The 56,525-nt window shown below is 72.9% G+C and carries 49 protein-coding genes, 1 tRNA gene and 1 pseudogene (2 of these 51 running past the window's edge); 22 read left to right on the top strand and 29 right to left on the bottom strand.

Translation table 11 applies throughout. The features are described from left to right. The 4 genes from moaC to AB0K43_RS15085 form a co-directional block, all read right to left on the bottom strand. Positions 1 to 6: the 5' portion of a cyclic pyranopterin monophosphate synthase MoaC gene (gene moaC, locus AB0K43_RS15100; protein ID WP_363639649.1), read on the bottom strand. The gene continues 492 nt to the left of window position 1, outside the view; only the first 6 of its 498 coding nucleotides appear in the window; it begins with the start codon at positions 4 to 6; the stop codon falls past the left edge of the window. Between the two features lie 62 nt (positions 7 to 68). Continuing rightward, the gene (gene glp / locus AB0K43_RS15095; RefSeq protein ID WP_363639647.1) at positions 69 to 1,385 is read right to left on the bottom strand and encodes a gephyrin-like molybdotransferase Glp; all 1,317 of its coding nucleotides are present in this window, start codon (positions 1,383 to 1,385) and stop codon (positions 69 to 71) included. A gap of 24 nt (positions 1,386 to 1,409) precedes the next feature. Continuing rightward, positions 1,410 to 2,330 (bottom strand): UTP--glucose-1-phosphate uridylyltransferase GalU, encoded by a 921-nt coding sequence (galU, locus tag AB0K43_RS15090; RefSeq protein WP_363639645.1) that lies wholly within the window; start codon positions 2,328 to 2,330, stop codon positions 1,410 to 1,412. A gap of 53 nt (positions 2,331 to 2,383) precedes the next feature. After that, positions 2,384 to 3,442, bottom strand: a complete 1,059-nt coding sequence (locus AB0K43_RS15085) for a GGDEF domain-containing protein (RefSeq protein WP_363639643.1) — start codon at positions 3,440 to 3,442, stop codon at positions 2,384 to 2,386. Between the two features lie 60 nt (positions 3,443 to 3,502). Between AB0K43_RS15085 and AB0K43_RS15080 the strand changes: the two genes are divergently transcribed. Beyond that, a complete protein-coding gene (locus AB0K43_RS15080) occupies positions 3,503 to 4,096 on the top strand; it encodes a 5-formyltetrahydrofolate cyclo-ligase (protein WP_363639641.1) in 594 nt (197 codons plus the stop codon). Between the two features lie 69 nt (positions 4,097 to 4,165). Here the strand turns inward: AB0K43_RS15080 and AB0K43_RS15075 are convergent, their stop codons facing one another. After that, positions 4,166 to 6,892 carry a penicillin acylase family protein gene (locus AB0K43_RS15075; RefSeq protein ID WP_363639639.1) on the bottom strand — a complete coding sequence of 909 codons (2,727 nt, stop codon included), beginning with the start codon at positions 6,890 to 6,892 and terminating at the stop codon, positions 4,166 to 4,168. Positions 6,893 to 7,100: 208 nt separating this feature from the next. Here AB0K43_RS15075 and AB0K43_RS15070 point away from each other — a divergent pair, with 208 nt between their 5' ends. The 5 genes and pseudogenes from AB0K43_RS15070 to AB0K43_RS15050 all read left to right on the top strand — a co-directional run. Continuing rightward, positions 7,101 to 8,588, top strand: coding sequence for a potassium/proton antiporter (locus AB0K43_RS15070; protein WP_363639637.1), 1,488 nt, complete (start codon positions 7,101 to 7,103; stop codon positions 8,586 to 8,588). 309 nt (positions 8,589 to 8,897) lie between these two features. After that, the gene (locus tag AB0K43_RS15065; RefSeq protein WP_363639635.1) at positions 8,898 to 10,214 is read left to right on the top strand and encodes an MFS transporter; all 1,317 of its coding nucleotides are present in this window, start codon (positions 8,898 to 8,900) and stop codon (positions 10,212 to 10,214) included. 149 nt (positions 10,215 to 10,363) lie between these two features. Beyond that, positions 10,364 to 10,705 (top strand): FmdB family zinc ribbon protein, encoded by a 342-nt coding sequence (locus tag AB0K43_RS15060; RefSeq protein WP_363639633.1) that lies wholly within the window; start codon positions 10,364 to 10,366, stop codon positions 10,703 to 10,705. A 349-nt stretch (positions 10,706 to 11,054) separates the two neighbouring features. Then, positions 11,055 to 11,330: a hypothetical protein gene (locus AB0K43_RS15055; RefSeq protein ID WP_363639631.1), complete on the top strand. Its 276-nt coding sequence runs from the start codon at positions 11,055 to 11,057 to the stop codon at positions 11,328 to 11,330. Positions 11,331 to 11,394: 64 nt separating this feature from the next. Then, positions 11,395 to 11,490, top strand: a pseudogene (locus AB0K43_RS15050) (MscL family protein); the annotation flags it as partial. Between the two features lie 72 nt (positions 11,491 to 11,562). Here the strand turns inward: AB0K43_RS15050 and AB0K43_RS15045 are convergent. Then, a complete protein-coding gene (locus tag AB0K43_RS15045; protein WP_363639629.1) occupies positions 11,563 to 11,781 on the bottom strand; it encodes a hypothetical protein in 219 nt (72 codons plus the stop codon). 153 nt (positions 11,782 to 11,934) lie between these two features. After that, positions 11,935 to 12,816: a sigma-70 family RNA polymerase sigma factor gene (locus AB0K43_RS15040; RefSeq protein WP_363639702.1), complete on the bottom strand. Its 882-nt coding sequence runs from the start codon at positions 12,814 to 12,816 to the stop codon at positions 11,935 to 11,937. Between the two features lie 446 nt (positions 12,817 to 13,262). On the opposite strand from AB0K43_RS15040, the gene AB0K43_RS15035 reads away from it, so the two are divergent. From AB0K43_RS15035 to AB0K43_RS15025, 3 genes are all read left to right on the top strand, one after another. Continuing rightward, complete coding sequence (locus AB0K43_RS15035) at positions 13,263 to 14,048, top strand: phosphatase PAP2 family protein (RefSeq protein WP_363639627.1); 786 nt, start codon at positions 13,263 to 13,265, stop codon at positions 14,046 to 14,048. A gap of 393 nt (positions 14,049 to 14,441) precedes the next feature. Continuing rightward, positions 14,442 to 16,346 carry a murein biosynthesis integral membrane protein MurJ gene (gene murJ, locus AB0K43_RS15030; protein ID WP_363639625.1) on the top strand — a complete coding sequence of 635 codons (1,905 nt, stop codon included), beginning with the start codon at positions 14,442 to 14,444 and terminating at the stop codon, positions 16,344 to 16,346. A gap of 14 nt (positions 16,347 to 16,360) precedes the next feature. Beyond that, complete coding sequence (locus AB0K43_RS15025; protein WP_363639623.1) at positions 16,361 to 17,125, top strand: class I SAM-dependent methyltransferase; 765 nt, start codon at positions 16,361 to 16,363, stop codon at positions 17,123 to 17,125. Here AB0K43_RS15025 and AB0K43_RS15020 read toward each other — a convergent pair. Further along, the gene (locus AB0K43_RS15020) at positions 17,026 to 17,688 is read right to left on the bottom strand and encodes an HAD family hydrolase (RefSeq protein WP_363639621.1); all 663 of its coding nucleotides are present in this window, start codon (positions 17,686 to 17,688) and stop codon (positions 17,026 to 17,028) included. The two genes, AB0K43_RS15025 and AB0K43_RS15020, sit on opposite strands and share 100 nt — an antisense overlap. Before the next feature lie 146 nt (positions 17,689 to 17,834). Here AB0K43_RS15020 and AB0K43_RS15015 point away from each other — a divergent pair, with 146 nt between their 5' ends. Further along, the gene (locus AB0K43_RS15015; protein ID WP_363639619.1) at positions 17,835 to 18,773 is read left to right on the top strand and encodes a nuclease-related domain-containing protein; all 939 of its coding nucleotides are present in this window, start codon (positions 17,835 to 17,837) and stop codon (positions 18,771 to 18,773) included. 115 nt (positions 18,774 to 18,888) lie between these two features. Here the strand turns inward: AB0K43_RS15015 and AB0K43_RS15010 are convergent. Next, a tRNA-Arg gene (locus AB0K43_RS15010) sits at positions 18,889 to 18,961 on the bottom strand. Positions 18,962 to 19,319: 358 nt separating this feature from the next. On the opposite strand from AB0K43_RS15010, the gene AB0K43_RS15005 reads away from it, so the two are divergent. From AB0K43_RS15005 to AB0K43_RS14995, 3 genes are all read left to right on the top strand, one after another. After that, entirely contained in the window at positions 19,320 to 20,825 is a 1,506-nt protein-coding gene (locus AB0K43_RS15005; protein WP_363639617.1) for a glycosyltransferase family 39 protein, read from the top strand. Between the two features lie 54 nt (positions 20,826 to 20,879). After that, the gene (locus AB0K43_RS15000; RefSeq protein ID WP_363639615.1) at positions 20,880 to 21,638 is read left to right on the top strand and encodes a polyprenol monophosphomannose synthase; all 759 of its coding nucleotides are present in this window, start codon (positions 20,880 to 20,882) and stop codon (positions 21,636 to 21,638) included. A 128-nt stretch (positions 21,639 to 21,766) separates the two neighbouring features. Continuing rightward, entirely contained in the window at positions 21,767 to 22,813 is a 1,047-nt protein-coding gene (locus AB0K43_RS14995) for a YhjD/YihY/BrkB family envelope integrity protein (protein ID WP_363639613.1), read from the top strand. A gap of 86 nt (positions 22,814 to 22,899) precedes the next feature. On the opposite strand, the gene AB0K43_RS14990 is transcribed toward AB0K43_RS14995, so the two are convergent. Beyond that, positions 22,900 to 24,978 (bottom strand): D-alanyl-D-alanine carboxypeptidase, encoded by a 2,079-nt coding sequence (locus AB0K43_RS14990; RefSeq protein WP_363639611.1) that lies wholly within the window; start codon positions 24,976 to 24,978, stop codon positions 22,900 to 22,902. A 308-nt stretch (positions 24,979 to 25,286) separates the two neighbouring features. Here AB0K43_RS14990 and AB0K43_RS14985 point away from each other — a divergent pair, with 308 nt between their 5' ends. From AB0K43_RS14985 to AB0K43_RS14975, 3 genes are all read left to right on the top strand, one after another. Next, positions 25,287 to 25,994, top strand: a complete 708-nt coding sequence (locus AB0K43_RS14985) for a GPP34 family phosphoprotein (RefSeq protein ID WP_350637288.1) — start codon at positions 25,287 to 25,289, stop codon at positions 25,992 to 25,994. A 481-nt stretch (positions 25,995 to 26,475) separates the two neighbouring features. Then, the gene (locus tag AB0K43_RS14980; RefSeq protein WP_363639608.1) at positions 26,476 to 27,336 is read left to right on the top strand and encodes a helix-turn-helix transcriptional regulator; all 861 of its coding nucleotides are present in this window, start codon (positions 26,476 to 26,478) and stop codon (positions 27,334 to 27,336) included. Beyond that, complete coding sequence (locus tag AB0K43_RS14975) at positions 27,333 to 27,542, top strand: DUF397 domain-containing protein (RefSeq protein ID WP_363639606.1); 210 nt, start codon at positions 27,333 to 27,335, stop codon at positions 27,540 to 27,542. Before AB0K43_RS14980 ends, AB0K43_RS14975 begins: the two co-directional genes overlap by 4 nt. A gap of 72 nt (positions 27,543 to 27,614) precedes the next feature. Here the strand turns inward: AB0K43_RS14975 and AB0K43_RS14970 are convergent, their stop codons facing one another. Continuing rightward, a complete protein-coding gene (locus AB0K43_RS14970) occupies positions 27,615 to 28,712 on the bottom strand; it encodes an ADP-ribosylglycohydrolase family protein (protein WP_363639604.1) in 1,098 nt (365 codons plus the stop codon). A 163-nt stretch (positions 28,713 to 28,875) separates the two neighbouring features. Between AB0K43_RS14970 and AB0K43_RS14965 the strand changes: the two genes are divergently transcribed. After that, the gene (locus AB0K43_RS14965; RefSeq protein ID WP_363639602.1) at positions 28,876 to 29,772 is read left to right on the top strand and encodes a tyrosine-protein phosphatase; all 897 of its coding nucleotides are present in this window, start codon (positions 28,876 to 28,878) and stop codon (positions 29,770 to 29,772) included. 39 nt (positions 29,773 to 29,811) lie between these two features. Here AB0K43_RS14965 and AB0K43_RS14960 read toward each other — a convergent pair whose 3' ends face one another. After that, complete coding sequence (locus tag AB0K43_RS14960; RefSeq protein ID WP_363639600.1) at positions 29,812 to 32,406, bottom strand: bifunctional FO biosynthesis protein CofGH; 2,595 nt, start codon at positions 32,404 to 32,406, stop codon at positions 29,812 to 29,814. 171 nt (positions 32,407 to 32,577) lie between these two features. Between AB0K43_RS14960 and AB0K43_RS14955 the strand changes: the two genes are divergently transcribed. The 3 genes from AB0K43_RS14955 to AB0K43_RS14945 are packed head-to-tail and all read left to right on the top strand — an operon-like array spanning position 32,578 to position 35,643. After that, positions 32,578 to 33,777: a DUF2092 domain-containing protein gene (locus AB0K43_RS14955; RefSeq protein WP_363639598.1), complete on the top strand. Its 1,200-nt coding sequence runs from the start codon at positions 32,578 to 32,580 to the stop codon at positions 33,775 to 33,777. Positions 33,778 to 33,788: 11 nt separating this feature from the next. Beyond that, entirely contained in the window at positions 33,789 to 34,787 is a 999-nt protein-coding gene (locus tag AB0K43_RS14950) for an ABC transporter ATP-binding protein (RefSeq protein WP_363639596.1), read from the top strand. Beyond that, on the top strand, positions 34,774 to 35,643 hold the full coding sequence (locus AB0K43_RS14945) for an ABC transporter permease (protein ID WP_363639594.1): 870 nt from the start codon (positions 34,774 to 34,776) through the stop codon (positions 35,641 to 35,643). Before AB0K43_RS14950 ends, AB0K43_RS14945 begins: the two co-directional genes overlap by 14 nt. Before the next feature lie 57 nt (positions 35,644 to 35,700). Here the strand turns inward: AB0K43_RS14945 and AB0K43_RS14940 are convergent, their stop codons facing one another. Further along, a complete protein-coding gene (locus tag AB0K43_RS14940; protein ID WP_363639592.1) occupies positions 35,701 to 36,084 on the bottom strand; it encodes a hypothetical protein in 384 nt (127 codons plus the stop codon). A gap of 285 nt (positions 36,085 to 36,369) precedes the next feature. Between AB0K43_RS14940 and AB0K43_RS14935 the strand changes: the two genes are divergently transcribed. Beyond that, positions 36,370 to 37,662: an ABC transporter substrate-binding protein gene (locus tag AB0K43_RS14935; RefSeq protein ID WP_363639590.1), complete on the top strand. Its 1,293-nt coding sequence runs from the start codon at positions 36,370 to 36,372 to the stop codon at positions 37,660 to 37,662. 18 nt (positions 37,663 to 37,680) lie between these two features. Here the strand turns inward: AB0K43_RS14935 and rarD are convergent, their stop codons facing one another. Both rarD and AB0K43_RS14925 read right to left on the bottom strand, forming a co-directional pair. Further along, complete coding sequence (rarD, locus tag AB0K43_RS14930; protein WP_363639588.1) at positions 37,681 to 38,667, bottom strand: EamA family transporter RarD; 987 nt, start codon at positions 38,665 to 38,667, stop codon at positions 37,681 to 37,683. 111 nt (positions 38,668 to 38,778) lie between these two features. After that, positions 38,779 to 39,633: an SDR family oxidoreductase gene (locus AB0K43_RS14925; protein ID WP_363639586.1), complete on the bottom strand. Its 855-nt coding sequence runs from the start codon at positions 39,631 to 39,633 to the stop codon at positions 38,779 to 38,781. Positions 39,634 to 39,729: 96 nt separating this feature from the next. On the opposite strand from AB0K43_RS14925, the gene AB0K43_RS14920 reads away from it, so the two are divergent. Further along, a complete protein-coding gene (locus tag AB0K43_RS14920; protein WP_363639584.1) occupies positions 39,730 to 40,161 on the top strand; it encodes a helix-turn-helix domain-containing protein in 432 nt (143 codons plus the stop codon). Positions 40,162 to 40,170: 9 nt separating this feature from the next. On the opposite strand, the gene AB0K43_RS14915 is transcribed toward AB0K43_RS14920, so the two are convergent. From AB0K43_RS14915 to AB0K43_RS14850, 14 genes are all read right to left on the bottom strand, one after another. Further along, positions 40,171 to 40,872 carry a hypothetical protein gene (locus AB0K43_RS14915; RefSeq protein ID WP_363639582.1) on the bottom strand — a complete coding sequence of 234 codons (702 nt, stop codon included), beginning with the start codon at positions 40,870 to 40,872 and terminating at the stop codon, positions 40,171 to 40,173. 94 nt (positions 40,873 to 40,966) lie between these two features. Then, a complete protein-coding gene (locus AB0K43_RS14910; RefSeq protein ID WP_363639580.1) occupies positions 40,967 to 41,380 on the bottom strand; it encodes an MFS transporter in 414 nt (137 codons plus the stop codon). A 184-nt stretch (positions 41,381 to 41,564) separates the two neighbouring features. Beyond that, positions 41,565 to 42,608 carry a 2-oxoacid:ferredoxin oxidoreductase subunit beta gene (locus AB0K43_RS14905; protein WP_363639578.1) on the bottom strand — a complete coding sequence of 348 codons (1,044 nt, stop codon included), beginning with the start codon at positions 42,606 to 42,608 and terminating at the stop codon, positions 41,565 to 41,567. After that, the gene (locus AB0K43_RS14900; RefSeq protein WP_363639576.1) at positions 42,605 to 44,569 is read right to left on the bottom strand and encodes a 2-oxoacid:acceptor oxidoreductase subunit alpha; all 1,965 of its coding nucleotides are present in this window, start codon (positions 44,567 to 44,569) and stop codon (positions 42,605 to 42,607) included. Before AB0K43_RS14900 ends, AB0K43_RS14905 begins: the two co-directional genes overlap by 4 nt. Before the next feature lie 201 nt (positions 44,570 to 44,770). Beyond that, complete coding sequence (locus AB0K43_RS14895; protein ID WP_363639700.1) at positions 44,771 to 45,430, bottom strand: response regulator transcription factor; 660 nt, start codon at positions 45,428 to 45,430, stop codon at positions 44,771 to 44,773. A 143-nt stretch (positions 45,431 to 45,573) separates the two neighbouring features. Further along, the gene (locus AB0K43_RS14890) at positions 45,574 to 46,587 is read right to left on the bottom strand and encodes a polyprenyl synthetase family protein (protein WP_363639574.1); all 1,014 of its coding nucleotides are present in this window, start codon (positions 46,585 to 46,587) and stop codon (positions 45,574 to 45,576) included. 159 nt (positions 46,588 to 46,746) lie between these two features. Then, positions 46,747 to 48,384, bottom strand: a complete 1,638-nt coding sequence (gene nuoN, locus AB0K43_RS14885) for an NADH-quinone oxidoreductase subunit NuoN (RefSeq protein WP_363639572.1) — start codon at positions 48,382 to 48,384, stop codon at positions 46,747 to 46,749. Then, on the bottom strand, positions 48,381 to 49,997 hold the full coding sequence (locus tag AB0K43_RS14880; RefSeq protein WP_363639570.1) for an NADH-quinone oxidoreductase subunit M: 1,617 nt from the start codon (positions 49,995 to 49,997) through the stop codon (positions 48,381 to 48,383). The genes nuoN and AB0K43_RS14880 overlap by 4 nt, the downstream gene beginning before the upstream one ends. 173 nt (positions 49,998 to 50,170) lie before the next feature. After that, a complete protein-coding gene (gene nuoL / locus AB0K43_RS14875) occupies positions 50,171 to 52,066 on the bottom strand; it encodes an NADH-quinone oxidoreductase subunit L (protein WP_363639568.1) in 1,896 nt (631 codons plus the stop codon). Between the two features lie 14 nt (positions 52,067 to 52,080). Then, positions 52,081 to 52,380 carry an NADH-quinone oxidoreductase subunit NuoK gene (nuoK, locus tag AB0K43_RS14870; RefSeq protein ID WP_035798594.1) on the bottom strand — a complete coding sequence of 100 codons (300 nt, stop codon included), beginning with the start codon at positions 52,378 to 52,380 and terminating at the stop codon, positions 52,081 to 52,083. Then, positions 52,377 to 53,261, bottom strand: a complete 885-nt coding sequence (locus AB0K43_RS14865; protein ID WP_363639566.1) for an NADH-quinone oxidoreductase subunit J — start codon at positions 53,259 to 53,261, stop codon at positions 52,377 to 52,379. Before AB0K43_RS14865 ends, nuoK begins: the two co-directional genes overlap by 4 nt. After that, positions 53,258 to 53,851: an NADH-quinone oxidoreductase subunit NuoI gene (gene nuoI / locus AB0K43_RS14860; protein WP_363639564.1), complete on the bottom strand. Its 594-nt coding sequence runs from the start codon at positions 53,849 to 53,851 to the stop codon at positions 53,258 to 53,260. Before nuoI ends, AB0K43_RS14865 begins: the two co-directional genes overlap by 4 nt. A gap of 6 nt (positions 53,852 to 53,857) precedes the next feature. After that, on the bottom strand, positions 53,858 to 55,180 hold the full coding sequence (nuoH, locus tag AB0K43_RS14855) for an NADH-quinone oxidoreductase subunit NuoH (RefSeq protein WP_363639562.1): 1,323 nt from the start codon (positions 55,178 to 55,180) through the stop codon (positions 53,858 to 53,860). Continuing rightward, positions 55,180 to 56,525, bottom strand: the 3' portion of a protein-coding gene (locus AB0K43_RS14850) for an NADH-quinone oxidoreductase subunit G (protein WP_363639560.1). 1,096 nt of this gene lie beyond the right edge of the window; 1,346 of the gene's 2,442 nt are visible here — the last part of the coding sequence; its start codon lies beyond the right edge, outside the window; its stop codon occupies positions 55,180 to 55,182. Before AB0K43_RS14850 ends, nuoH begins: the two co-directional genes overlap by 1 nt.

Here is a 56,525-nt window from a genome sequence, read left to right as displayed (position 1 = left end):
GGTCACGGGTCACTCCAGGAGCGCGGGTCGAATACCGCGCTACCGTACAACCAAGCCCGCCCGTGGGCTCACCCCGACTGCTCCGTGAGCAGGACGACGTCGACCGTGCTGCCGGCCGGGACGGCGGTGCTGTCCTCGGGGACGATGATCAGGCAGTTCGCCCGGGCCAGCGCGCCGACCAGGTGCGAGCCCTCGCCGCCGACCGGGGCGACCCGCCCGTCGGCGTACCGGCCGCGCAGGAACTGCCGGCGGCCGGCCGGGGAGCGCAGGTCCGCGGTGCAGTACGCGGGCACCACCGGGCGGTGGATGTCGGGCGCGCCGAGCATGGTGCGGATCGCCGGGCGGACGAACAGCTCGAAGGAGATGTAGGCGCTGACCGGGTTGCCGGGCAGGGCCAGCAGCGGGATGCCGGCGCCCTCGCCGATCCGGCCGAAACCCTGGGGCTTGCCGGGCTGCATCCGCAGCCGGCGGAAGTCCACCCCGCCGTAGCTCTCGAAGACCTCCTTGACCACGTCGTACGCGCCGACGCTGACCCCGCCGCTGGTGACGATCAGGTCGGCCCGACCTAGCTGGTCCTCCAGGACGGAGCGCAGCAGCGTCGCGTCGTCGGGGACGCCGCCGACCCGGTACGCGATGGCGCCGGCGTCCCGGGCGGCCGCGGTGAGGGTGAAGCTGTTGGAGTCCGAGATCCGGCCGGGACCGACCGGTTCGCCGGGCTGGACCAGCTCGCTGCCGGTGGAGAGCACCACCACCCGGGGGCGGGGGCGGACCCGTACGGTGCCGCGGCCGATCGCGGCGAGCAGGCCCAGCTGGGTCGGCCCGAGCACGGTGCCGGCGTCGAGCACCCGGTCGCCCGCTCCGAGGTCGCTGCCGCGGCGGCGGATGTGGTCGCCCTCGCCGACCGGGCGCAGCACCCGGACCACCTCTTCGGCCACGGCGGCGCCCATCGCGTCGGCGGCCCGCCCGGTGCCGGTGCCGCCGTCGGTCCACTCGACCGGGGCGACCGCCTCGGCGCCCGGCGGCAGCGGGGCGCCGGTCATGATCCGGGCGGCCTGGCCGGGACCGACCTTGGGCAGCTCGCCGGCGCCGGCGGCGATGTCGCCGACCACGGCGAGCACCGAGGGGTACTCGCCGGTGGCGCGGGCGGTGTCGACGGTGCGCAGGGCGTAGCCGTCCATCGAGCTGTTGTCGAAGGGTGGCAGGTCGACCTCGGAGGTGACGTCCTCGGCCAGCCGGCAGCCCTGGGCGTCGAGCAGTTGCAGCTCGATCGCGGGCAGCGGGGCGATCCGGGCGAGGACGTCGGCCAGGTGCTCGTCGACGCTCCACATCCGGGGCGTCGCCGGGGCCGAGGGCTCCTCGCAACAGGGGTTGTCTCTCCCGGTCATCGCCTCACGCTCGCTCTCGTCGGTTCAGCTCTGCATCTCGGTGGCGACGAACTCCTTGAGCCAGGACCGGAACTCCGGGCCGAGGTCCTCTCGTTCGGACGCCAGACGGACGATAGCGCGCAGGTAGTCGGCGCGGTCGCCGGTGTCGTAGCGGCGGCCCTTGAAGAGCACGCCGTGCACCGGGCCGCCCTGCGACTCCTCGCGGGTGGCGAGCTCGCGCAGCGCGTCGGTGAGCTGGATCTCGCCGCCGCGGCCGGGCGGGGTGTTGCGCAGCACGTCGAAGACGGCCGGGTCGAGCACGTAGCGCCCGATCACCGCGTAGTTGGAGGGGGCCTCGGCGGTCTCGGGCTTCTCGACCAGGTCGGTGATCCGGAAGACGTCGTCGCCGAAGCCGTTGGGCTTGACGGCGGCGCAGCCGTAGAGGTGGATCTGGGCGGGGTCGACCTCCATCAGCGCGACCACGGAGCCGCCGAGTTCCTGCTGGACCTCGATCATGCGGGAGAGCAGCGGGTCGCGCGGGTCGATCAGGTCGTCGCCGAGCAGGACGGCGAACGGCTGGCCGGCCACGTGCTGTTCGGCGACCAGGACGGCGTGGCCGAGGCCCTTGGGGTCGCCCTGGCGCACGTAGTGCATGTTGGCGAGCTGGACGGACTCCTGGACCCGGCGCAGGCGGTCGTGGTCGCCCTTGCGGGTGAGCAACTCCTCCAGCTCGTACGCCCGGTCGAAGTGGTCCTCCAGAGCCCGCTTGTTGCGGCCGGTGACCATCAGTATGTCGGAGAGGCCGGCGGCGGAGGCCTCCTCGACGACGTACTGGATGGCGGGCTTGTCGACGACCGGCAGCATCTCCTTGGGAGTCGCCTTGGTCGCCGGCAGGAACCGGGTCCCCAACCCGGCTGCGGGCACGACAGCCTTGGTGATGGGGGTGCGGGCGTGCGTCTGTGTCATGCGGTGACCTTACTAAGGCGTGCTGGCGCCCAACTGAGAGTGATATGAACCGACTATGAAACCGTATCCCGCGCGGCCTCCGTAGCGGTGACCCGAGAGGGGCGGGCAGGGGCGGTGGGAGCCTTGCCTGCGCAGGTGGACACACTACCCGGCCCGCCGACCGCCCCCGGAACCATCAGGTGAGGGCTGCGAGGCGGTTGTGCGGCGGCCGCGTCGACAGCAGGTGCCGGGGCCGGCCCGGCCGGCTCCCCGGGGTGGCCGCCACGGGCCGGGGCCGCCCCGTCACCGGCAACCCCTTCGTGGACAACCGTTCCGTTGACATCCGCGCCGTCCGGCCGGCCGGACGCCGCATCCGCCACCTCGGCCACGCGCTCGGCCGCACCCTCGCGGTGGTGCCACTCGCCGCCGTGCCAGCGGTCGCCCCCGGCGGCGCGGGCCTCGCCCAGCGCCCGGTCGGCCGCCCGCAGCAGCAGCGCGGCGTGTCCGCCGTCCTCGGGCAGCACCGAGATGCCGATCGCGGCGGTGAGCCCGTTCCCCCCGGCCGAGCGCCGCGGGGCCGGGCCTGCCGGCGACCAGTCCAGCAACTGGTGGCGCCGTACCGCCCAGCAGAGCCGCTCGGCGACCTGGACCGCGCCTTGGGCCCCGGTGTCCGGCAGCAGCACCAGGAACTCCTCGCCGCCGTACCGGCCGAGGGTGTCCGAGCGGCGGATCTCGATGCTCAGCCGCTGCACCAGGTCGCGCAGGATGGCGTTGCCGCGGCCGCGGCCGTGCTCGGCCACGATCGCCTCGAAACCGGCGATCTCCAGCATCAGCAGGGCGAGCGGGCGCGGCCGGCCCTCGCCCTGCTCGGCCCGGCGGGAGCGCTCGATCTCGCGGTCCAGGGTGAGCTGGAGGTGCCGGTAGTTCCACACCCCGGTGAGCGGGTCGCAGGCCGCGGTGCGCTGCAACTCGGCGCACTCCTGCTCCAGTTCGGCGATCCGCCGGCTCAGCTCGGCCTCCCGGAGCGCCGCCCCCGCGGTGCTGCGCCGCAACCGCAGCCCGCACCAGCCGGCGGCCGCCAGCGCGGCCGCGCCGATCGGCGCCAGGGCCTCTACCAGGAGCGGGGTGGACATCGGCGGCCTTCCGCATGTCAGGCTCTGCTCACCGTGCCGGCGCCGAGCTGTGGAGATCCCTTGACTGCCAATCCTTTGTCCAACGACAAGGCCGGGCTGAGGTCACGGCTGCTGGCCCGGCGGCGGGCCCTGACGCCGGCCGAGCGGACCGCGGCCGCCGAGGCGCTGGCCGAGCACGCCGGCCGGCTGGCGGAGCCGGACGCCACCGTGGCGGCGTACGTGTCGGTCGGCGCCGAGCCGGGGACGGGGCCGCTGCTGGACGCGCTGCTGGCCCGCCGGGTCCGGGTGCTGCTCCCGGTGCTGCTGCCCGACAACGACCTGGACTGGGCCCGCTACACCGGCCCCGGGCAGCTGGCCCCGGCCTCCCGCGGCCTGCTGGAGCCGACCGGCCCGCGACTCGGCCCGGCGGCGGTGTGCTCGGCCCGGCTGGTGCTGCTGCCGGGCCTGGCGGTCGACCACCGGGGCATCCGGCTCGGGCGCGGCGGCGGCTCGTACGACCGGGTGCTGGCCCGGCTCGCGGCCGCCGGGGCCGAGCCGGACCTGGCCACCGTGCTGTACGACCACGAACTGCTGGCCCGGGTGCCGGCCGAACCGCACGACCTGCCGGTCCGGGCGGCGGTCACCCCCTCCGGGGTGGTCCGCTTCGCAGGCTGACCGGCGCCGACCCGGTGGCCGGCGCCGGTCGGCCCGGCAGCCGGGTCAGCGGGTCAGCGGGTCAGCGGGTCAGCCGGGCAGCAGGGTCATGGTGTGCTTGGCCGCCTTGCCCACCGCGTCCGGCGAGTACGCCCAGGTCAGCAGCTGGCCGTCCGCCCACAGCTGGGTCTGGTCGTTGTAGTTCGGGTGGAAGGCGTGGCCGGAGGCTCCGCCGACGTTGATCCACTGGGAGGCGTCGAAGTCACTCAGGTCGACCACCATCCGCATCGACGGGATCCAGTCGACCTGGTACCCGGCCGCCGCGTTCCAGCCCGCCGCGTCGACCGCCGCGGTGCCGCCGGAGAGCTGGTAGGGCCCCCGGTTGAGCAGCCGGTGGACCAGGCCGGAGGCGATCGAGGAGTTGTCGGTGCCGAGCGTCTGCTCCTTGAGGGTGAGCGTGTGCAGCCGCCCCCAGCTCCAGGTCTTTATGTCCTTGCCCAGCTGCGCCGTGAGGTCCTGGCGGGCGTCCTTCATGGCCTCGCCGAGCAGGCCGTCCAAGCCGTGCTGCTGGCGGTGGTTGGAGTCGATGTAGTCCCACCAGCCGTTGTCGGGCTTGCTGAGCAGCTGGCGGACCACCTCGGTCCAGCGGTCGCCGCCGTCCGGCTGGGCGTTGGCGGCCGCGCGGGTGCCGCACTCGGTGACCGCCTGGGTGGTGTTGCCGACGGCGCCCTCGGGCAGCGTGGCGTCCCGCTTCTGCCGGACCAGCAGGCAGTCCCCCTCGGCCCGCAGGCCGGCCGGGAACTTCTGCCCGAAGGCCAGGGTGAGCAGCTGGCGCCAGACCCCGTTGTAGTACGCGGCGGCGGCCGAGTCGGCGTCCTGCCGGAAGTTCCAGTCCTTGAGCAGGTCCTGGGCCTCGCGCACGTAGGGGTCGTCGACCTGGACCTTGAGCAGCAGCGGGACCAGGGTCTGCGCCATCACGCTGGTGTTGTCCAGCTGGATGGCCTGCATGTCGGTCGGGGAGATCTTGCCGCCGTTCTTCAGGCGGGAGTCGATCTGGTCGGAGATCTCCTTGGCCCGGGTGCCGTACTCCCAGTCCTTGGTCAGCAGGTACTTGTAGCCGGTGGGATCGATCACGGCCTGGTTGGCGGTGACGATGTAGCCGGCCGCGGGGTTGAAGCTGTACGGCAGGGCCTTGAAGGGGACGAAGTCCTTCTTCCAGCCGTAGGACGAATCCCAGCCCGGCGCCGGGTAGGTGCCGTCGCCCTTGGTCCGCTGCGGGATCATGCCGGGGGCCTGGTAGCCGATGTTGCCCTTGGTGTCGGCGTAGATCAGGTTCTGCGCGGGGACGGCGAAGTCGGCGGCGGCGGCCTGGAAGTCCGCCCAGCCGGCCGCCCGGTCGAGCTTGAAGACGGCGTCCATGGTCTGGCCCGGGACCAGCGCGGTCCACTGCAGCGCGACGCCGTAGCCGGCCGCGCGGTCCGGAGCGGCGTTGCCGACCGGGGCGTTCTGGCCGACGTGCTGCTGCTGGGTGCTCTGGTCGGAGATCAGCGGCAGCCCCTCCTGGGTGCTGCGCACGGTGATCGTCCGGTCCTCGCCGCCGGCGACCTTGATGGTCTCCTTGCGGGACTGGAACTTCTTCTCCTTGCCGTCCACCAGGTAGGTGTCCGGACCGGTGACCTTCTCCAGGTAGAGGTCGGTGACGTCGGCGCCGAGGTTGGTGAAGCCCCAGGAGATGTCCCTGTTGTGGCCGATCACCACGCCGGGCATGCCCGAGAAGGTGAAGCCCGCGGTGTCGTAGTTGCAGGTCGCGCTCACCGTGCGGCAGTGCAGCCCCATCTGGTACCAGATGGACGGCAGGCCGGGGCCCAGGTGCGGGTCGTTGGCCAGCAGCGGCTTGCCGGTGGTGGTGTGCTTGCCGTCGACCACCCAGGAGTTGGAGCCGATGCCCTGGCCCTGGCGGCCGAGCAGCTGCGGCATCGCGGAGATCTTGTCCGAGACGTCCTTGAGCAGGGCGTCGCTCGCGGCCCGGGCCTGCGTGGTGGCGCCGGCCGGTGCGGTGGCCCCGTCGGCCGGCTTGTAGCTGCCGTCGGCGGCGAGGGTGCCGGTCTTCACGATCGTGCCGTTGCGGGCGTAGGGGTAGTCCGGGTAGAGCTGGGAGATCTGGTCCGGCCCGAAGCTCTGCGAGAGCAGGGCGCGGTCGATCTCCTCCTGGAGGTTGCCGGAGAGGTTCCAGGCCATCGCCTTGAGCCAGGCCACCGAGTCGACCGGGTCCCACTTCTCGGGCTTGTAGTCGCCGTTCACGGCGCCGAGCAGGGTGTACTCCAGCGAGGCGTCCGACCCGCCCGGGTGCTCCTGGAGCCAGGCGTTCACGCCGTCCGCGTAGGCCTGCAGGTTCTTCTTGGTGTCCTCGGACAGCTTGGTGTCGTACTCCTGCTGCGCGACCTGGCGCCAGCCCATGGTCCGCAGGAAGCCGTCGGTCTCCACCTGGCCGGAACCGAACATTTCGGACAGCCGCCCGGCGGTGATGTGCCGGCGGACGTCCATCTCCCAGAAGCGGTCCTGGGCCTGGACGTAGCCCTGGGCCCGGAACAGGTCGGCGTCGGTGTCGGCGTAGAGCTGCGGGATGCCGTAGCCGTCCCGCTTGACGTCGACCGGGGCGGTCATCCCGGCCACCTTCACGGTGCCCTCGACGACGGGGAAGGAGGCGTGCACGGTGCGCACCCCCCAGTAGCCGCCGCCGGCCACGGCGCCGACCAGCAGCACGGCCAGCACGAGCACGATCAGGCGAGCGCGCCGGAACTTCTTCGAGCGGGACATCCGGATCCTTGGCTGGGGAGATTGCGGCCGTGACAGGTCACCACATTAGGGCGACTCAGGTGGCGCACGAACACGGGGGAGGCCCACGGTGGGGTCCTGGGGACGATACCGGGCAGGGCGGCGGAAATCCGAGATCAAAGATCAGGTAAAATGTTAGACTGAGTAACGATTCATCAGCTGCCCCCTCACATCACCGAGGTGCTCCTGCGTGACCGTCGACCAGCTGAACCAGTTCCTGCTCGAGTTCTCCGTGATCCTGCTGGTCGCGGTGGTCGCCGTGCGGATCTCCACCCGCTCCGGGCTGCCGAGCCTGTTGATCTACCTCGGCATCGGGGTCGCCCTCGGCCAGAACGGCCTGGGCGTCACCTTCAACAACGCCGAGCTCACCCAGGTCCTCGGCTATGCCGCGCTGGTGGTGATCCTGGCCGAGGGCGGCCTGAAGACCAACTGGAAGTCGATACGGCCGGTGATGCCGGCCGCCACCGCGCTGGCCACCGTCGGCGTCGCGGTCAGCGTCTTCGTCACCGCCGCCGGCGCGCACCTGCTGGTCGGCCTGGACTGGCGCACCAGCATGCTGCTCGGCGCGGTGGTCTCCTCCACCGACGCCGCGGCGGTCTTCTCGGTGTTGCGGATGGTGCCGCTGCCCGAGCGGCTGACCGGCCTGCTGGAGGCCGAGTCCGGCTTCAACGACGCCCCCGTGGTGATCCTGGTGGTCGCCTTCGCCACCGCCGGGCCGCTCGACCCCTGGTACGTCCTGGTCGGCACCATCCTGGCCGAGCTCGCGATCGGCGCCGCCGTCGGCTACGCGGTCGGCCGGATCGGCGCGTACGGGATCAAGCACGTCGCGCTGCCCTCCTCCGGCCTCTACCCGATCGCCGTGCTGGCCCTGGTGGTGCTCGCCTACGCCGGCGGCGCGCTGCTGCACGGCTCGGGCTTCCTGGCCGTGTACATCGCCTCGGTGATCCTCGGGAACAGCAAGCTCCCGCACGGACCGGCCGTCCGCGGCTTCGCCGACGGTCTGGCCTGGATCGGGCAGATCGGCATGTTCGTGGTGCTCGGCCTGCTGGTCACCCCCGAGACCATGCGGTCGGCGATAGTGCCCGCCCTGGTGGTCGGCGCGGTGCTGGTCTTCGTCGCCCGCCCGGCCTCGGTGTTCGCCACCATGACCCCGTTCCGGCTGCCCTGGCGCGAGCAGGCCCTGCTCAGCTGGGCCGGCCTGCGCGGCGCGGTGCCCATCGTGCTGGCCACCATCCCGCTGGTCGCCCAGGTGCCCCAGGCCCAGGAGCTGTTCAACGTCGTCTTCATCCTGGTCGTGGTCTTCACCCTGCTCCAGGGGCCGACCCTGCCGCTGGTCGCCCGCCGGCTGCGGATCGGCGAGGGTGCGCTCGGCCAGGACCTGGGGATCGAGTCGGCGCCGCTGGAGAAGCTGCACGGCCGGCTGCTCTCGGTCTCGCTCTCGGCCGGCTCCCGGATCTCCGGTGTCGAGGTCGGCGAGCTCCGGCTGCCCAAGGGCGCGGCGGTCACCCTGGTGGTGCGGGACGGTTCGAGCTTCGTACCCGAGCGGGCGACCGTGCTGCGGGCCGGGGACGAGCTGCTGGTGGTCACCACCGAGGAGGTCGGCGAGACGGCGGAGCGCCGGCTGCGCGCGGTCGACCGCGGCGGCAAGCTGGCCGGCTGGCTGGAGGGGCGGCGGTAGTCCCCGTCCGAGGGCAGGTATGTGCTGCTGTTCACCTTCCGTTGCCAGGTGGGGGTCGCCGGGACCGGCTAGTATGAAGGTGTATAAGCGTTGAATGACTGAACCACCCGCAACATCTGCCTGAAGCAGAGTTGGCGCGACCGCTCGGCGGCCGCGGTCCGCACTGAACTGCCTCAACCGGCCCCGCTTCCACGATCCGGCCGGACGGACCCGGTATCTACCCCGGTCGACGCGCGAGAGGACGACTCTCGGCGCCGTCGGGGCTCTCCCTGCCCTTGCCGCGCTACCAGGCAGCAGGAAGGACCGACCGTGACGGCCCGCCGAACGGTCGACAGCCCCACCGCCCCTGCCCGCACCGTCCCTGCCCGCGCCGGATACGGGGCGCTGCTGCGCACCCCCGGCGCCTGGACGTTCCTGGCGCCGGCGTTCGCCGCCCGGCTCCCCTACGCGATGCTCAGCCTGGGCATCATGCTGCTGGTCATCCGGACCAACGGCTCCTACGGCGTGGCCGGCGCCGTGGCGGCGACCGCCGCGGTCGCCCAGGCCCTGGTCGGCCCGCAGACCGGCCGGCTGGCCGACCGCTACGGCCAGGCCGCCGTCCTGCTGCCGAGCATCGCCCTGCACGCGCTGTCGGTCGGCGCCCTGATCGCGCTGGCCCTCGGCCACGCCCCGGTCTGGACGCTGTTCCTGGCCGCCGCCCCGGCCGGCGCCAGCGTGCCGCAGATCGGCGCGATGGTCCGGGCCCGCTGGGTCGGGCGGCTGTCCGACCGGCCGGCCATGCTGAACACGGCCTTCGCCTTCGAGTCGGTCACCGACGAGTTCACCTTCGTGGTCGGCCCGGTGCTGGCCACCGCGATCGCCACCCAGGTCAGCCCGGCGGCCGGGCTGATCGCCGAGGCCGCGCTCACCGTGCTCGGCGGGCTCGCGTTCGCCGCCCAGCGCCGTACCGCGCCCGCCCGGCACCCCCGGGTCGAGGGCGCGCAGCGCGTCTCCGCGCTGGCCTCCCCCGGCGTCCGGCTGCTGGCCGGCTCGTTCCTGGGCGTGGGCGCCGTCTTCGGCGCCATGCAGGTCTCGGTGACGGCGTTCACCGAGTCGGTCGGCCGGGGCGGCGCCAGCGGCACCGTCTACGGCATCTTCGCCGGCGGCTCGATGGTCGCCGGGGTGCTCTACGGTCTGATCGGCTGGAAGCGCTCGGCCCGGCAGCGGATGCTGTTCAGCTACGCGCTGCTGGTGGTCGGCTGCTCCACGCTGTGGGCGATGCCCGACCTGACCGCGCTGACCATCGCCGGGCTGTGCTGCGGCCTGGCCATCGCGCCGACCCTGATCACCGGGTACACCCTGGTCGAGACCCTGGTCGGCGACGGCGCCAAGACCGAGGCCTTCACCTGGCTGACCGGCGCGATCGGCCTGGGCCTCGCGATCGGCCAGACCGTCGCCGGCCAGCTGATCGACCAGCGCGGGCCCTCCGCCGGGTTCCTGGTGGCGCTCGTCGGCGCCGGTCTGGGCCTGGTCGCCCTGGTCTCGCTGCGGCGGCTGCTGGTCGCCCCCGGGGCGCGTAGCCGCACGGTCGCGCGCAGCGGCGGGATGGCTCCCAAGAGCGCCAAGATCGCGGCCGCGGAGGGCTGAGCACCGGCCCCGGCACGGGGCCCCGGTGGCGATCTGACACCCGGATCACATCCGGAGCGCTGGACTCGGCCCACGGAATACCGCATCATTGAACATCGTTAGCACTCATCAGGCCCGAGTGCCAGAGGGAAGTGCAGGAGGAAGAGCAAGTGCCCACGTACCAGTACCAGTGCACCGAGTGCGGGACCGGCCTGGAGGCGGTGCAGAAGTTCACCGACGACGCGCTGACCACGTGCCCCGAGTGCCAGGGGAAGCTCCGCAAGGTCTTCTCGGCCGTGGGTGTGGTCTTCAAGGGCTCGGGTTTCTACCGGACCGACAGCCGTTCGTCGTCCAGCAGCTCGGTGACCCCGGGGGCGTCGAGCTCCTCGTCCACCGGCTCGTCGACGCCCTCGGCGCCCGCCGCCGCCGGCTCCGGCAGCTCCTCCGGCTCCTCCAGTTCCTCGTCCTCGTCCTCCTCGTCGACGAAGGCGTCCGCGCCGGCCGCGAGCTGAGGCGGGGCGAGCAGGGGGTTTCCGGGTCGCACCCGGACCAGTACGCACCGAGGCCCGGTGGCGTCGCGCTTGCGCGGTGTCGCCGGGCCTTCGGCGTGCCGGGGCTGCTTCCGGCGTTCCCAGGTGTGCCGGGGGCTGCTTCCGGTCTGCCGGGGCTGGCGCCGGGGTGCCGGGGCTGCGTCAACGGGGGTGGCCGAGCCATCCGTCCGGGCTACCCGAGTTGTCCACATGGCCGGGTTGTCCACAGGAATTCGCGGGGGCATTCCGGGAACGGTCGGGTCGCCGCAGGCTGTGTCCCGCGGGTCCGCTCCTGGGCCCGCCGGATCCGGACCGAAGGCGGTGCCCGACCATGACCACGGCTGCCCACCTCACTGCCCCACCCCCGGCCCCCGCGGTGCCACCGCGGCAGGAGGTTCCCTTCTTCCCGCCGATTCGGCGTGGTGGTGGCGGTCGTCACCGGCTCCGGCAGACGGTCCGGCACCGGCCCGGGCTGTTGCTGGCCGGGCTGCTCGCCGCGGCGGCCGTGCTCTCGGGGCCGCTGCGGGGCGGGGCGCCGCCGCCGCAGGCCGTCCCGGGCGGCTCCGGGGTGGTCGGCGAGGTGCGCTGCACCGCCGGGCCGCCCTGAGGCGTCGACCGAGCGGCATGGAATTCACCCGCGACCGATCATGCCCGTCCCCGTTCGGGGCAGCATGAACGGCTTCAAGGAATTCCTGCTCCGTGGCAATGGCGTGGGCCTCGCCGTCGCGGTGGTCATCGGTGCCGCGTTCACCGGCGTCGTCAACGCCTTCGGCCGCCCCTGAGGCGTGCGCCGCGCTCTCCTTGGCCCTCCGGCCGCCCCGGCCGCCCCGGGGTGCCGCTCAGTCCCCGTGGTGGGGCGGCCGCTGGCTCAGGTACCAGTCCAGCCCGTGTCCGCCGCTCTCCCCGCCCCGGGGGCGCTCCCCCCAGCCCTGGTCGGTGTCATCGCTGGTCTGCCGGTCCAGCGGGTCGCCGAAGACCAGCTCGCGCCCAAGCACCGGCTGCTGCTTCCCGTTGCCGTCCTTCTCGCCGCTGCCGCCCTGCTCGCCCGGCTCGCTCATGCTGCCCAGCCTCCCGTCGCTCCCGTACCGCCATCGGCCCACCGTCAACCCCACCACGTCCACCCCACCACCAGCCTAGGCCGCGTAGCGGGCGGCCCCGGCACGGCCGAAGCCGCACCGGGGCCACCGGTCGATCCGTCGCGCCCGCCCTGGTCAGGCCGCCTCGAAGCCCGCGTGGTCGGCGATCTTCTTCAGCTCGGCCAGCGCGTGCTTCTCGATCTGCCGGATCCGCTCCCGGGTCAGCCCGTGCTGCTTGCCGACCTCGGTCAGTGTGCGCTCGCGGCCGTCCTCCATCCCGTAGCGGGAGCGGATTATCGAGGCCGTCCGGTCGTCCAGCCGGTCGATCAAGGTGTCCAGCTCCTCGCGCCGGAGCATGACCATCACGGCGTCCTCGGGGGAGACCGCGCCGGTGTCCTCCACCAGGTCGCCGAACTGGGTCTCGCCCTCGTCGTCGACCGACATGTTCAGGCTGACCGGGTCCCGCGCCCAGTCCAGCACGTCCTTGACGCGCTGCTCGCTGATGTCCAGCTCCGCACCGATCTCGGCCGGCTCCGGCTCGCGGCCGAGCTCCTTCGCCTTCTCCCGCTGCACCCGGCGGATCCGCCCCAGTTCCTCGACCAGGTGCACGGGCAGCCGGATCGTCCGCGACTGGTCGGCGATCGACCGGGTGATCGCCTGCCGGATCCACCACGTCGCGTACGTGGAGAACTTGAACCCCTTCGAGTAGTCGAACTTCTCGACCGCCCGGACCAGGCCCGCGTTGCCCTCCTGGATCAGATCCAGCAGGGGCAGACCACTGCGCGGGTAGCGCCGGGCCACGGCGACCACGAGTCGCAGATTGGAGCGGATGAAGACGTCCTTGGCGCGCTCGGCGTCGTCGGCTATGAGTTCCAGCTCCTCCCGCTTCACTCCCGCAGGGAGGGAACCCACCTCGAGCAGGTGCTGCGCATAGACGCCGGCCTCGATCCGGAGCGAGAGTTCGACCTCCTCGGCGGCGTCGAGCAGGGGCGTCCTGGCGATCTCGTCCAGGTACATGCCGACAAGGTCGCGGTCGGCCTCGAAGTTGGTCGGGCGGGCCGAGCGAGTCCGGTCGGCCCTGTCGCGAACGACGGCACGGGTGGCCATGCTTGCTCCCTTGCTGGTGTTGCCGGGTCTGCCTGCGTCTGCGCCGATCAGGGCAGATCGGCGCGGCGGGATCCTCGGGAGATCCCCACGGGGAGATCCACGGGCTCAAAGAGGTGCGGGCCTCACTGAGGCTCACACGTAACGATCCAACGCACAGAAATCGGACAACATTCCCAACTCACTCAGATTTTCCCCCGCCATGGAGTATCCTGCCCATTTTGCCCCCGATTCGATACCCAGCGTTATCAATCCTGCGCGCCATGCAATCGTCGAATCTGCGATAACTCGACACAAAAGATGCCGAATCGGGACTCACCCTGCGTCGGAAAGGCCGCCCCACCGGGAAGGTGACAGCCATGCAGCAGCCGATCGACGCGCTCTACCAGAGACAACGTCGCCGCCACGCCGAATGTGCCGCGCTGGCCGTCGGTGCCGCCGTGCTGTTCGCGCTGCTGCTCACCCTGGTGCTCGGCGACTGGGGCCCGCTGACCCGGCTCGACCACGCCTCGGTGGCCTCGCTGCACCGGTACGCCCGCCGGCACACCGTGTCGACGGCCGCCGTCCGGACCTTGGCCGATCTGGGCGGTCCGGTCACCATGCGGATCCTGTTGCTGCTCGTGGCCGCCTGGCTGCTGCGGCTGGGCGCCCGGACGCTGGCCGGGTGGGCCGCCGCCCTGGTGCTGACCGGGTGGCTGGCCGGCCGGCTGACGCAGCTCCTGATCGACCACCCGCGCCCGCACTTCCCCGACCCGATCGCGCGCGCCGCGGGCCCGTCCTTCCCGTCCGGGCCCGCGATGGCCTCCCTCATCACCTGTGCCGCGCTCGCCGCACTGCTGTGGCCGCGGGTGAACCGCGCCGGGCGGTACGCGGCCTGCACCCTGGCGGCCGCCCTGGTGCTCACCGTCGGCTGGAGCGGGATCGCACTCGGCCTGTACTGGCCGAGCGACGTGCTGGCCGGCTGGCTCGGCGCCGCGGCGGTGCTGGGCGGCGTGACGGCGGTGCTGGAGCTCTGGCACCCGGGCGCGCTGCTGCGGGACTCCCGCCGGGTCGAGTGGCGGACCCGGCCGCGGGTGCAGCGCGTCCTGGTACCCGAAGGGACGACCCGGCCGATCGAGGAGGGTCCACCGGACGAGGATTCCTGACGGGCGGTGAGGAAGATCACATCACGACAGGGGCAACCCGGGGAGGGGCTCGGAGCGTGGTCCAGCAAGCTGTTGACTTCCCGGCACGCCGCGACAAATCACCCAATACCGGGCAAACGCTCGCCAATCCAGCACACCGGCTGCTCAACTCCACCGAGCCATCGCCCGGGTGGCGCTCATCACCCGCGGCACCCGGCTCCCCAGTGCGTGCCGAATTGAGGCAGACTTCTCCGGCTGGGGTGCGGTCCGCACCCGGCACGGGGAGGCCCGGTCCGCGGTGGACCTGGCCGGCCTTGTCCGACAGGTCGACTCCGTACACCGACGTTTCGCCGGACGGGCGGCGCGGAATCGCTCCGCAGCGCCGCTTCCCAGGCACCGAGTGACGGGGGTCTGATGACCATGCACACGACGGACGGGTCCTTCGACCCGAACGCGTCCATCGACCCGCCCACCATGGCCCTGCGGATCCCCCTGCAGCCCTCCCCCGGCGCCCCGCCGATGCCCCCCGTGCCGCCCACGGTCCCTGCCCAGGGGCCCGCCCCGGCTCAGGCCCCGGCCGAGAAGCCGGCGACCTCGGCCGGCCGCAACGGCCTGATCATGGCGCTGGGCACGATGGCCTCGCGCGCGCTCGGCTTCGTCCGCAGCGCGATGATCGTCGCCGCGCTCGGTTCGGCCGGCCTCGGCGACTCGTTCAACATCGCCAACTCGCTCCCCAACGTCGTCTACATGATGCTCATGGGCGGCGTCCTGGCCTCGGTGTTCGTCCCGGAGCTGGTCCACGCGGCGCAGACCCACAAGGACGGCGGCGTCGCCTACACCGACCGGCTGCTGACCATCTGCGGCGTCGCACTGATCGTCCTGACCGTCGCCGCCTGGTGCGCCTCCCCCCTCATCGTGGACGCCTACTCGGGCTACCCCCCGGGTGTGAAGCGCGACCTGACCATCGCCTTCGCCCGCTTCTGCCTGCCGCAGATCTTCTTCTACGGCGTCTTCACGCTGTTCGGCCAGGTGCTCAACTCCCGCGACCGGTTCGGCGCGATGATGTGGACCCCGGTGCTCAACAACGTCGTGGCGATCGCGGTCTTCGGCCTCTACATGGTGATCGGCTCCAACGCCAAGACCGTGGACGCCGTGACCACCGCCGACGTGGTGCTCCTCGGCCTGGGCAGCACCCTCGGCATCGTCGTACAGGCCGTCGGCCTGCTGCCCTCGCTGCGCAGCTCCGGCTTCCGCTGGCATCCGCGGTTCGACTGGCGCGGCGCGGGGCTGGGCAGGCCGCTGCGGTCGGCCGCCTGGGCGCTGGCGCTGGTCGCCGTCACCCAGCTGTCCTTCGCGGTGATCAGCCAGCTGAGCGCCCGGGCCGGCGACCTCGCCGAGCACGCCCACCTGCCGATGGGGCTCGGCAACTTCGCCTACACCAACGCCTACCAGCTCTTCGTGGTCCCGCAGGGCGTGATCACCATCTCGCTGGTGACCGCCCTGCTGCCCGGCATGTCCCGGGCCGCCACCGCCGGCCGGTACAGCCAGATCGGCTCCGACTTGGCCGGCATGCTGCGCACCTCGGCCGCCATGATCGTCCCGGTCACCGTCCTGTTCGTGACCCTGGCCACCCAGATCACCGCGATCGCCTACCAGCACGGCAAGACCACCCCGGCGGACGCCTGGGTGATCGCCCAGGTGCTGATCGCCTTCGCGATCGGCCTGCCCGCGTTCTGCGCCCAGTACGCGCTGGCCCGCGGCTTCTACGCGATGGGCGACGCCCGCACCCCGTTCTGGCTGACCGTGGCGAGCACCGCGACCAACGCCGGACTCTCCGGCGTCGCGTACTGGCTGCTCGACCCGCGCTGGATCATCATCGGGATGGCCACCGCGCAGACCGTCGCCTGCGTCCTCAGCGTCGCGCTCACCGGCTGGGCCCTCGGCCGCCGCCTGCGGCAGGCGCCGAAGCCGGCCGTGCCGGCGCAGGCCGGCCCGGACGCGACGCTCACCCTCGGCACCCGCCGCTCCAAGCCCACCAGCGGCCTGGAGGGCGGCCGGGTGCTCACCCTGCACCTGGCGATCCTGCTGGCCTGCGTCCCGGGCGCGGTGGCGGCCCACTGGATCGCGGCCTGGTTCGGCCCCGGCACGTTCGGCAACCTGGCCGGCCTGCTGGCCGGCTCCGCGGCGGTGCTGCTCTCGCTGTTCGCACTGGCCCGCCCGCTCGGCGCGGGCGCCGCCGTGGCGCCGCTGGCGCGGAAGCTGCGCATCCCCTACCCCGAGCCGGTCACCGCTGCCAGCAGCGGGCGCCACCGGCGCTGAGCGGACCCCGGCAGATGTTCGACTACCTGGCCCGGACGATGGCCGCGTACGAGAACGGCCAGGAGAAGTACGAGCAGGCGACCCGCGCGATGACCCCAGGCGCGGAGCTGGACCGGTTCGTCGCGCTGCTGCCGGGCCCGCCGGGCGCCCCGGTCCTCGACGCCGGCTGCGCCTTCGGCCGCGACACGGCGCTGCTGGCCGAGCGTGGCCTCGACGTGCTGGGCGGCGACCTCTCGCCCTCCTTCGTCGCCCGGGCCCGCGAGCTGCATCCCGGGCTCGCCTTCGAGCAGCTGGACGTCTGCGCGCTCCGGCTGCCGGACGCCTCCTACGCCGGGGTCTGGTGCCAGGCCACCCTGCTCCACCTCAGGGACGAGCACATCGCCCTGGCCCTGGGCGAGTTCGCCCGGGTCCTGGTGCCCGGCGGCGCGGTCTTCGTGAGCTTCAAGGAGGGCGAGGGTACCGAGGAGCTGGTGGAGTCCTTCAGCAGCGACGGCACCCGGTTCTTCAACTACCAGAGCGTGGCGGGCGTGCGCACCCTGCTCGCGGCGGCGGGCTTCACCGTCCTCGCCGTGGAGCGGGAGAACGAGCTCGCCCGCTACGGCCCCGGGCACCGCGACCTCACCTGGCTGCACGCCTTCGCGGTCAAGGCCGGCGGAGCCGCCCCGGCCGAGCCTCGCGGTCAGGCGCCGGCCAGCAGCTCCGGGAGCCTGCGCATGTCCTCGAACACCACCGTGCCCGGACCGGCCAGCCGACCGGCCGGGGTGACTCCCCCGGCATAGCCGAAGGACCGCATCCCGGCGGCCCGGGCCGCCTCGACACCGGGCCGGCTGTCCTCGACCACACCGCACCGGCCGGGTTCGGCCCCCATCCGCTCGGCGGCGTACAGGAAGAGGTCGGGCGCCGGCTTGCCCCGGGCGACCTCGGTGGCGCTGAAGATCCGGCCCGCGAAGCGCTCGTACAGGCCGGTGCGGCCCAGCGTGTGCCGCATCTTCTCGTGGCTGCCGCTGGACGCCACGCAGTACCGCACCCCGAGGCCGTCCAGCGCGTCCAGCGCCGCCACGATGCCGTCGACCGCCGACAGTTCCGCGTCCACGGCCTCCTGGTGCAGCTCGACGAACCGCTCGCCCCAGGCCTCGGCGACCTCCACGCCCAGCCGGGCACCGATCTTCTCCCCGATCGACACCGTGGACCGCCCGACGAACTCCTCCACCACCTCGTCCGCACTCAGCGGCCACCCGAACTCGGCGCCCAACGCGACATGGGCCCGCACCGCGATCGGTTCACTGTCGACCAGCACCCCGTCGCAGTCGAACACGACCAACTCGACCGTTCCGCCACCCACGCCCGCTCCCCCGTCCCTCACCCTGCATCCGCCCCAGCATCCCAGGCCCCCGCCGGGTCGCCGGCGCCGGGCTTGGCCGATCGCGTTCTTGTCAGGGGCCGGCGCACGTGCTGATCTCGTGTCAGGTCGGGTACAGAGGGGGCAGCGTGGAGGAGTTGACGGTCAAGCCGTGGCGGGTGCCGGGGAAGGATCGGCTGTACGTCAACCTGGCGGGGGTCCGCGGCAAGGCCGTCGCCTGGCTGGACTGCCCGACCGGGGCCGTCACGATCACCGACGATGCCTTCGAGGCTGCCGCGCTGGCGAAGATCAGGGAATGGGTCGGCTCGTGCGGCCGCCGGATCCCGCCGCTGACGATCACCGGGAGACCGGCGGCTCCCGCTGAGCCGCCGATCGCCTCACCTCCGCCTCTGCCACCAGCTGCCATTCCACCCCTGGCCCCGCTGTCGGACGCCGACGACCTGGCCCGGAACCAACCTGGCACCGGCGTCCGGAGCATGATCCGGACCGAGGAGGCCCAACGAAACTGGCTGGTCCGGGCCGCAGCGAAGCTGACCCGCGAGAACCTGGCCCGCCGGGAGCTGGTGACCGGTCTGCACGGTGAACAGCTGGTCGGCGGACTGCTGAACAGCCTCAGAGGGTCCGGCTGGTACGTGCTGCACGGCGTGCCGCTGCCGAGCGGGGCGGACATCGACCACGTGGTGATCGGGCCGCCGGGCGTGTTCACCGTGAACACCAAGCACCACCCCGACGCCTCCGTCCTGGTGGGCGACAAGCGGGTGCTGGTCAACCGGAACAGCTTCCCGTACCTCGCGAACGCCGAGTTCGAGGGACGGCGGACGGCCGCTCTGCTGACGAGCTGGTGCGGCTTCGACGTACCCGTCCAGCCGGTGGTGGCGGTGGTGGGCGCCCGCAAGCTCACCCACAGCGGCCGGCCGGCCGTGGCGGTGCTCGCCGGCGAGCAGATCATCGCGGCGCTCTCAGCCCACCCCCCGGTCCTGACCCCCACCCGGGTCGACGCGGTCTTCACGGTGGCCCGCCGCCGCAGCGTCTGGGCTCACGTGGGACGGCGCCCACCGCGCTCCTGACCGTCGTCACGACGACGGGTGGCACAGCGGGCGCACCACATGACAGAGGGCCGGCTCCCGAGGATCTCCCTCGTGAGCCGGCCCTCATCACGTTCTGCGCCGCGAGCAGCAGGTGTGCCCCAGGCAGGATTCGAACCTGCGACACCGGCTTTAGGAGAGCCGTGCTCTATCCCCTGAGCTACTGAGGCCGACGGGCGGGTGCACCCGGGGACTGCAGGCTCGGGCCGCACGGCTTCGCGGGCACGAGGTCGCAGCCGAGCGGCCGACCGATCCCTGACAGACTAGCGGATCCGGCCTCCGAAGATCTCCCCTTGGCGGGCCCGGCGCCCGGTGGCCGCCCGACGGCGGGCCGGCGCCCCGGCCCCGGGATGCGGTCGTGGCCGCGCGGGCGGCGCCCGCTCCCCTTCGCCTCGGCCGACATGCGTACCCACCGAGGCAGCTGCGTCGTTGTGCACTCGAACCGGACGCTTCCGATCCGGTGCGGCAGTTCGCGGGATATCGGGCGAAATCTGCCTTATCAGGCGATTTAGGTAGTGTGCTGGGTACATGGGGAATTGGCCACGGAGCATCAGGTCGGTCGTCGTCTGGCTCTGTCCCGCGCTGGTGATGCTGGCGGTGGGGCTCTGGCGAATCGGTACGCCGGAGCTCTGGCGGGACGAGCTGTCCAGTTGGAGCGCCGCGACCCGTGGGCTGGGTGAACTGTTCGGCATGCTCGGCCGGGTGGACGCCAGCATCGGCGCCTACTACGTGGTGCTGCACCTGTGGACCGAGGTCTTCGGCACCTCCCCCGTCGCCCTCCGGCTGCCCTCCGCGCTCGCCATGGCCGGCGCGGCCGCGTTCACCGCGCTGAGCGCCCGGCGGTTGTTCCGCAGCCCGACGGCCGGCCTCGCCGCCGGACTGCTGTTCGCGACGGTGCCCTCGGTCTCCCGGTACGCCCAGGAGACCCGCGCCTACGCGCTGGTGGCCTGCGCGACGGCGGCGGCCGTCTGGTGCCTGTTCCGCGCGCTGGACCGCCCCGGGGTCGGCCGCTGGGCGGCCTTCGCGGCCTGCACCTCGGCAGCCGGACTGCTGCACCTCGTCTCGCTGAGCGCGCTGGTCCCCGAGCTGGCGGTGGTCCTGCTGCGGGCGCGGCGGCCGGGCAGCCGCGGGCCGCTCTGGCAGTTCCCCTGCGCGGCACTGCTGGCCGTCCTTCCGGCGGTGCCGGTGATGTTGCTCGGGCAGCAGCAGTCCGCCCGCCAGCTCTACTGGGTGCTGCGACCCGACGGGCCCGCGCTGTGGCACTTCTGGAGCGGGCTGTTCGGCGCCCCCCAGGTGACGTACGTCTTCCTCGCGCTCGCCGGGTGCGCACTGCTTCGCCGCCCCGGGCCGGCCACCGAGCTGCTGCTGCTCGCGGTGCTGCCGGTGCTGGTGGTGTGGCTGGCCTCGCAGGGCGAGATCTCGTACTTCCTCGACCGGTACCTGCTGTTCACGCTGCCCGCCTGCGCCGCACTGGCGGGCGGCGGGGTCGATGCGCTGTGGGTCCTGCTCCGGGGCTCCGCCGCGCTCCGGGGGGCCACCCCCGCCCGGGCGGCCTCCGCGCTGACGGTGGTCGCGGTCGCGGTGGTGCTCCCCGGCCTCCTCGGCTTCCCGGCGCAGCGGGCGGAGCGCGGCGGCCGCGCGCACGGCGCCCCCGACTACCGCGGTGCCACGGCCGTGCTGGCGGCCGGCTACCGCAGCGGCGACGGCCTGGTGGCGATCGGCGGCGCCGAGGCCTGGCAGATGGCCGGCCCCGGAATCGCCTACCATCTTCCGCCCGGGGTACGGCCCACCCAGCCGTTCGTCCAGAAGTCGGCCATACAGGCCGACGACCTGTTCCCCAGCGAATGTCCGGCGCCCGCGAGCTGCATCGGAAACGAGCCACGGGTGTGGGTCGTTACCATCGGCACAGGTGATGACCCGTACCAGGGCCTCCCGGCGGAACAAGCCGGGGCACTCCGGACAGTATTCACCCCGACCGAGGTCCGACATGTTCGTGGACTAACGGTGTCGCTGCTGGTGCGCAGCCGCCGGTAGCCGGCGCGCAGGGCACAATGACCGGCACGCCACACCAGACTGAAAGGCACAGACGTGACTGCCCCCCAGGAGAGCACCTTCGCCGACCTCGGCAAGGTACTGGTGATCATCCCGACCTACAACGAGGCCGAGAACGTCGAGCGGATCGTCTCCCGGGTCCGCGATTCCGTCCCCGAGGTCCACGTCCTGGTGGCGGACGACAACAGCCCGGACGGCACTGGCGACCTCGCCGACAAGATCGCGGCCGAGGACGGCAACGTCCACGTCCTGCACCGCAAGGGCAAGGAGGGCCTGGGCGCGGCCTACCTGGCCGGCTTCCGCTGGGGCATCGACCACGGCTACGACGTGCTGGTCGAGATGGACGCCGACGGCTCCCACCAGCCCGAGGAGCTGCCCCGGCTGCTGACCGCGCTGCGCGGCGCCGACCTGGTGCTCGGCTCCCGCTGGGTGCCGGGCGGGGCGGTGGTCAACTGGCCCAAGTCGCGCCTGATGCTCTCGCGCGGCGGCTCGCTCTACTCCCGGGTGATGCTGGACGTCCCGATCAAGGACGTCACCGGCGGCTACCGAGCCTTCCGCAAGGAGACCCTGCTCGGCCTCGGCATGGACGAGGTCGCCTCGCAGGGGTACTGCTTCCAGGTCGACCTGGCGTGGCGGGCCGTCAAGAGCGGCTTCAAGGTCGCCGAGGTCCCCATCACCTTCGTGGAGCGGGAACACGGCGCCTCGAAGATGAGCCGGAACATCGTGGTCGAGGCCCTCTGGCGGGTCACCGCGTGGGGCGTGAAGGCCCGGACCGAGAAGATCATCGGCCGGTAGCCCCGGTAGACGGCGCGCCGGGGTCGCTCGGTCGGGGTTCCGCCCGGGCCACCCCGGCGCGGTGCGGGTGCGCCGCCCGGGGCGGCGGGTGAGCATGGAACATCGACCCGGCCCGGGAGGTGGTGTCCGTGACTGATCCGCCCCGCCGCGGTCACGGTACGCCCGACCGGCCCGACGCCGACCGGCCCGACCCCGAACCGGGCCCGGCCCCCGGCCCGCAAGGCCGCTGGGCCGGCACCCGTCGCCGTGCCGCCGAGCTGTCCGAGCTCGCCCGGACGGCGCCCGAGCAGGTCCCGATGGTGGGCCGGACGGTCGGCCACCTGCTCCGGGTCAACCTGCTGGACAACGCGACCCGGCTGGCCGCCCAGGCCTTCCTCAGCGCACTGCCCGCGCTCTTCGTGGTGGCGGTGTTCGCCCCCGCGACGATCCGCAACAGCGTCACCAGCTCGCTCCACGACCATCTGGGGCTGCGGGGCAGCACCCAGCAGCAGGTGCAGCAGTTGCTCTCCGCGGGACAGGACGACGTCACCCAGAGCTTCGGCGTACTCGGCGCGGTGGTCACCCTGCTGTCCGCCACCGCCCTCAGCCGGGCACTCCAGCGGGTCTGCGAGCGCTGCTGGGAGATGCCCAAGTCCCGCACCCGGGTCGCGGTCTGGCGGTGGCTGGTGTGGCTGGCGGTGTGGCTGGTGTTCCTGGTGTTCGAGGTGCCGATCCGCCGGGGCTTCGGGCTCGGGCCGCTGGTGGGCGTCCCGCTGGCGTTCCTGGCCGGCACCGCACTCTGGTGGTGGACCCAGCACCTGCTGCTGGGCAGCCGGGTGCGCTGGTACCCGCTGCTGCCCGGGGCGGTCGTGGCCGGGGCGGCCGAACTACTGCTGGGGGTCGCCTCGCAGGTGTACCTGCCGGGGGCGATGACCCGCAGCGTGCAGAAGTTCGGCCCGTACGGGGTGGTGTTCACCTCGCTGTCCTGGCTGATCGTGATGTTCGCCGCGATCACGCTCGCGCTGGTGCTCGGCCGGGTGATCTCCGAGGAGCCGGCCGTCGCCCACCTGCTGGGCAGCCCCACCGAACCCGGCCGGTGGAGCCACCCCGAGCGGGCGGACCACGGGGCACCCGAGGGCGGGGCGCAGCGCGGCGGGGAGCAGGGCGATGGGGCGCGCGGGCCCCGGAACGCCTGAGCCCCGGCCGTCACGGCTGGTGCCGCGGCGGCCGGGGCCGGGGACGGTGCGGGCCTCGGGTGCGGGCGGCACCCGGGGCACGGGGGTCAGAGCAGCCGGAACAGCCGGGAGGCGATGGACGGCGGCGCCAGGTCGGACTGCAGGGTGACCGGGACCTCCACCCGCCCGTCGCCCTCACCCGCCGAGACGGTGCCGACCTGGGTGCCGGCCTTGACCGTGTGGGCGAGCTTGGTGGCGTCCAGCGTGACGTGCGCCGTGATGCCGGACCAGCCGGCCACCGTGAGGTCCTTGGTGGCGACCACCGGGGTCCGGCCGCCGAGGCCGTCGTCGACGTAGCCGACCACCTCGCCCTGCTTGGCCAGGGTCTGGCCGGCGAGACCGTTCTGCGCCGCCGTGATGATCTTCATGCTGATCGGCTGGGCCGCCTTCACCAGGCTGGGCTCCTCCTTGGTGGCGGGCTGGCCGAGGGTGACCCCGAGGATCAGCCGCTTGGTGCCGCCGATGTCCTTGACCGCCGCCCACATCAGGCAGGAGCCGGCCGGGGTCGAGGAGCCGGTCTTGACCCCGATCACCCCGTTCTTCGGGGAGAGCAGCTCGTTGGTGTTGAAGACCCGCTGGTTGTTGAACTTGGTGTCCGGCTCGGCGACGATCTGCCGGAAGATGTCGATCTTCATGACCTGCTCGGCGAGCTTGAGCTGGTCCTTGGCGGTGCTCTTGGTGTCGTTGCTGTACCCGGCCGGGTCGGCGTAGGTGGTGTTGGCCATCCCGAACTTGGCGGCCTGGTCGTTCATCTTCTTGACGAAGGCCTCCTCCGAACCGGAGTCCCAGCGCGCCAGCAGCCGGGCCACGTTGTTGGCCGAGGGCAGCATCAGCATCTCCAGCGCCTCGTACTGGTTGAGCTGCTGCCCCTCGGTCAGCGGGATCTTGGACTGGTCCGCGTCGCTGGACTCCTGCGCGGCCTGCTTGTCGACGGTGAGCACCGGTCCGGTCTCACCCTTCTTCAGCGGGTGGGCCTGCAGGATGAGGTAGGCGTTCATCACCTTGGTGACGCTGGCGATCGGCGCCGGGGTCTCCGGGCCGGAGCTGCCGAGGCTGCCCACGCCGACCACCTCGGCGGCAGCCTGGCCCTTGGCCGGCCACGGGATGCTGAGCTGGTCGCCGGAGAAGGTGAAGGCGCCGGCCACGCCCAGCTTGGCCTTGGGCTCCGGCAGCGGCCGCAGCAGCTGGGCCGTCACCAGGGCGCCGAGCACCACGGCCAGGAACGCCGTCCAGATGGTGGCGCGCTTGACCGCCCGCTGGAACGGGGTGACCGGCCGGCGGCTGAGCGCGGCGAGCACCTCCATCGCCTCGACGGTGTTCTCCGGCCCGGGCGCCGGCCAGGGCGTCGGGTCCGGCACGGCTGCCGACGCGGGCGGCGCGGCAACAGGCGTGGGGGGCGCGGGCGGCGCAGCGGCGGGCCTGGGCGCAGCGGCGGACGCGGGCGGCGCCGGCGGCGCGGCAGCGGGCGCCGCAGCGGGCACGGGCGCAGCAGCGGGCCGGGGCGGGGCCTGCGGCACGGTCGGGGGCACCGGCGGCGCGGCGGCCACCGCCACCGGCTCGGGCTCCCGCGCGACCTCGGACTCGGACTCAGCCTCGGGCTCGGACTCGGCCGCAACCCCAGGCTCGGCCTCGGCCTCGGCCTCGGCCCCTGCCTCGCGCTCGGGCCGGGACAGCGGAGCGGTGCTGGCCTCCGCGGCTGCCGCGGCCGGCTCAGCCGCCGGCCGGGCCTCCTTGAGCCCGGCGCCCGCCCGCTCCCGGCCGTCCCGCATGGCGAGACGAGGGTCTGCCGCGGCGGGCCGCTCGGCCGGTTCGGGTGCCTCGGCCGGCTCCGCGGGGGCCGACCCGGACGGCTCCGCCGACGGCTCGTCACCGGCCTCCCGCGGCTGGTCCGGGCGTTCCGGCTTCGGCTCGGCGGGCTCCGCGGGCTCCGCCACGACCTCCTTGGGCAGCCGCAGCGCGGTGGTGGCGTTGTCCACCGGCAGACGCAGCGCGGTCGTCCGGGAGTCCACATCCTGGATCCGCAGCTGCACCGTGGAGCTGCTCGACCCGGCTCCCGACCCGGTCGGCTCGGGCTCGACCGGCCCGCTCTCGCCGTCGTTGCGCACTCTGTCGGGGGACTCGCCCACGTGACCCTTCCTCCTTGTCCGCCCGGATCTTCCCGGGCCGACCGTCGACCTGTTTTTTCCCGCAGGTTCTCGTCCTGCTCCGCTATCGGTACAGTCTCCGACACCGGCGGCGAACTGGGCGCGCACACCCCGCCCGACCGGCGGTTATTGCCCCCGCCCGGGCTGCTCCCCGGGTCAGACGCCGTGGTGTTCGGCCGTGGTTCCCCGGTCCCGGGGAGTTCCCGCGGCAAGGTCACGATTCGGAGGCGTACTCGACAAGCCTGTGTGAGAGGCGTCACTCTGTCATTCATCCACGCGGGGAGGCTTGGATGGGCAGGAGCCGCAGAACAATTCCCGAGGAGCTGTTGCTGCTCGCACTGGACCCGGCCACGGGTACCACCGCGCAGCCGCAGACCCTCGACCTCGGACTCGCCGGGGCACAGCTGGTGGAGCTGTCCCTGGCCGGACGGATAGTCCCGGACGGAGATCGGATCGCCGTGGTGATGGCACGGCCGACCGGTGATCCGACCCTGGACCACGCACTGGAGCTGTTGCGCCGACGCGGCAGCCCGGTCCGTGCCGCGCACTGGATCGGTGGGCCCCGGTTGGGGCTCCGTCAGACCTATCTGGCGCACCTGGAACGGTGCGGCATGGTGACGGCGGTGCCGGGACAGATGTGCGGGGTGCTGCCGACGACGCGCTACCAGGCGTCGGACGACTGCACCAACGCTGCGATCAAGCAGCGGCTGGACACCGCGATCCGGACCGGCGTGCCGCCGGACCCCAGGACGGCGGCGCTGGCCGCGCTGGCCCACTCGGTCGGGCTGGGGAAGCACCTCTACCCCGGTAACGAGGGCAGGTCCTCGCGGTCACGGCTGCGGGACCTGATTCGCTACGACCCGCTGGGCGGCATGGTCGCGCACGCCGTGATGGATGTGCAGAACGGGCTGCCGGTCCAGCAGAACCGCGCACCGGCAGGGCCGCCCGGGCGGCCGGCGCCGGGGCGTGGTGTGGCCGCACGGGTGGGCGCGCGATGAGCGGCGCACGCCGTTAGCCGGCAAGGAACTTCACGGGGCGGTTCGCCCGGCGCACCATTCGCCGGACGGGCCGCCCCGCAGCCGTTCCCGGACGAACCACCCCGGAAGCCGCCGCGCGGGCCGTCGAGCCCACCGCCGAACCCGTACGAGAGCCCGCTGCCCGGGCCGTGCGAGGGCATACAGTCGGGCCGTGCGGGGCGTACCCGCCCGTTGCCGGGTCCGAGCGGAGGCGGACCGCGGCGCGGCGCGGGGCACGCACCGCACGTCGAACGCCTTTATCGGTAACGCCGTCGGAGCGCAAGGCCCATGATCCGGAATGAACGGTTTTCCGATGATCTGTTCTACTGCGCTCATGCGATTTCCCGGCATGGACCGGAGCCGAGATGGCATGCTGCTCCACACCAGGGGGTTGGTACCAATTTCCACACTCTTCCGAGGCGCGGGGCCGTCCGCCGCGCCAGAGGCCCGGCCGGAGGTCGATGTGTCCACCAGCGTCAATCCCACAGTCCGGCGCCGGAGACTCGGTGCCGAACTGCGGCGCCTGCGCGAGCTGCGGCAGATGACCGCAGAAGAGGTGGCCGGCCGCCTGATGGTCTCCCAGTCGAAGATCAGCCGACTGGAGAACGGGCGACGCAGCATCAGCCAGCGCGACGTCCGGGACCTGTGCGACGTCTACGAGGTGACGGACGAGCGGATCCGGGCCGGGCTGATGGAGATGGCCCGGGAGTCCCGACAGCGCGGCTGGTGGCACGACTTCGGCGACATCCCCTACAGCGTCTACATCGGCCTGGAGGCGGAGGCCTCCTCGATCCGGGCGTACGAGTCCTCCTTCATCCCCGGGCTGCTGCAGACCCGGGAGTACGCCGAGGCGGTGGTGGCGGGGACGCAGCCCGACACCGACCCCGGGGCGGTCAAGCGGCGGGTGGACGTCCGGCTCAAGCGGCAGGACCGGATCTACGGCGAGGACCAGCTCGGCAGCCTCTGGGTGGTCATAGACGAGGCCGTGCTGCGGCGGGCGGTCGGCAGCCCGCAGGTGATGGCGGAGCAGCTCGACCAACTGCTGACTCTGAGTCAGCGCGCCAACATCAACCTGCAGGTGATCCCGTTCGCGCACGGGGCCCATCCCGGTATGACCGGGACATTCTCCCTGCTGGAGTTCCCGGAGTCTGCCGATTCGACCGTCGTCTACTTCGAAGGGGTGACGAGCGATCTCTACCTGGAGAAGGACGCGGACGTGCGCCGCTATACCAATCTCTATGACCACCTGCGGGCCGCAGCACTCAGCGTCGCGGAGAGCCGGTCATTGATACACACCTATGTAGAGAGGTTCAGAGCCACATGAGCACCAAGTCCCTGAGCAACCTGGCCTGGCGCAAGAGCAGCCACAGCGGTGGCAACGGCGCATGCGTGGAGATCGCCGTGCCCAGCTCCGTGTCGATCGCCGTGCGTGACTCCAAGGACCCGGAGGGCCCGCAGCTGCACTTCGCCAACGAGGCCTGGGCCGCCTTCGCGACTGCCGCCGGATCCGGCGCCTTCGGCGAGGTCTGATCACGTCCGTCCGCGCCGTCCGGTGCCCGCCGTCCTGCTGCGGCGGGCACCTCGCCGTGCCGCCGGGCCCGCTCAGCCCACCGGGTAGCGCACGGACCAGCTCTCGGTGCCGTGCAGTTCCGGCCCGTGCAGCAGTTCCAGCACGAAGTCGTCGGCCAGCTCCAGGATCGCTCCGCGGCCCTCCAGCCCGGCCACCAGATCGGGCGGCAGGGCCGTCTCCCCGTGCAGCGCGCCGAGCAGGTTGCCGCAGATCGAGCCGGTGGAGTCGCTGTCGCCGGAGTGGTTCACCGCCAGCAGCAGCCCGGATCTGACGTCCTCCGCCACCAGCGCGCAGTACAGGCCGATGGCCAGCGCCTCCTCCGCCACCCAGCCCTCACCGAGCGCCTCGACCCGCTCCTGGGAGGGCACGCCGGCCCGGACCGCGTCCAGCGCCGCCCGCAGCGCGGCGGTGGCCTCCTCGTGCCGGGGCCGCTCGGAGAGCAGGGCGAGGGCGAGGTGCACCCCCTCCTCCAGGGTGCCGCCGCGGGCCACCGCGTGCACGATCACCGCGAAGGCGCCGGCGGCGAGGTAGCCGGTGGGGTGCCCGTGGGTCAGCACCGAGCACTCGACCGCCAGCTGGAAGACCAGGGCCGGCTCCCAGGCGGTCAGCAGCCCGAACGGGGCCGCCCGCATCACGGTGCCGCAGCCCTTGGAGTGCGGGTTGCGCGGCTCGTCCACGGTGCCGAGCCGGTCGGCGTCCGGGCCGGACAGGCCGGACAGGCAGGACTGGCCCGGGGCGCGCTGCGCGTACAGCCACTCCTCGCGACCGAGCCAGCCGAGGTCGGCCCGGCGCTCGTCCGGGCCCCAGTCGCGCTGGGTGGCGGCCCAGCGGAGGTAGGCGCGGTGCACGTCGGTGGGCGGGTGCCAGTTGCCGCCGTCCCGGCTGACGTGGGCCCGGATCAGACCGTCCACCGTGTAGAGGGTCATCTGGGTGTCGTCGGTGACGGCGCCGCGCCGGCCGTACGCCGGGACGTAGCCGGTCACGCCCTTCGGGCCGTGCGCGGCGAGGATCTTCTCCAGCGACTCGAACTCGATCCCGGCGCCGAGCGCGTCACCGATCGCACCGCCGAGCAGGCAGCCCCGCACCCGGCTGCGGAAGTCCTGCTGCTGCGCGCGTGACCACAGGGGCATCACAGAGGGGCCTTTCGTCCGGGAGAGGGAGCGCACCGCACTGTATTCGAAGAGGTTGGCAGGTTCACCCCTCCGCCTCGAACGCCAGCTCTTCAACATTTTGTTGCTGGCGGGCCATCCGCAGGTCACCGGGGTCGGCCCGGGGCTCCCCAAGGTCCCGCCCATGGCCACCATCCCCGGCCGGCCGGCCGCCGCCGCAGCCCTCGCCACCGCCCTGACCGCCGGCGCCGCCACCCTCGCCGGCCCCGCCGCGGCCGCCCCTCTCGCCGGCCAGGACCGGCACACCCGGATCCCGTTCACCGCCGCGACCGCCACCCAGCAGGCCGACGGCAGCTTCACCCTCACCTGGACCGCCCCCGGGGTCCGGGGCGTCACCGTCTACGCCGGCACCGACCGCGACCGCATCCGGCACCGCACCCCGGTCGCCCGCGGCAACGGCTCCACCACCGTCACGGTCAAGGGCCTGGCGGCCGCCGACCGGTGGTACTTCGACCTGGTCCCGGACCGCGGCGGGCAGCTCACCGCCGCGCCGGACCGGATCCCGGCCGGCGCCACGGTGGTCGCCGCCAACGTGCTCGGCGCCGCCGACACCGGCGCGTTCAACGTGACCAGGCCGCAGGCGGCCGTCCAGGCGATGGTGGAGGCGGAGCGGACCATGGTCTCCGCGGACAGCGCCAGGTCCGCCTACCGCTCGGTGCTGGACGCCGTCGGCGAGGGCCACGGCGCGGTGCTCTTCCACTGCACCGCGGGCAAGGACCGCACCGGCTGGGCCGGCGCGACCCTGCTCACCGCGCTCGGCGTGCCGCGCGCCACCGTCGAGGCCGACTACCTGGCCAGCAACACCTACCGTGCCGAGGCCGACGCGGCCGTCCTGGCCAAGCTGCCGCCGGCCTACCAGGCCCTGTACAAGCCGCTGCTGGACGTCCGCCCCGAGTACCTGAACGCCGGCTTCGACGAGGTCGCGGCCGGGTTCGGCGGCTTCGACCGCTACCTGGACAAGGGCCTCCGGCAGGACCGCCACGACCTGCGCGACCTGCGCCGGGACCTGCTGGTCGGCTGACCTCCCGCCCCGCAGGGCCCCGACCCCGGGGCAGCCGGTTCAGTCCAGCACCGGCAGCAGCTCCGGCAGGTGGCCGTCGGAGGCCAGCGCGGCGGCGCGGCGCTCGGCCGGCACCTCGCCGTAGGTGGTGGTGCGCTGCCGGTGCGGGCGGCCGGCCGCCTCGGCGATCGCCTCCAGGTCCCGGACCGACTTGTAACTGCCGTACGCCGAGCCGGCCATCCGCGAGATGGTCTCCTCCATCAGGGTGCCGCCCAGGTCGTTGGCGCCGGAGCGGAGCATCTCGGCCGCGCCCTCGGCCCCCAGCTTGACCCAGCTGGTCTGGATGTTGGGGATGTGCGGGTGCAGCAGCAGCCGGGCCATCGCCACCACCGCCCGGTTGTCCCGGGCGGTCGGGCCGGGCCGGGCGATGCCCGCCAGGTAGACCGGCGCGTTGGTGTGGATGAACGGCAGCGTGACGAACTCGGTGAAGCCGCCGGTGCGCTGCTGGATCCGGGCCAGCAGCCGCAGGTGGCCGAGCCAGTGCGCCGGGGTGTCCACATGGCCGTACATCATCGTGGACGAGGAGCGGATGCCCAGCTCGTGCGCGGTGGAGACGACCTCCACCCAGGTGGCGGCCGGCAGCTTGCCCTTGGTCAGCACCCAGCGGACCTCGTCGTCCAGGATCTCGGCGGCCGTGCCGGGGATGCTGTCCAGGCCCGCCTCCTTGGCCTGCTGGAGCCAGTCCCGGATCGACAGGCCGGTCCTGGTCGCGCCGTTGACCACCTCCATCGGCGAGAAGGCGTGCACATGGATGCCCGGGACCTTGGCCTTCACCGCGCGGGCGATGTCGAAGTACGCCGTGCCGGGCAGGTCGGGGTGGATGCCGCCCTGCATGCAGACCTCGGTGGCCCCCACCTCCCAGGCCTGCGCGGCGCGGTCGGCGACCTGCTCCAGCGAGAGGGTGTAGGCGTCCGCGTCGGTGCGGCGCTGCGCGAAGGCACAGAACCGGCAGCCGGTGTAGCAGACATTGGTGAAGTTGATGTTCCGGGTGACGCAGTAGGTGACCTCCTCGCCGACCACCGAGCGGCGCAGGTCGTCGGCGATCCGGCAGAGCGCGTCCAGGGCCGGGCCGTCGGCGTGGAACAGCGCGAGCGCCTGGTCGTCCGTCAGCCGGACCGGGTCGTCGGCGGCGACCGCCAGCGCCGTCCTGAGGTCACCGGGCAGCCGCTCCGGCGCGCTCGCGGCGACCTGCTCGCGCAGCGCCTCCCAGTCCCCGTAGACATCCTCGAAGTCGGCCCGCCGGTCACCCGTCCGGCCCTCGGTGTCGATGGTGCGGTGCAGGTCGGTGCGCCCGGAGGAGACCGGCAGGTCCTCCGGCTCCTGCCAGGGCAGCCCGACCGGCAGCACGCCGTCCCGGGCCAGCCCGGTCACCGGATCGGCCAGCGCCCGCACGTGCGGCAGGATCCGCGGGTCCAGCCAGGGCTCGCCGCGCAGCAGGTACTCGGGGTGGACGGTGAGCCGCTCGCGCAGCTGGAAGCCCTCGGCGGCGGTCCGGGCGGCCAGCTCCTCGATGTGCGGCCAGGGGCGCTCGGGGTTGACGTGGTCCGGGGTGAGCGGCGAGACCCCGCCCCAGTCGTCGATGCCCGCCCCGATGATCAGCGGGAACTCCTCGTCCACCAGGTTCGGCGGTGCCTGGATCCGGGCGGACGGCCCGAGCACCAGCCGGGTGACCGCGATGGCGGCCGCCAGCTCGGACAGCTCGGCGTCCGGCATCGCCCGCATCGCGGTGTCCGGCTTGGCCCGGAAGTTCTGCACGATGACCTCCTGGATCCCGTGGTACTGCCGGGCGATCCGGCGGATCGCGAACAGCGCGTCGGCGCGCTCCTCGTACGTCTCGCCGATCCCGATCAGCACCCCGGTGGTGAACGGCACCGCGCTGCGCCCGGCGTCCTGGAGCACCCGCAGCCGGACGGCGGGCTCCTTGTCCGGCGAGCCGTGGTGCGGGCCGCCGGGCTCGGACCAGAGCCGGGTGGCGGTGGTCTCCAGCATCATCCCCATCGACGGGGCGACCGGCTTGAGCCGCTGGAAGTCCGTCCAGCCCAGCACCCCCGGGTTCAGGTGCGGCAGCAGTCCGGTCTCCTCCAGCACCCTGATCGCCATCGCCCGGACGTACGCGAGGGTGTCGTCGTACCCGTGCGCGTCCAGCCAGTCGCGGGCCTCGGGCCAGCGGTCCTCCGGCCGGTCGCCGAGGGTGAACAGCGCCTCCTTGCAGCCCAGCGCCGCGCCCTGGCGGGCGATCTCCAGCACCTCGTCCGGGGAGAGGAACATGCCGTGCCCCGCCCGCTTGAGCTTGCCCGGCACGGTGACGAAGGTGCAGTAGTGGCAGCGGTCCCGGCACAGCCGGGTGAGCGGGATGAAGACCTTCTTGGAGTACGTGATCACCCCGGGCCGGCCGGCCTCGGCCAGGCCGGCGTCCCGGACCCGGGCCGCACCGGCGCACAGGTCCCGCAGGTCCGCCCCGCGCGCCTGGAGCAGCACCGCGGCCTCGCCCGGGTCCAGCGCGACGCCGTCCCTGGCCCGGCGCAGCGCCCGGCGCATCGAGTTGGCGGTGGGAGCGGGCCGGGGGGCGGGTCGAGGGGCGTCCGTTGCGTCCATGGGGTGACGATACGCGAGCGGTCAGACCGCAGGAGGACACGACCCTGACATGGGCTCAGGGTTACGTTATCCATCTGGCGTACACCGATCTGGCCCTGTGGGGCGATGCCCGCACCGGGGCGGTGCACCTCTAATGGGTAGGGCAACCGCAGCGACGGAGGGTGGGAGACCATGGTGGGACAGGACACGCCGTACCGGGCACGCCGACGGACGGCCGTACGGGTGCTGGTGCCGGTGGCGGTCGCGGCCGTCGCGGCGACCGGCATCGGCCTGGTGCCGGCGCTGGCCAGCGACTCGGCACCGAGCCTGCCGGCGATCACCGCCGAGCAGCTGGTGGCGAAGGTGCTGGCCGGTGACACCGACGCGTTCAGCGGCACGGTGCAGGTGAAGGCCGACCTGGGCGTGCCGGCGCAGCTGCTCGGCGCGGTGGGTGGCGGCGGCGGATCGCCGCAGGCCAAGGCGGTCGAGCTGCTCGGCGGCGAGCACACCCTGCAGGTGGCCGTGGACGGGCCGGACCGGCAGCGCCTCGGCCTGGTCGGCGGCTTGAGCGGCTACGAGGTGGTGCACAACGGCGACCAGCTCTGGGCCTGGGACAGCACCGGCAACCAGGCCTACCACCTGACCGCCCCCCAGGGCGGTGAGCACCGGCAGGCCCCGAAGGCCCCGCTCGGCTCGGGCGCCACGACCCCGCAGGAGCTGGCGAAGCAGTTCCTGGCGGCCGGCTCGGGCACCACCTCGGTGACGGTGGACGGCACCGCCGAGGTGGCCGGGCGCGCGGCGTACCGGCTGAGCGTCAAGCCCACCCAGTCCGGCTCGACCATCCGCGAGGTGCGGATCTCCGTCGACGCCGAGCACGGCGTGCCGCTGGCGGTGCTGGTGCAGGGCTCGGACGGCAGCCAGGTGCTGGACGCCCACTTCAGCTCGGTGTCGTTCGCGAAGCCGGCCGCCAAGACCTTCGAGTTCACCGTGCCCAAGGGCGCCAAGGTGACGGAGGGCCAGGACGCGGCCGAGGACGCGGCCAAGGGCGCCGCCGGGGCCGCGCACGGGAAGGCGGACGGGAAGGCGGACGGCGCGAAGGCGGCCGAGCCGGCCACCGATGTGCTCGGCGAGGGCTGGACGGCGGTGCTCGCCACCCGGCTGCCCGACGCCCAGGCACCGGCTCCGACCGGGGCCGGCAAGAACGGGCACGGCGAGCGGCACGGCGGCGCCCCGCAGAACCTGCAGTCCCTCGCCAAGGCGCTGGGCAAGCCGGTCGGCGGCGGTTCGCTGATCAGCACCAAGGTGCTGAACGTGCTGATCACGGACGACGGCCGGGTGTTCGCCGGCGCGGTGACGCTGCCGGTGCTGCAGAGTGCGGCCGGGGTGAAGTAGTGGCCTCTCCGGTGACGGAGCGGCCGGCGGGCCGGGCTGCCGACGGCGGCCCGGCCCCCGCTGCCGCGACCGACGGCGACGTGATCCGCACCCGCGGGCTGTCCAAGCGCTTCCGCGGCGGCCAGCTCGCGGTGGACGGGCTGGACCTGACCGTGCCCCGGGGGAGCGTGTTCGGCTTCCTCGGCCCGAACGGCTCGGGCAAGACCACCACCATCCGGATGCTGATGGGCCTGATCGCCCCCACCGACGGGGTGGCCTCGGTGCTCGGCGAGCCGATGCCGCAGTCGGTCGGCCGGGTGCTGCCCCGGGTGGGCGCGCTGATCGAGGGCCCGGCCCTCTACGGCTTCCTGTCCGGGCGGGACAACCTCAAGCGCTTCGACGCGGCCGATCCGACCGCCGATCCGCGCACCCGGGAGCGCCGGGTCGCCGAGGCGCTGGAGCGGGTCGGGCTGACCGCCGCGGCCGGCAAGAAGGCGAAGGCGTACTCGCTGGGCATGAAGCAGCGGCTCGGCCTCGCCGCCGCCCTGCTCCAGCCGCGCGAGCTGCTGGTGCTGGACGAGCCCACCAACGGGCTGGACCCGCAGGGCATGCGGGAGATCCGGGCGCTGGTCCGGGAGGTGGCGGCGGAGGGCACCACGGTGTTCCTCTCCTCCCACCTGCTGGACGAGATCGAGCAGGTCTGCACGCACGCGGCGGTGATGTCCCGGGGCCGGCTGCTGGTCCAGGGCACGGTGGCCGAGCTGGCGGCGCGGGCGCAGGGCCGGCTGGTGGTCCGTACCCCGGACGTCGAGCAGGCCGCGGCGGTGCTGGCGAAGCACCGGGTGGCCGAGGTCCGCCCCGGCGAGGGCCGGGTGGAGGGCACCGCCGAGTTCGGCGAGGAGGTGCTCGCCGACCTGTGCGCCGCGCTGGTGGGCGAGGGGGTGCGGGTGCACGGCTTCGGGGTCGAGCGCGGCACGCTGGAGGACGCCTTCGTGGCGCTGACCGGGGAGGGTTTCGATGTCGCAGGCTGAGGTGGCGGTCGCGGTCGGCGTCCGCGCGCAGACGGTGCCGGGCTTCCTGGCGCTGTTCCGCAGCGAGGTGGGTCTGACCTTCCGCCGGGCCCGGACGATCGCCCTGCTGGGCATCCTGGCGGCCCTGCCGGTGCTGATCGGCGTGGTGGTGAAGATCGAGACGGACGGGGAGAGCGGCGGCGGGGGCCCGGCCTTCGTCTCCCAGGTCACCCAGAACGGCCTGTTCCTGGTCTTCACCGCGCTGGCCCTGACGCTCCCGGTGTTCCTGCCGATGTCGGTCGGGGTGGTCGCCGGGGACGCGATCGCCGGCGAGGCCGCCGGCGGGACGCTGCGCTACCTGCTGGTCGCCCCGGCCGGGCGGACCAGGCTGCTGGCGGCCAAGTTCACGGCGGCGCTGGTGTACTGCGCGGTGGCGACCGGGGTGGTCGCGCTGGCCGCCCTGGCCACCGGCGCCGCGCTGTTCCCGATGGGCGAGGTCACCCTGCTCTCCGGGGATTCGATCGGGCCGGGCACGGCCCTGCTGCGCGCGCTGCTGGTCGCCCTGGTGGTGGCCGGGTCGCTGGCCGGGCTGGTGGCGATCGGGCTGTTCGTCTCCACCTTGACGGGCAGCGGGATCGCCGCGATGGCGACCACCGTGGTGCTGGTGATCACCGTGCAGATCCTGGACTCCTTCCCGCAGTTGCACGCCATCCAGCCGTACCTGTTCACCCATCACTGGCTGAGCTTCGGCGATCTGCTGCGCAGCCGGATGTACTGGGACAACGTGCTGGAGAACCTGGGGCTGCAGGCGCTGTACGTGGCCGTCTTCGGTTCGGCCGCCTGGGCCCGGTTCACCTCCCGGGACATCACCGCCTAGCGCGGCACGGCTGGCCGCCCGGGCAGCCGCTCGGGGCCGCCAGGCCGCTCGGGCTGCTCAGGCCGCCGGTGGCACCCGGGAGGTGGCGGCGGCGCAGGCCAGCACCGCCAGCTGGGCGGGGGCGATCAGGAACAGCGGCGACCAGTCGGGGCAGACCAGCCGGACACCGGCGGTCAGCCCGTGCAGCCTGGCCCGGTAGGAGCTCTTGAGGTCGACCCGGTCCAGCCGGTAGGGCGGCGCCAGGGTGATCGCCGGGCAGCCGGGCCGCTGCCACTGGATGGTCATCGGGCCACCGGGCGGCCCCTGGGTGAGCACCAGCTCACCCGCCTCCGCACTGGCCGGCTCCCGCCGGACGGCGGGCACCCGGAGGGTGTCCACGACGGCTGCCGACCGGGCGACCCGGCGCAGCGGGCGGGCGAACCGCCCCGTGAGTTCGACCATCGCAAGCCCTCCTGCGGGCCCCTGGGCACGGTGCCGAGCTGGGTGCCCGGCGACAGCCGCGGGTGAACCACCGGCGGCACCCCGGACGTTAGCAGCACAGTGCTCCGCTTGAGGAGATCCGGAAACGAGATGTTCACCCGGCCCGGCATCGGCCTCCTCCCTTGACGGCCTCGGCCCGGGCGGGTGGGATGGGGCACCGTCACCGAACGTGCGGCGACCGCTCGCTCGGAGTCTCGGACCACCTGCGGCCACCGTCGTCCGCACCACCGGGGGAGCCCGCCAAGCATGACGATCAGGCGCAGGGAGCTCCTGCTGGGCGTGCCCGCCGTCGGGGCCGCGACCCTGCTCGCCGGGTACGGAAGAGCGGGCGCCCGCGCCCCCGGGCCGGGGCCGACCGGGCAGCTGGAGCTCTACTCCTGGTGGACCGACGGGCCCGAGCAGAATGGCCTGCTCGCCCTGCTCACCGAGTTCAAGGGCCGGGCTCCCCTGCTGAGCTGCTACAACGGGGCCCGTAGCAGCCGGGCCGCCGGCCGGCCGCAGGCCGAGCTGGAGCGCCGGCTCGCCGCCGGAGACCCGCCGGACACCTTCCAGTGCCACGCCGGCGCCGAGCTCGCCGAGCTGGTGGCGCCCGGACGGCTGGCCGATCTGGACCAGCTCTACCGCCGGCAGGGCTGGGCCGAGCAGTTCCCGGCCGCGCTCCTGCCCCAACTGCGCAGCGGGGACAGCTACTACTGCGTGCCGGTCGACATCCACCGGGCCAATGTGCTCTGGTCCAGCCCCGCGGTGCTGGAGCGGGCCGGGGCCGACCCGGCGCCGGTCTCGATCGCCGCGCTGCTGGAGAACCTGCGGCGGGTGGCCCGCACCGGGCTGGTGCCGCTCGCCGTGGGCGGGTCGTGGTGCCGCAAGCACCTGCTGGAGACGGTGCTGCTGGCGGAGGTGGGGCCGGAGGGCTGGGCGGCGCTGTGGAGCGGTGAGGGCTGGGGCGCGCCCCGGGTGGCGGCGGCGCTGCGGGACTTCCGCGACCTGCTGGCCCTGAGCAACCTGGCCGATCCGGCGATGCTGGGCTGGGAGGACGCCACCGCCCTGGTCGGCGGCGGCCGGGCCGGCTACCAGGTGATGGGCGACTGGGCCGAGGGCTTCCTGCGCGGCACGCTGGGGCTGCGGCCGCGGGTCGGCTTCGAGTGGGCGGCCGTGCCGGGCACCGCCGGGGTCTTCCAGTACCTCTCCGACGCCTTCGCGCTGCCGGCCGGCGCCCGGCACCGGGAGGCCGCGCTGGCCTGGCTGGCCGAGTGCGGCAGCCTGGACGGCCAGGTCGCCTTCAACGGCGCCAAGGGCGCCATCCCGGCCCGACTCGACCTGCCGGAGCAGACCAGGGCGCTGTTCGGCCCGTACGCGCGGTGGTCCCTGGACGAGTGGCGCGGCGGCCGGATCGTCGGTTCGCTGACCCACGGGGTGGTGGCCCCCACGGCCTGGAACGCCCGGATCGACACGGCCCTGGCGGACTTCCTGGCGCACCGCGACCCCGGCCGGTTCCAGGCCGCGCTGGTCACGGCGGCGGGGCCGGCCACCCGGCCGTGAGCGGGACGCGGCCGGGCGTCAGCCGGTGACGGCGGTCGGTTCGGCGGCCGGTGGCACAGCGTCGCCCGGCCGGCTCGCGGCCGCCCGGGCGCGGGCCCGGGCGGTGGCCGCCCGGTCGGCCCGGACCCGCCGCAGCGCGTCGAAGGTGAGCACCACCAGGGCCACCCAGACCAGCGCGAAGCCGGCCCAGCGGGCGGGCGGCATCTCCTCGTGGAAGACCGCGACCCCGATCAGGAACTGGAACACCGGCGCCAGGTACTGCAGCAGCCCCAGGGTGGTCAGCGGCACCCGGACCGCGGCGGCGCCGAAGCACATCAGCGGGACGGCGGTGATCACTCCGCTGAGGATCAGCAGCCAGGAGTGCCCCCAGCCGTACTCCCCCGGCACCACCCGGCCGAAGCTGCCCTGGCCGCGCACCGCGAGGTAGCCGAGGAAGGCCAGCGCGAACGGGAACATCGCGGCGCTCTCCAGCGCGAAGCTCTCCAACCCGCCGAGCGCGACCCGCTTCTTGAGCAGTCCGTAGGTGGCGAAGGAGAGCGCCAGGGTGAGCGCGATCCACGGGAGCCGGCCGTAGCCGATGGTGAGCACCGCGACCGCCGCCGCGCCGATGCCGACCGCGGCCCACTGGGCGCGCCCGAGCCGTTCGCGCAGCACCAGGACGCCGAAGCCGATGGTGACCAGCGGGTTGATGAAGTATCCGAGGCTGGTCTCCACCACGTGGCCGGAGTTGACGCTCCAGATGTAGACGCCCCAGTTGACCGAGATGACGGCGGCGGCCAGCGCGGAGAGCGCGAGCCGCCGGGGCTGGGCGAGCAGCGGCCGGATCCAGGCCCAGCGGCGCTGGACCAGCAGCATCAGGGCGACGGCCACCATCGACCAGACCATCCGGTTGGCCAGGATGTCGGCGGCCCCGGCGGGCTCCAGCAGCGGCCAGAAGAGCGGGAACAGGCCCCACATCCCGTAGGCGGCGAAGCCGTACCAGAGTCCTCTGCGTCCCTCTGCCATCCCCGGGCCTGCCCTCCGCGCGCACTGGTGTCGGACCGACGGTAGCGGGCGGAAGGCCAGGCTGTCATCTCCGTTTTCAGTTTTTGGTCATGACACCGGAGGTGGTGCGGCTCAGGCGTTCAGCGCGGCCTTCACGGTGTCGCCCAGCGGGGTGGTCGACCGGCCGATCAGCCGGGCCAGGTCACCGCCGGTGCGGGCCAGGTCGCCGCGCCCGATCGCCTGGTCGACGTCGACGAAGACCGCCGCGTAGCCCTCCGGCAGCCCCGCGCCGACCAGCACCTCCTGGTGCTCGGCGGGCGACACGTCGCGGTACGCCACCGGGCGCCCGGAGGCGGCCGAGAGCTCGGCCGCGTACTCGGAGAAGCTCCAGGCCACGTCGCCGCTCAGCTCGTACACCGCGTTCTCGTGGCCCTCGCCGGTGAGCACCTCGACCGCCGCGTCGGCGTAGTCCCGGCGGGCCGCGGTGGCCACCCGACCGTCACCGCTGCTGCCCACCACCTCGCCGCGCTCGACCACGCCGGCCGCCTGGGCGGTGTAGTTCTCGGTGTACCAGCCGTTGCGCAGGAAGACGAAGGGCAGGCCCGAGGCCCGGATCGCCGCCTCGGTCTCCTTGTGCTCGTCGGCGAGCCCGAAGCTGGCCTCGTCGCCGCCGAGCACCCCGGTGTACGCCAGCAGGCCGACCCCGGCGGCCTGCGCGGCCGCCACCACGGCCCGGTGCTGCGGGGTGCGCTTGCCGATCTCGTTGGCGGAGATCAGCAGCACCCGGTCCCCCGCGGCGAACGCGCCGGCCAGCGTCTCGGGACGGTCGTAGTCCACCACCCGGACGTCGACGCCGAGCGCCGCCCAGTCGGCCGCCTTCTCCGCCGAGCGGACGGCCACGGCCAGCTCGCGGGCGGGAACCCTGGCGAGCAGGCCCTCGACCACGAACCGGCCGAGCTGGCCGGTGGCACCGGTGACGACGATCATTGCGTTCTCCTCGAAAGGTTGGACTGCTGCTTCGCCACTCACTTTATGGAGGGCACTAACCTTCCGTAAGTACGCACTTCAAAGTAGGGTACTGACATGGAGGTAATCGAAAGAGAAGGCTCACTGCTGGAGCGGCTGCCGGACGTCTACGACCGGATGTGCCCCTCCCGCGGCGTACTGGAGCACGTCACCAGCCGCTGGGGCGTGCTGGTGCTGGTGGCCCTGCTGGAGCGCGGGTACCGCTTCAGCGAGCTGCGCCGCCGGGTCTCCGGGGTGAGCGAGAAGATGCTCGCCCAGACGCTGCAGAACCTGGAGCGCGACGGCTTCGTGCTACGGGTGGCGCACCCGGTGATCCCGCCCCGGGTGGACTACAGCCTGACACCCCTGGGCGAGGAGGCCGCGGAGCGGGTCTCCGGCCTCGCGCACTTCGTGGAGGCCCGGATGTGCGCCGTCGCCGAGGCCCGCGAGCGCTACGACACCCGCCAGGGCACGGCCGAGGCCGACCGGGGCGCGGCCCAGGGCCGGTGAGGACAAGCCCTAGGCGTCCGGCCGCTCGGGGGTGGGCGTGCGCGGTGCCCGGTCGGCCGCGTACATGCACCGCACGATCCGCTCGTGGAGGTCCCCGACCCGGTCGACCACCCGGACGTTGACCGACATCTCCTCGACGACCGTCATCGCCCGCTCGGTGAACCAGCCGAGCAGCAGCCGGCTCTGACCGGCCATCGGCCAGCCGGGCCCGATGGCCGGGAGGAAGAAGTCCTCGCCGTGCGCCAGCCCCTGGGCCTCCAGCTCGGCCCGGGCCTCCTCGACCGTCCTCCACCGGGGCGGGTGGACCGGCAACGAGGGGTCAGCCCCCGGGGTGAGGGCCGCCAGGTAGCGGATCTGCCGGACGACCGCCGTGTCCTGGCCCCCGTTCAGCAGCTCCGACACCCAGGCCAGCCGCCCGCCCGGCGCCAGGCCCGCTTTCACCCGGCCGGTGTGCCCCAGCGCCGGCCGCACCGCCCGCGCGTACTGGGCCCGGGCCAGCGCCGCACCGGCGGAGGCCACCGCCGCGGTGGCCGCGCTCTGGGTGTCCAGCAGCTGCAACCGCCACGGCCAGTGGGCCAGGCTGTCGGCCGGGAGATTGCCCCGCACGACGCTGTACAGCAGCAGCAGGACCGAGAGCACCACCACGGCGGTCAGCAGTCTGGACAGCAGGGCGTTCCGCCGCACGACCCGCTGCTGGTATTGATCGTTCACGCTGACCCCCCGGCCCCCGCGCCGGCCGCAGCGCGGCCGACTGCCCACGACTGTAGGCAGCTCGGGCTCCGCGCGGTAGGCCGCCCGGCGGCGCTCAGGAGTCCTCGGCGGCCTTCGGGCGGCGCCAGACCAGCGGGAGGGCGAGGGCGGCGCCCACCCCCATCGCCGCCCGGCCGACGATCAGCCCGGTGACCCCCGGGGCGAACGCCGCCACCAGCGAGACCACGCCCATCACCAGCAGGCCGATCTCCAGCATCCGCTTGCGGCCGAACACGTCGCCGAGCCGGCCCGCCGCCAGCACCAGCGCACCGGTCGACAGGCTGAAGGCGTTGTTCGCCCACTGGAGGTCGGGCAGCGAGACCGCGAGCTCCTTGGAGATGGTCGGCACCGCCACCCCGAAGTCGGCGAAGGTCAGCCAGACCATGCCGGCCGCGACGCACATCCCGGTCAGCGCCTTCCACCGGTGCTCGGAGTAGCCCTGCGGCGGTCGACCGCTCGACTCGGCCATGAACCCGGCTCCCCACGCTCTGACCGGCCGTTCGCCGGGGCGGTGGGTCCACTATCGGCAACCGCGGGGCCCGGCCGGCGGGCGACACCCTCGGCCTGCGGCGCGGCTCCGCCGGATGGCCCCGGGACGGCCGGGAGCGCCCGGCCCAGGGGCCCGGCCGGGCGCTCGTCTGCCGCCGGCTCGGTCAGCCGACCGTCCAGGTGTCGCTGCCGTGCAGCAGGGCGGTGAGCCCGCCCGGGCCGCGGTCGGCAGTGGCGCGCTCCAACTGCTCGGCCATCAGCGTGTCGTAGACCGGGCGCCGGACGTCGCGCAGGACGCCGATCGGGGTGTGGTGCAGGGTGTCGGCGTCGGCGAGCCGGGTGAGGGCGAAGGCGGTGGTGGGGTTGGCCGCGTGGGCGTCGTGCACCAGGATCCGCCCGTCGTCCGCCGCGGTGAGCTCGGTGACGGACAGTTCGCCGTCCGCCCCGCGCACCACCGCCTTGCCGGCGAAGGTGACCGGCTGCCCGTGTTCGAGGCGGATCAGCGCCTCGTCGCGGGTACCGGGCTCCTTGAGGACCTCGAAGGCGCCGTCGTTGAAGATGTTGCAGTTCTGGTAGATCTCCACCAGCGCGGTGCCCTCGTGCTCGGCCGCCGCCCGCAGCACGGACTGCAGGTGCTGGCGGTCGGAGTCGATGGTGCGGGCGACGAAGGTGGCCTCGGCGCCGATCGCCAGCGAGAGCGGGTTGAACGGCGCGTCCAGCGAGCCCATCGGGGTGGACTTGGTGATCTTCCCCAGCTCGCTGGTCGGCGAGTACTGCCCCTTGGTGAGGCCGTAGATCCGGTTGTTGAAGAGCAGGATCTTCAGGTTGACGTTGCGCCGCAGCGCGTGGATCAGGTGGTTGCCGCCGATCGAGAGGGCGTCGCCGTCACCGGTGACCACCCAGACCGACAGGTCGGGGCGGGAGGCGGCCAGCCCGGTGGCGATCGCCGGGGCACGGCCGTGGATGGAGTGCATCCCGTAGGTGTTCATGTAGTACGGGAACCGCGAGGAGCAGCCGATCCCGGAGACGAAGACGGTGTTCTCCCGCCGGATGCCCAGCTCGGGCATGAAGGCCTGGACGGCGGCGAGGATCGCGTAGTCGCCGCAGCCCGGGCACCAGCGGACCTCCTGGTCGGTCTTGAAGTCCTTGGCGCTCTGCGGGCCGTCGGCCTTGGGGACCAGCTCCAGGGAGCGGAAGGGTGCGGTCACTGCTGGTCTCCTTCGAGCGTTCCGATCGCGGCGAGCAGCACGTCCGCCAGCTGGGCCGCCTTGAAGGGGAGTCCGCGGACCTGGTTGTAGGACTGCGCGTCGACGAGGTAGCGGGCGCGCAGCAGCAGGGCCAGCTGCCCGAGGTTCATCTCGGGGACGATGACCTTCTCGTACGAGCGCAGGACCGCGCCGAGGTTGGCCGGGAACGGGTTGAGGTGGCGCAGGTGGGCCTGGGCCACCGTGGCGCCGTCGGCGCGAAGCCGGCGCACGGCGGCGGTGATCGGGCCGTAGGTGGAGCCCCAGCCCAGCACCAGCACCCGGGCGTCGTGGTCCGGGTCGTCCACATCGAGGTCGGGGACGGTGATCCCGTCGATCTTGGCCTGGCGGGTGCGGACCATGAAGTCGTGGTTGGCCGGGTCGTAGGAGATGTTGCCGGTGCCGTCCTGCTTCTCGATCCCGCCGATGCGGTGTTCGAGGCCGGGCGTGCCGGGCACCGCCCACGGGCGGGCCAGGGTCTGCGGGTCGCGCTTGTAGGGCCAGAAGGCGGGCGAGCCGTCCGGCAGCACGTGGTTCGGGCCGGCGGCGAACTCCACGGCGAGGTCGGGGAGTTCGTCGACCGACGGGATCCGCCAGGGCTCCGAGCCGTTGGCCAGGTAGCCGTCCGAGAGCAGGAACACCGGGGTGCGGTAGGTGATCGCGATCCGGGCCGCCTCCAGCGCCGCGTCGAAGCACTCGGCGGGGGTCGCCGGGGCCACGATCGGCACCGGCGCCTCGCCGTTGCGTCCGAACATCGCCTGCAGCAGGTCGGCCTGCTCGGTCTTGGTGGGCAGCCCGGTGGAGGGGCCGCCGCGCTGGATGTCCACCACCAGCAGGGGCAGTTCGAGGGAGACCGCGAGGCCGATGGTCTCCGACTTCAGCGCCACCCCGGGCCCGGAGGTGGTGGTGACGCCGAGCGCCCCGCCGAACGCCGCCCCGAGCGCGGCGCCGATGCCGGCGATCTCGTCCTCCGCCTGGAAGGTCCGCACCCCGAAGTTCTTGTGCCGGCTCAGCTCGTGCAGGATGTCCGAGGCCGGGGTGATCGGGTACGAGCCGAGGAACAGCGGCAGCCCGGAGCGTTCGCCCGCCGCGATCAGGCCGTAGGACAGCGCCAGGTTCCCGGAGATGTTGCGGTAGGTGCCGGCCGGCAGCCGGGCGGGCGGGATCTCGTAGGAGACGGCGAAGTCCTCGGTGGTCTCGCCGAAGTTCCAACCGGCCTTGAACGCGGTGATATTGGCCTCGGCGATGGCGGGCTTCTTGGCGAACTTCTGCCGTAGGAAGGCCTCGGTGCCGTGGGTGGGGCGGTGGTACATCCAGGACAGCAGGCCGAGGGCGAACATGTTCTTCGCCCGCTCGGCGTCCTTGCGGGCCAGGCCGCTGTCCTTGAGCGCTTCCAGGGTGAGCGTGGTCAGCGGCACCCGGTGCAGGTGGTAGGCGTCCAGCGAGCCGTCACCGAGCGGGTCGGCGCCGTAGCCGACCTTCGCCAGGGCCCGCTTGGTGAACTCGTCGGTATTCACGATGATCTCCGCGCCACGCGGCAGATCGGCAAGATTGGCCTTCAGTGCGGCCGGGTTCATCGCCACCAGGACGTTCGGCGCGTCGCCCGGAGTCAGAATGTCATGATCGGCAAAGTGCAACTGGAAACTCGACACACCGGGGAGCGTCCCGGCGGGGGCCCGGATCTCGGCCGGGAAGTTCGGCAGGGTGGAGAGGTCGTTCCCGAAGGACGCCGTCTCCGAGGTGAAGCGGTCACCCGTGAGCTGCATTCCGTCGCCGGAGTCACCCGCGAAACGGATGATCACCCGATCCAGACGCCGGATCGGCTTGGCGGGTCTTGCGCCGACACCGGACCGGGTGGCGGACTCCGGTCCGTCCTCCCCGTCCGATCCGTCCACTGCTGCTGACTGATCGACCTGACTGGTCACTGCCGCGGACCTCCTCGTGGCGCCAGCCGCGGGCGTGAGCCGTGTGCCCCGTCCGCCTGGTGCACCGAATCGCATCCTAAGCGGGCCGGGGCCGGCGGGAGGGGAACTCGGACTCATGGGGCGCCCCGGCTCGCCCGGATGCCTCGCCTCCGCTTGCGGCGGCGCCCGGGGCCGCTCCGGGGGGCCGCGGGCACCCGCAGGTCAGGAGTTCAGATAGGTCAGCACGGCCAGCACCCGGCGGTGGTCGGCCGGGCTCTGGGCCAGGCCCAGCTTCAGGAAGATGTTGGACACGTGCTTCTCCACCGCGCCGTCCGAGACCACCAGGCGACGGGCGATCGCGGTGTTCGTCCGGCCCTCCGCCATCAGGCCCATCACCTCGCGCTCGCGCGGGGTGAGGCCGGCCAGCACGTCACCCTTACGGCTGCGGCTGAGGAGCTGCTGCACCACCTCCGGGTCCAGCGCCGTCCCGCCCTCGGCCACCCGCACCACCGCGTCCACGAACTCCCGGACCTCGGCCACCCGGTCCTTCAGCAGGTACCCGACACCACGGGTGGAGCCCGCCAGCAGCTCGCCCGCGTAGCGCTCCTCCACGTACTGGGAGAGCACCAGCACGCCCAGGCCGGGGTGGAGGCCGCGCAGCGTGACGCAGGCGCGGACGCCCTCGTCGGTGTGGGTCGGGGGCATCCGGACGTCCGCCACCACGACGTCCGGGAGCTCACCGGCGGTGGCCAGGTCGTGGACGGTCCTCAGCAGCGCCTCGCCGTCACCGACGCCGGCCACCACCTCCAGGCCCCGGTCGGTGAGCAGACGGGTCAGGCCCTCCCGCAGGAGTACGGAGTCCTCGGCGATGACGACGCGCAGCATGATGGGGAAGGCCCTTCCAGACAGCCGGATCTTGATCGACCCGAACAGTCTCGCGCATCCCCGGCGGGCACCGGCCCGGAACGGCCGACCCGGGGGGCGGACCGACCCGGCAGCGGACCGACCCGACCGCGGGCGCCCGGCTACATGGTGCGGATGGCGACCGTGTCGCAGAGCTCCTGCAGGGCGGCCTTCGCCGGGCAGTCCGGCAGCGGGTCGAGCAGGGCGCGGGCCTCCTCGGCGTAGCGCAGCGTCTCGCGGCGGGCCCGCTCCAGCGCCGGGTGGCGCCGCAGCAGCCGCAGCGCCTCGGCGTGGGCGGCGTCGTCGGCGGCGAGGTCGGTGTCGAGCAGCTCGCGCAGCCGGATGTCCTCGGCGTCCGTCGGGTCGGCCGGGAGCTGACGGAGCAGCAGGACCGGCAGGGTGGGGACGCCTTCGCGCAGGTCGGTGCCGGGGGTCTTGCCGGACTCGTGGCCGTCGCTGGCGATGTCCAGGACGTCGTCGGCCAGCTGGAAGGCGGTGCCGATCCGCTCGCCGTACTGGGTGAGGCTGTCCACCACCCAGCGCTCGGCGCCGGCCATCAGCGCGCCGAAGCGGCAGGAGACGGCGACCAGCGAGCCGGTCTTGCCGGCGATGACGTCCAGGTAGTGCTGGAGCTCGTCGTCACCGGGCCGGGGGCCGGCGGTCTCCAGGATCTGGCCGGTGACCAGCCGCTCGAAGGCGTCGGACTGGATCCGGACCGCCTCCGGACCGAGGTCGGCGAGCACCTGGGAGGCGCGGGAGAAGAGGAAGTCACCGGTGAGGATGGCGACCGAGTTGTCCCAGCGGGAGTTGGCGCTCGGGGCGCCGCGCCGCACGGGCGCCTCGTCCATCACGTCGTCGTGGTACAGCGTGGCGAGGTGGGTCAGCTCGACCACCACGGCGGCCGGCACCACACCGGGGGCGTTCGGGTCGCCGAACTGGGCGGCCAGCATGACCAGCAGCGGGCGGAAGCGCTTGCCGCCGGCCTCGATCAGGTGGCTGGCGGTGATCGTGATGAACGGGACCTCGCTCTTGACGGCCTCGACCAGCGAGGCCTCCACGGCGTCCATTCCGGCCCGGACGTCGCGGGTCAGATCGCGGTCCTGCACGCTCAGCCCGAAGGGCCCCACGACGGTCACGAAGACCACTCCTGTCCCTGGTCGATCAAGCGGGCTGGTCCCTGCGCCCCGCCGTTACACGTACAGGCAGCGTATCCGGTCGGGAGTGGATCACTGCACGGGCGGGGCCCACGACGGTCGGTCGTGGGCCCCGGACGCACGCGGCTGGGGTGCTGCGGTCTAGCGGACGAAGACCGAGGCCTTCGAGGCCAGGTCGAGGAAGTACTGCGGGAGCAGGCCGAGCCCGAGCGTGACCAGCACCCCGACACCGATCGCGGTGGCGGTGAGCGGGCTGGGCACGGTGACGGCGGGGCCGTTGGGCTGCGGGTCGGAGAAGAACATCAGCACGATGACCCGGATGTAGAAGAAGGCCGCGACCGCCGAGCTGAGCACACCGACGATCACCAGCGGGGTGGCCCCGCCGGCCGCGGCGGCCTGGAAGACCGCGAACTTCCCGGTGAAGCCACTGGTGAGCGGGATGCCGGCGAAGGCCAGCAGGAAGAGCGCGAAGACCGCGGCCACCAGCGGCGAGCGCCGCCCGAGGCCGGCCCAGCTGGAGAGGTGGGTGGCCTCGCCCTTGGAGTCGCGGACCAGGGTCACCACGGCGAAGGCGCCGAGGGTGACGAAGGAGTAGGCGAGCAGGTAGAAGAGGACGGCCCCGAGGCCCTGCCGGCTGGTGGCGATCAGGCCGGTCAGGATGAAGCCGGCGTGGGCGATCGAGGAGTACGCCAGCAGCCGCTTCACGTCCTGCTGGGTGACCGCGAGGATCGCGCCGACCACCATGGTGAGAATCGCCACACCCCACATGACGGGCCGCCAGTCCCAGCGCAGGCCGGGGAAGGCCACGTAGAACAGCCGCAGGAAGGCACCGAAGGCGGCCGTCTTGGTGGCCGCGGCCATGAAGCCGGTGACCGGGGTGGGCGCGCCCTGGTACACGTCCGGGGTCCAGGAGTGGAACGGCACCGCGCCGACCTTGAACAGCAGGCCGACCGAGACCATCGCCAGGCCGATCAGCAGCAGCGCGTCGTTCTGGGTCGTGGTGGCCAGCGCCGGGGTGACCGGGGCGACGCCGGAGACCACGTCCGCGATGTCGCCGAGCTGGACGCTGCCCGCGTAGCCGTAGAGCAGGGCGGTGCCGAACAGGAAGAAGGCCGAGGCGAACGCGCCGAGCAGGAAGTACTTGACCGCCGCCTCCTGGGAGAGCAGCCGGCGCCGCCGGGCCAGGGCGCAGAGCAGGTAGAGCGGGAGGGAGAACACCTCCAGCGCCACGAACATGGTCAGCAGGTCGTTGGCGGCCGGGAAGAGCAGCATGCCGCCGACCGCGAACAGGGTGAGCGGGAAGACCTCGCTGGTCCGAAAGCCCGCCCGGGTCGCCTCGCGCTCCTGCTCGCCACCGGGGACGGCCGCGCCCTGGGCGGTGAAGGCGTCCACCCGGTTGCCGTTCAGCCGCGGCTCCAGCCGGCCCTCGGCGAAGGTGAGCACCGCCAGGATCGCGGTGAGCAGGATGACACCCTGGAGGAACAGCGCCGGGCCGTCGATCGCCACCGCGCCCATCGCCAGCAGGCCCGCCTTGGTGGTGGCGTGGCCCTGGGCGGCGAGCACGATCACCGCGGCGAAGGCGCCGGCGAGGCCGAGCAGGGCGATCACCAGCTGAGCACCGTGCCGCTGCCGGCGGGGCAGGAAGGCCTCCGCGAGGATGCCGACCAGGGCCGCGCCGAAGACCACCAGCATCGGTGAGAGCTGGCCGTACTCGATGTGCGGAGCCGGGATGCTGGGGCTGTTGCCGCCCGCGGCGGCCAGCCAGTGGATGGCGCTCACTCGTGCTCACCTCCGGTGGTGGCGGCGACCGGGTGGGCCGGTGCCGGGTCGGTCTGGTGGACCTGCGACAGCGTGGCGTCCACCGCCGGGTTGACGATGTCGGTGAGCGGCTTGGGGTAGACGCCGAGCAGGATGGTCAGCGCCACCAGCGGGGCGACCACGGCCAGTTCGCGCAGCTTCAGGTCGTGCAGGTGGCGCACACCCTCCTTGACCGGGCCGGTCATGGTGCGCTGGTAGAGCACCAGGGCGTAGAGCGCGGCCAGCACGATGCCGAAGGTGGCGATGATGCCGATCACCGGGTAGCGCGAGAAGGTGCCCACCAGGACCAGGAACTCGCTGACGAACGGGGCGAGTCCGGGCAGCGACAGGGTGGCCAGGCCGCCGATCAGGAAGGTGCCGGCCAGCACCGGGGCGACCTTCTGGACGCCGCCGTAGTCCGCGATCAGGCGCGAGCCCCGGCGGGAGATCAGGAAGCCGGCCACCAGCATCCACGCGGCGGTGGAGATGCCGTGGTTGACCATGTAGAGGGTGGCACCGGTCTGGCCCTGGCTGGTCATCGCGAAGATGCCCATGATGATGAAGCCGAAGTGCGAGATCGAGGCGTAGGCGACCAGCCGCTTGATGTCCTTCTGGCCGACGGCCAGCAGCGCGCCGTAGACGATGGAGACCAGCGAGAGCACCATGATCGCCGGGGCGAAGGTCTTCGAGGCGTCCGGGAAGAGCCCGAGGCAGAACCGCAGCATCGCGAAGGTGCCGACCTTGTCGACCACCGCGGTGATCAGGACGGCGGTGCCGGCGGTGGCCTCGCCCATCGCGTTCGGAAGCCAGGTGTGCAGCGGCCACAGCGGGGCCTTCACCGCGAAGGCGAAGAAGAAGCCGAGGAACAGCGCCTTCTGCGCGACCGGGTCGATCACCAGCTTGCCGTCCGCGATGGCCCCGGTCAGGGTCTGCAGGTCGAAGGTGGCGAAGCCCTGGCCCTGCCCGATCACGTACAGCCCGATCACGGCGGCCAGCATGATCAGGCCGCCGAGCAGGTTGTAGAGCAGGAACTTCACGGCCGCGTACGAGCGCTGGGCCGCCGAGTCGGGGCCGCCCGCCCGGTCGCCGAAGCCGCCGATCAGGAAGTACATCGGGATCAGCATGGCTTCGAAGAAGACGTAGAACAGGAAGACGTCGGTGGCCAGGAAGGAGACGATCACCATCGCCTCCACCGCCAGGATCAGGGCGAAGAAGCCCTGGGTCCGGCGGCGGTTCTCGAACGTGCCCTCCGGGGATTCCGCGGGATCGGCTTCGTGCCAGGAGGCGAGCATCACCAGCGGCACCAGGACTGCGGTCAGCAGGGTCAGCACCGCGCCGATGCCGTCCACCCCGAGCGAGAAGCTGATGCCGAAGGAGCGGATCCAGCTGTGGGACTCGGTCAGCTGGTAGCGCGCCCCGCCCGGCTCGAACCTGGCGGCCACCAGGGCGGTGAGCGCCAGGGTGGCCGCCGAGACGGCGATCGCGACGGTCTTGGCGGTCCGGCGGCGGGCGTCGGTGCTGCCGGCCGGCAGCGCGGCGGTCAGCACCGCGCCGGCGGCGGGGACGGCACAGGTGGCGGTCAGCAGGTAGCTCATGGCCGTCCTCCCACCGGAACACGCCCGCGCAGCGGGCACACGCGCCGAGCCGACGAGCGCGCCGGTGCCGAGAGCGAGGAGCGACGAGCGACCGACGGAGGAAGGGGTGCCGGAGCGACGACTGTCGTCACCGGGCCTGAGCGCTCGGGGGCGAGCGCGCGAGTCACAGTCATCTAGACCGACCTCATCAGGAGAGTGGTGGCGACCAGCACCAGCGTGCCGCCGAACATGGAGAGCGCGTACGAGCGCACGAACCCGGTCTGCATCCGGCGCAGCCGTCCGGAGAGCCCGCCGATGGTGGCGGCCAGCCCGTTGACGAAGCCGTCCACCGCCTTGCTGTCGAAGAAGACCAGCGAGGCGACCAGGCCGGTGCCCGGGCGGACCAGCACCGCGTGGTTGATCTCGTCCTGCATCAGGTCGCGCCGGGCGGCCCTGGTGAGCAGCGAGCCCACCGGCGGGGTGACCGGGACGGGCGAGCGGCCGTACATCAGGTACGAGACGGCCACGCCGACCACCATCAGGGCGGTGGTGATCAGGGTGACGGTCAGCGGGGTCAGCGGGGAGTTGCCCTCCGCGTGGCCGGTGACCGGCTCCAGCCAGTTGACGAAGGAGTCGCCGAGGGTGAAGAGGCCGCCCGCGAAGACCGAGCCGAAGGCCAGGACGATCATCGGCAGCGTCATGGTGGACGGCGACTCGTGCGGGTGCGGGTCGTGGCCCTCGGCGTCCGGCTGCCAGCGCCGCTCGCCGAAGAAGGTCAGCAGCATCACCCGGGTCATGTAGAACGCGGTGACGGCGGCGCCGATCAGCGCGCAGGTGCCGAGGATCCAGCCCTCGGTGCCGCCCTTGGCGAAGGCCGCCTCGATGATCTTGTCCTTGGAGAAGAAGCCGGACAGACCGGGGAAGCCGATGATCGCCAGGTAGCCCAGGCCGAAGGTGACGAAGGTGATCGGCATGAACTTGCGCAGGCCGCCGAAGTGACGCATGTTCACCTCGTCGTTCATGCCGTGCATGACCGAGCCGGCGCCGAGGAAGAGCCCGGCCTTGAAGAAGCCGTGGGTCACCAGGTGCATGATCGCGAAGGCGTAGCCGATCGGGCCGAGACCGGCCGCCAGGATCATGTAGCCGATCTGCGACATGGTCGAGCCGGCCAGCGCCTTCTTGATGTCGTCCTTGGCGCAACCGACGATCGCACCGTAGAGCAGGGTGACCGTGCCGACCACCACCACGACCAGCTGCGCGTCCGGCGCCAGGTTGAAGATCGCCGAGGAGCGGGTGATCAGGTAGACGCCGGCGGTGACCATGGTGGCGGCGTGGATCAGGGCCGAGACCGGGGTCGGGCCCTCCATCGCGTCACCGAGCCAGGACTGCAGCGGCACCTGGGCCGACTTGCCGCAGGCCGCCAGCAGCAGCATCAGGCCGATCGCGGTGAGCCGCCCCTCGTTCGCCTGGCCCGCGGCGCCGAAGACCGGCCCGAAGGTGAAGCTGCCGAAGGTGGTGAACATCAGCATGATCGCGATCGACAGGCCCAGGTCGCCGACCCGGTTGACCAGGAAGGCCTTCTTGGCCGCGGTGGCCGCGGCGGGCTTGTGCTGCCAGAAGCCGATCAAGAGGTACGAGGCCAGGCCCACGCCCTCCCACCCGACGTACAGCAGCAGGTAGTTGTCGGCCAGCACCAGCAGCAGCATGGCCGCCAGGAACAGGTTGAGGTAGCCGAAGAAGCGCCGGCGGCGCTCGTCGTGCGCCATGTAACCCACCGAGTAGAGGTGGATCAGGGTGCCGACGCCGGAGATCAGCAGCACGAAGACGATGGACAGCTGGTCGAGCTGGAAGGCGACGTCGGCCTGGAAGCCGTTCACCGGGATCCAGCTGAACAGCGTCTCGTGCAGCGTCCGGTCGTCGCCCGGGCGGCCGAGCAGGTCGGCGAAGAGCGCGAGGCCGAAGCCGAAGGAGACGGCGGCCAGCAGCGTGGCCAGCCAGTGGCCGAAGCGGTCCAGCCGGCGCCCGCCGAGCAGCAGCAGGGCAGCACCGGCCAGCGGGGCCGCCACGAGCAGCGGAATGAGAGAGTTCACCGAAGGCCCTCCGCCTACAGCTTCATCAGGTTGCTGTCATCGACCGAAGCCGAGTGCCTGGTCCGGAAGATGGACACGATGATCGCCAGTCCGACCACGACCTCGGCCGCGGCGACCACCATGGTGAAGAACGCGATGATCTGGCCGTCCAGGTTGCCGTGCAGCCGGGAGAAGGTGACCAGCGCCAGGTTCGAGGCGTTGAGCATCAGCTCCACGCACATGAACAGCACGATCGCGTTCCGCCGGATCAGCACTCCGGACGCACCGATGGTGAACAGCAGGGCGGCGAGGTAGAGGTAGTTGACGGGGTTCACTCCGTCTCCTCCTTCACGTCCGTGGCTGGCGCGGGCTTGGCGGGCGCGGGCTTGGTGGGCACGGTCTCCAGCTCCTTGCGCGGGCCGGCGACCGGCGGCCGCGCGGAGGACGGGCGGCCCAGCCAGTCGGCGGTGCTCTCCTCCAGCTCGGCCATCCGCTCCAGCATCGGCCGGCTGACGTCGCGGATCTGGCCGCGCTCGCGCAGGGTGGCCATCACCGAGTCCTCGGAGATGGTGCCGTCCGGCAGCAGGGCCGGGATGTCCACCGCGTTGTGCCGCGCGTACACGCCCGGGGCGGGCATCGGCGGCAGCTGGATGTTGTCGCGCACCCGCAGGGCCGCCAGCTCGCGCTGGGTGGCCGCCGGCCGGACCCGCTCGCGGTGGGTCAGCACCATGGCGCCGATCGCGGCCGTGATCAGCAGCGCGCCGGTGACCTCGAAGGCCCAGACGTACTTGGTGAAGATCAGCCGGGCCAGACCCTGGACGTTGCCCTCGGCGTTGGCCTCGGTCAGTCCGGTGAAGTGGTCGAGCTTCGCGTTGGCGATCCCCGCGATCAGCAGCACCCCGAAGCCGAGGCCGCAGACCACCGCGGCGATCCGCTGGCCCTTGAGCTGCTCCTTCAGCGAGTCCGCCGAGGTGACGCCGACCAGCATCACCACGAACAGGAAGAGCATCATGATCGCGCCGGTGTAGACGACGATCTGCACCACGCCCAGGAACACCGCGCCCTGGGCCAGGTAACAGACCGCCAGCGCCAGCATGGTGGCGGCCAGGCAGAGCGCGCTGTGCACCGCCTTCTTCATCAGCAGCATGCCCAGTGCGCCGCCGACGGCGATCACGGCGAGGACCCAGAACTGGACGGCCTCTCCGGTGGAGGTCATGACTGCACCTCCTTCTCGCGGCTCTCGGGGTCGGTGCGCTCCTGCTGGACGGTGCCGGGGGCGGCCGCGGTGATCTCACCGCGGTAGTACGCGCCCTCGTCGGCGCCGGGGAAGATCGAGTGCGGCGAGTCGACCATGCCCTCGGTCAGCCCGACCAGCAGCTGCTCCTTGGTGAAGATCAGGTCGGCCCGGCTGGAGTCGGCCAGCTCGTACTCGTTGGTCATGGTCAGCGCGCGGGTCGGGCAGGCCTCGATGCACAGCCCGCACAGGATGCAGCGGGCGTAGTTGATCTGGTAGACCGCGCCGTAGCGCTCACCGGGCGAGTAGCGCTCCTCCTCGGTGTTGTCCGCGCCCTCGACGTAGATGGCGTCGGCCGGGCAGGCCCAGGCGCACAGCTCGCAGCCGACGCACTTCTCCAGGCCGTCCGGGTGCCGGTTCAGCTGGTGGCGGCCGTGGAAGCGCGGGGCGGTGGGCTTCTTCTGCTCCGGGTACTGCTCGGTCAGCCGCTTCTTGAACATGGCCTGGAAGGTCACGCCGAAGCCGGCGGCCGGGCCAAGGATCGACGGCTTGTCAGCGCTCTTGTCCGACATCTCGGTTCAGCTCCCTTCGGAATGGTCGGCCCCGTTGAGGGCGTCCTGCAGTTGCGGGGTCCGGCTGGGCCGGCGCGGCACCGGGGGGAGCTCCTGGCCGGGCAGCGGGGGCACCGGGTAGCCGCCCGCCATCGGGTCGAAGGCCTCCGGCGCCGGCCCGGCCGCGGGCTCGGGCTTGCGCCGGATCACGTCCCGCACCAGGGCGAGCAGCAGCAGCACCGCGATCGGCGCGCCGACGTAGAGCACCACCTTGCCGAAGTCGTACCCCTCGTTGCGCAGCGCCCGGACGCTGGCCACCATCACCAGCCAGACCAGCGAGACCGGGATCAGCACCTTCCAGCCCAGCTTCATGAACTGGTCGTAGCGCAGCCGGGGCAGCGTGCCGCGGAGCCAGATGAAGAAGAACAGCAGCAGCTGGATCTTGATGGTGATCCAGAGCAGCGGCCACCAGCCGTGGTTCGCCCCCTCCCAGAAGGTGGAGATCGGCCACGGGGCCCGCCAGCCGCCCAGGAAGAGGGTGGACGCCACCGCCGAGACGGTGACCATGTTGACGTACTCGGCCAGCATGAACATCGCGAACTTCAGCGAGCTGTACTCGGTGTTGAAGCCGCCGACCAGCTCGCCCTCGGCCTCCGGGAGGTCGAACGGCGCCCGGTTGGTCTCGCCGACCATCGCGATGATGTACACGATGAACGACACCGGCAGCAGCACCGCGAACCAGGTCGGCTGCTGCGAGGCGACGATCTCCGAGGTCGACATCGAACCCGAGTAGATGAACACCGCCGCGAAGGACAGGCCCATCGCGATCTCGTACGAGATCATCTGCGCGGCCGAGCGCACCCCGCCGAGCAGCGGGTAGGTGGAGCCGGAGGACCAGCCGGCCAGCACGATGCCGTAGATGCCGATCGAGGCGGTCGCCAGGATGTAGAGCAGGGCGATCGGCAGGTCGGTGAGCTGCATCGGGGTCCGGGTGCCGAAGATCGAGATCTCGTCGCCGGCCGGGCCGAAGGGGATCACCGCGAAGGCCATGAAGGCCGGGATGGCGCTGACGATCGGAGCCAGGATGTAGACCGCCTTGTCGGCGCCCTTCACCACCAGGTCCTCCTTCAGCGCCAGCTTGACGCCGTCGGCCAGCGACTGGAGCAGGCCCCACGGACCGTGCCGGTTGGGGCCGATCCGCAGCTGCATCCAGGCGACGACCTTGCGCTCCCAGACGATCGCGATCAGCACCGTGAGGACCAGGAAGGCGAAGACGAAGACCGCCTTCAGCAGCACCAACCACCAGGGGTCACGGCCGAAGAATCCCAGGGTCTCGTAGGCAGCAAGCATCACGCCTCCTCGGCCGCGGTGATGGTGACCAGGTGGCCGACGGTGGTGCCGAGCGCGCGGTGGGCGCCGCCCGGGGTGGAGTTGAGCGGCAGCCAGACCGTGCGGTCGGGCAGCTCCTGGTTGAGCTCCAGCGGCAGCACCAGCGAGCCGGCCGGACCGGTGATCCGCACGCTCCGCTCGGCGCCGATCTCCTTGGCGGTCACCGGCGACAGCCTGGCCACCGCCGGGTGCCGGGTGCCCGCCAGGTGCGGATCGCCCTGCTGGAGCGAGCCGTTGTCCAGCAGCAGCCGGTGGCCCGCCAGCACGGCCTGGCCGGCGGTCGGGCGCGGCAGCGGGTCCGGGTGGACGGCCGGCGCGGTCGGGCGGTCGCCCTGCCACGGGGCGAAACGGTCCAGCTCGAACCGGGCCGCCCGCACGTCGGGCAGGCCCAGCGGGCGGCCGAACGCCTCCGCCAGCATGTTCAGCACCCTGACGTCCGAGTGCAGTTGGCGCTGCATCAGCTGGTCCGCCTTGAGCGCCGGCTCGAACATCCGGACCCGGCCCTCCCAGTCCAGGAAGGTGCCGGCCTTCTCGGCCACCGCGGCCACCGGCAGCACCACGTCGGCGTGCTCGGTGACGGCGGACGGCCGCAGCTCCAGCGAGAGCACGAAGGAGGCCCTGGTCAGCGCCTCCTCGGCGAGCGCCGGATCCGGCAGGTCGTCCAGGCCGACCCCGCCGAGCACCAGCGCCGTCAGGTCGCCCCGCACGGTCGCGGCCAGCATCTGGTCGGTGTCCCGGCCGAGCCGCACCGGCAGGTCGGACACCCCCCACAGCTCGGCCGCCTCGGCCCGCGCGGCCGGTACGGACACCGCCCGGCCACCGGGCAGCAGCCCCGGCAGCGCCCCGGCCTCGACCGCACCCCGCTCGCCCGCCCGGCGCGGCACCCAGGCCAGCTCGGCCCCGGTCACCGCGGCCAGCCGCAGCGCGGCGGAGAGCCCGCCCGGGACGGCGGCCAGCCGCTCGCCCACCAGGATCACGGCGCCCGGGCTGCGCAGCTGGTCGGCGGCCCGGCCGGCGTCGTCCGCCAGCACATCGTCGCCGGCCAGCGCCGTCAGCCACTCCGCCTCGGTGCCGGGCGCGGCCGGCAGCAGCGCGCCGTGCAGCTTGCCCAGGCCCCGCGTGGCGTGCGAGGCGATCGCGTAGACCTTGAGACCGGCGGCCCGGTTGGCCTTGCGCAGCCGCAGGAAGACGATCGGCGCCTCCTCCTCGGGCTCCAGCCCGGCCAGCAGCACCGCGGGGGCCGCCTCCAGCGCCGCGTACGAGACGCCCTCGCCGTCCAGGTCGACCCCGCGGCCGGCGACGGCGG

The sequence above is a fragment of the Kitasatospora sp. NPDC049258 genome, from assembly GCF_040678895.1.
Classification (GTDB): domain Bacteria; phylum Actinomycetota; class Actinomycetes; order Streptomycetales; family Streptomycetaceae; genus Kitasatospora.
This window is presented reverse-complemented; position numbering and strand designations above follow the sequence as displayed.

What these genes read in the sequence shown, in the direction of transcription:
- glp (WP_363639647.1), bottom strand. Translation starts at nt 1,385, where the DNA reads ATGACCGGGAGAGACAACCCCTGTTGCGAGGAGCCCTCGGCCCCGGCG.
- galU (WP_363639645.1), bottom strand. Translation starts at nt 2,330, where the DNA reads ATGACACAGACGCACGCCCGCACCCCCATCACCAAGGCTGTCGTGCCC.
- AB0K43_RS15085 (WP_363639643.1), bottom strand. Translation starts at nt 3,442, where the DNA reads ATGTCCACCCCGCTCCTGGTAGAGGCCCTGGCGCCGATCGGCGCGGCC.
- AB0K43_RS15075 (WP_363639639.1), bottom strand. Translation starts at nt 6,892, where the DNA reads ATGTCCCGCTCGAAGAAGTTCCGGCGCGCTCGCCTGATCGTGCTCGTG.
- AB0K43_RS15055 (WP_363639631.1), top strand. Translation starts at nt 11,055, where the DNA reads ATGACCACGGCTGCCCACCTCACTGCCCCACCCCCGGCCCCCGCGGTG.
- AB0K43_RS15045 (WP_363639629.1), bottom strand. Translation starts at nt 11,781, where the DNA reads ATGAGCGAGCCGGGCGAGCAGGGCGGCAGCGGCGAGAAGGACGGCAAC.
- AB0K43_RS15040 (WP_363639702.1), bottom strand. Translation starts at nt 12,816, where the DNA reads ATGTACCTGGACGAGATCGCCAGGACGCCCCTGCTCGACGCCGCCGAG.
- AB0K43_RS15035 (WP_363639627.1), top strand. Translation starts at nt 13,263, where the DNA reads ATGCAGCAGCCGATCGACGCGCTCTACCAGAGACAACGTCGCCGCCAC.
- murJ (WP_363639625.1), top strand. Translation starts at nt 14,442, where the DNA reads ATGACCATGCACACGACGGACGGGTCCTTCGACCCGAACGCGTCCATC.
- AB0K43_RS15025 (WP_363639623.1), top strand. Translation starts at nt 16,361, where the DNA reads ATGTTCGACTACCTGGCCCGGACGATGGCCGCGTACGAGAACGGCCAG.
- AB0K43_RS15005 (WP_363639617.1), top strand. Translation starts at nt 19,320, where the DNA reads ATGGGGAATTGGCCACGGAGCATCAGGTCGGTCGTCGTCTGGCTCTGT.
- AB0K43_RS14985 (WP_350637288.1), top strand. Translation starts at nt 25,287, where the DNA reads ATGGGCAGGAGCCGCAGAACAATTCCCGAGGAGCTGTTGCTGCTCGCA.
- AB0K43_RS14975 (WP_363639606.1), top strand. Translation starts at nt 27,333, where the DNA reads ATGAGCACCAAGTCCCTGAGCAACCTGGCCTGGCGCAAGAGCAGCCAC.
- AB0K43_RS14970 (WP_363639604.1), bottom strand. Translation starts at nt 28,712, where the DNA reads ATGCCCCTGTGGTCACGCGCGCAGCAGCAGGACTTCCGCAGCCGGGTG.
- AB0K43_RS14965 (WP_363639602.1), top strand. Translation starts at nt 28,876, where the DNA reads ATGGCCACCATCCCCGGCCGGCCGGCCGCCGCCGCAGCCCTCGCCACC.
- AB0K43_RS14960 (WP_363639600.1), bottom strand. Translation starts at nt 32,406, where the DNA reads ATGGACGCAACGGACGCCCCTCGACCCGCCCCCCGGCCCGCTCCCACC.
- AB0K43_RS14955 (WP_363639598.1), top strand. Translation starts at nt 32,578, where the DNA reads ATGGTGGGACAGGACACGCCGTACCGGGCACGCCGACGGACGGCCGTA.
- AB0K43_RS14945 (WP_363639594.1), top strand. Translation starts at nt 34,774, where the DNA reads ATGTCGCAGGCTGAGGTGGCGGTCGCGGTCGGCGTCCGCGCGCAGACG.
- AB0K43_RS14940 (WP_363639592.1), bottom strand. Translation starts at nt 36,084, where the DNA reads ATGGTCGAACTCACGGGGCGGTTCGCCCGCCCGCTGCGCCGGGTCGCC.
- AB0K43_RS14935 (WP_363639590.1), top strand. Translation starts at nt 36,370, where the DNA reads ATGACGATCAGGCGCAGGGAGCTCCTGCTGGGCGTGCCCGCCGTCGGG.
- rarD (WP_363639588.1), bottom strand. Translation starts at nt 38,667, where the DNA reads ATGGCAGAGGGACGCAGAGGACTCTGGTACGGCTTCGCCGCCTACGGG.
- AB0K43_RS14925 (WP_363639586.1), bottom strand. Translation starts at nt 39,633, where the DNA reads ATGATCGTCGTCACCGGTGCCACCGGCCAGCTCGGCCGGTTCGTGGTC.
- AB0K43_RS14920 (WP_363639584.1), top strand. Translation starts at nt 39,730, where the DNA reads ATGGAGGTAATCGAAAGAGAAGGCTCACTGCTGGAGCGGCTGCCGGAC.
- AB0K43_RS14910 (WP_363639580.1), bottom strand. Translation starts at nt 41,380, where the DNA reads ATGGCCGAGTCGAGCGGTCGACCGCCGCAGGGCTACTCCGAGCACCGG.
- AB0K43_RS14880 (WP_363639570.1), bottom strand. Translation starts at nt 49,997, where the DNA reads ATGAGCTACCTGCTGACCGCCACCTGTGCCGTCCCCGCCGCCGGCGCG.
- AB0K43_RS14865 (WP_363639566.1), bottom strand. Translation starts at nt 53,261, where the DNA reads ATGACCTCCACCGGAGAGGCCGTCCAGTTCTGGGTCCTCGCCGTGATC.
- nuoI (WP_363639564.1), bottom strand. Translation starts at nt 53,851, where the DNA reads ATGTCGGACAAGAGCGCTGACAAGCCGTCGATCCTTGGCCCGGCCGCC.
- nuoH (WP_363639562.1), bottom strand. Translation starts at nt 55,180, where the DNA reads ATGCTTGCTGCCTACGAGACCCTGGGATTCTTCGGCCGTGACCCCTGG.